We start from the raw sequence: 57,671 nt of genomic DNA, 5'->3' as shown, positions 1-57,671 counted from the left end.
GCCCTGTCCTTTCCCATAAACTTTTTCGGCAATTTTCCAAAGATTATCACCCGTTTTAACTTCATAAAAACGAGAATCTTTTTCTAAAATATTATTTTCAACCTTTAACTGATTAACATCAACAGAAGAAATGCCGTGCGAATTACCAACCGCTAAAATTACTTTTTCAAGTGTCTCTTTATCTTTAACTGCACCACTTAAAACAGCTTTACCGTCTTCAACGTGAATATCCATTTTTTTTGTGTCAAGGTCAAAATTATTAAGTACCGTTTTAAGATCTTTTCCTTTCAATTCATGGTCACCAACACCAAGTTTATCACCAACTGTTTTAATGAAATTAAAAAATCCCATTATAATTTTCCTTTCATACAATAAAAAGCTCATCCTTCGCTTAATCTATTATCATAATATTTTCTTTTATTCTTAAAACAGATAGGTCAGTTTTATAAACTTCAACGATTGAAAATAGTACGGCCTACTCCCTATAATTATTCACTGTAAATAGGAGTAAATTTTTATGAAACCACATTGAAATATTTTTTTCTAAACGAAAGGATCTTCAACAAAGATAAAAGCATTATACAATTGCAAAGAAAAACAGCTATCAGCATAAAAAGAAAAGGTTTTTTACTCTGTTACAATTTGTATTATATTTGTTTTGCAAAAAAAATGTGAACTCCCATATAAATAGCGTGGGCGATTTGCTGCCACAGCAATAGAAAGGTCTAAGAAGCTATGAAGGATAATCCAACAATCACTCAAACGATTGTACTTGTTGATGATGACCGTAATATTTTGACATCCTTATCTTTCGCACTCGAAACAGAAGGTTATCGAGTTGAAAGTTATACGGATGGAGCATCTGCGCTTAAAGGGTTGACGCTTCATCCCCCGCATTTAGCTATTTTTGATATTAAAATGCCGAGAATGGATGGTATGGAACTTTTACGTCGATTGCGTCAAAAATCTGATATTCCCGTCATCTTTCTTACCTCTAGAGATGATGAAATTGATGAACTTTTTGGTCTAAAAATGGGAGCAGATGATTTTATTACTAAACCCTTCTCTCAACGTCTTCTCATTGAGCGTGTGAAAGCCATTTTGCGCCGTTCAAACGCTCGAAGCCAACCGCTTTCAACAGGAACCTCACCCATCTCCTCTCTCAAACGTGGAGACCTTGTGATGGATCAAGAACGCCACACCTGTACATGGAAAGATAAACCTGTTATCTTAACAGTGACAGAATTTTTGATTCTGCAAACCTTAGCGCAACGTCCAGGTGTTGTGAAAAGTCGTGATGCTTTAATGGATGCAGCTTATAACGATCAAGTGTATGTAGACGATCGCACCATTGATAGTCACATTAAGCGTTTACGTAAAAAGTTTAAACAAGTGGATGACGATTTTGCAATGATTGAGACACTTTATGGAGTAGGTTATCGCTTTCATGAAGTGTAAAGTTATTTTGTCGTAAGAGTTTGAACGGCGATCATTAATGACGAAACATACTCAACTAAAAGCTCTACCACACAGAATACCAAATGATATCTCGTCGACACGACTCTCCACATTAACACATTTACGTTTTCGAGCGCGGCGTTTATTTAGACAATTATTTTTTTCCAGTCTTACACGCCGCATCGTTATTTTGAACCTCGCTGCACTTGGTGTTCTGGTTACAAGTATTTTGTACCTTAATCAATTTCGTGATGGCTTAATAGAAGCAAAAATTGAAAGCTTACGCACTCAAGGAAAAATTATTGCGGGTGCCATTGCCGCTTCTGCAACGATCGATACAAATTCTATTTTGATTGATCCTCAAAAACTTTTAGAATTACAAGCTGGAGAAAGTGTTACACCCGCACCTCAATCGACAGATACTTGGGATTTCCCTATTAATCCTGAGCAAGTTGCACCACTTTTACGCCGTCTCATTACACCCAAAACAACAAGAGCTCGTATTTATGATCGTGATGCTACATTACTTCTTGACTCACGCGTTCTTTATTCCAGTGGTGAAATTTTTAGCTACGATTTACCACCAATCGAAACACAAAAAAATCTATGGGAACGTCTCTATTCATGGTTTTCACAAACACTCTATGGCAATGGTCTCGTTCTTGATAGAGAACAAACTAAAGGAAATGGCGCTGTTTATCCAGAGGTTTACAGAGCACTGAATGGTTCTTCTGCAACCGCCAAACGGCGAAATAGACAAGGCCAATTAATTGTTTCTGTTGCCGTTCCTGTTCAACGTTATCGTGCAGTTGTAGGTGCTCTTCTTCTTTCAACCATCGGTTCAGACATCGACAATATTGTAAAAGGCGAAAGACTTGTTATTTTCAAAGTTTTTGTTGTGGTTGGCAGCGTTCTTTTGGTTCTTTCTCTCTTTTTAGCACATACAATTGCTAATCCATTAAGTAGATTATCCGCCTCAGCTAATCGTGTCCGTCATGGCCATAATAAACGAGTAGAAATTCCTGATTTTTCAGCACGTGAAGATGAAATTGGGCATCTTTCAACCTCTATCCGAGATATGACTAATGCTCTTTATATGCGGATTGAAGCAATTGAACGTTTTGCAGCCGATGTAAGTCATGAATTAAAAAACCCTCTCACTTCACTACGAAGTGCTGTCGAAACACTTCCTTTGGCTAAAAATAAAGCAGCACAGCTAAAGTTATTTGAAATCATCCAACATGATGTTCGTCGTCTTGATCGCTTAATTACTGATATTTCAGATGCTTCACGACTAGATGCAGAACTTGCCCGTGAAACAGCTCAAATCGTTGATTTGGGATCGCTTCTAAAAAATCTCACTTATGCAATTCGTGAAGTCTATCGCAATAAGCAAAATATTGATATCAGTCTTGATATTATCCCGCGTCTTCATGATAAACCTTATCTTGTTTTAGGTCATGAATTACGTCTAGGCCAAGTTATTTCTAATATCATTGAAAATGCACGTTCATTCATTCCACATAAAAATGGTAAAATTTATATTAAGATGAAAAGTAATACTTCAATTCTCATTTTAACAATTGAAGATAATGGTCCCGGTATTCGCTCAGAAAATATCGATCATATTTTTGAACGTTTTTATACCGACCGACCGACCGAAGATGCATTTGGACAAAACTCAGGACTTGGTCTTTCAATTAGTCGGCAAATTATTGAAGCCCATAATGGAACCCTCACCGCTGAAAATATTATTGATCCCTCACTTACAGACAGTAAAAGTGGTGCACGATTTATCATTACGCTTCCTCTCGTTCAATAAATTACTTACTCAAAATAAAAAAATACCCCAACAGCCCTCTTTTAGCCACTCTTTATCAGCATTATTCTTTGTCTTTGGAGCTATGCGGCTCATTTATAAGCTGGACACACTGTTATATTCATAATATTATGAGATCTATAAGGAATTGTCATGTTACGTTTATTTAGCGCTATTAAAATTCCTCAACAAACAACAGAGTTGCTTATATCTCTCCAAAATGGGTTACCAAAAGCGCAATGGATTAATCCAAGAAACTTTCATATTACTTTATCTTTTTTTGGTAACGTTGAGGACTCTATGGTTGATGAACTTACTCATGCTTTAAGCACCATAAAATGTCCTTCTTTTTCTCTACATTTAAATGGATTTGATGTTTTCAGATCAGAAAATAAACCTCATTCTCTTGTTGTTCGCATTGCACCCTGTGCAGAACTGAATTTTTTACACGAAAAAATACGGTCTATTCAAAATCAATTAGGGTTAACTCTTGATCCAAAACAATTTACTCCGCATATCACTCTTGCGCGATTACTCGACATAAAATCAGAGGATCTTTCTTCTTACTTGTCTTTTCAAGGAGATTTTTCTTTTCCATCTTTCAAAATTGATCAATTTGTTTTATTTTTGTCAGAGAAACCCTCAAGTGATGCACCTTATATTGTAAAAGGCATCTGGTCACTTCAAATCTAAAAAGCATCTTACTGAAAATCACACGAGAGAACGATTGAGTAAGATGCTTTAGTATAATAATGAATATCGCATTTTCATGCTAGAAGAATTGTTATCACAGATTTACTCTGTATCAGATTCAAGAGAAATTTCCTTTGATCCTCCTTTCGCGACACCAACAACCGCTGGACGCAAAACACGTTCGCCAATAATATAACCAGCCTGAACAACTTGCTGAACAGTGTTATCTGGAACATCAGGATTAGGAATTTCAAACATAGCCTGGTGAAAATGTGGATCAAACTTTTGACCTTCTGGATCAATTTTCTTTACACCATGGCGTTCTAAAGCAGTCATCATTGCACGCTCAGTCATTTCAACGCCTTCAGCCAACATTTTCAAACCTGCATCATTTTCGCGTGCTCCCTCTGGAATAGCTTCCAAAGCACGATTAAGATTATCAGAAACAGACAACATATCCCGGGCAAAATTTGCAATCGAATAAGCTCTTGCATCAGCAACATCCCGAGCAGTACGACGTCGAAGATTTTCCATATCTGCTGCAAAGCGCAAAAGCTGATCTTTCAACTCTTTATTTTCATTTTGCAGCGCAAGTAAAGGATCATTAGATTCACTTTTTTCATCTTCAACATCTGCACAAACTTCTGCTTTATTCATTTTCAAAAACTCATCGGCAGCTCGTTTTAATGTATCACGATCAGCTGGATTTTTTAAATCGCGATTTTCTAACACAGCATCTGCAACTTTATTTTTTTCGTCAGACATAAAAGTTTTATTCCTTCATAAGATTTACCATTCTCGATATCGAAGTTCTATGAACAAAAATCAAGAATTATTTATGCATCTTAACACAATGAATACTATAATAAAAATATGCAACTACATTAACGCAATAATTGAGACACAAGCTGAGCCGTATAATCAACCATAGGTACGATTCTTGCATAATTCAATCGAGTTGATCCAATAACACCCAAAGCACCAACAACTCTTTGTTGTGAATCACAGTAAGGTGCTACAACTAAAGAAGAATCATAAAGTGAAAACAACTTATTTTCTGAACCAATAAAAATACGAACTCCCGAACCTTCATCAGTCAAATCAAGTAATTTCACCATACTCTCGCGCGTTTCAAGATCATCAAGCAAATGCCGCAGCCGCTCTAAATCTTTTTCTGCTCTTACATCTTCAAGCAAATTGCTCCGTCCATGAACAATAAGATGTATTTTATGATTAACACCTTCTTTTTCCCACAGAGCTAACCCAGTTTCTATGAGATGATGAGATAATTGATCAAGTGCATCCCGTGTTTGAACACACAAACGAGCGAGCTCTACCTTTGCCTCACCGAGAGTACGTCCTTGAATATGAGCATTAAGAAAATTTGTGGCTTCCGTCAATTGTGTATGCGTAATACCTTCCGGTAAATGAACAATGCGATTTTCAACCTCACCTGTTTCTGTCACTAAAACTGCAAGAACATGTTCTTCATCAAGACGAACAAACTCAATATGCTTCAATGTTCCTTCCTGTCTCATTGCTAAAACTAATCCCGCTCCGCGTGAAAGACCTGAAAGAATTTGGCTTGCTTGAACAAGAAAATGCTCAATAGATTGCGCATGACCTGCTTCTTTAACTTGAGTTTCAATAGTTTCACGCTCCTCGGTTGGCAAATCATTCACTTCCATAAATGTATCAACAAAAAAACGTAAACCTAATTGTGTTGGCATTCGCCCTGCAGATATATGAGGAGCATAAATCAGACCCAAATGTTCAAGATCACTCATAACATTACGGATAGTTGCAGGCGATAAAGTTTGTTGTAAAAGCCGCGAAAGATTACGTGAACCAACGGGCTCACCATCACTAAGATAAGACTCAACGATATGGCGAAAAATATCGCGCGAACGTTTATCAAGATATTTTAAATCATCATCAATAGATTGGTGCTTCATCACAATTATTTCATTATTTCAAAGACATTTTTTCTTATATAAGTTGTATAAAAATTTGGTCAAATAATCTAAAGCAGTATATAAAGTATATCACATAATTTAGCGTAAAAATACCATCATTAAAAATGCTTGGAAATTCTGCATAGTTGTTTAATCCCTATTTTCATAAAAAAACAATTAAATAAAATAACAATAAATGTGTACAAATATTGTTTCTCATAAAAAATAGATATTCTCACATTTTACGATTTATTCAATAAACTTTAAATCCTGTTTATAATACCTCTACGACAAAATTTTAAAATCACATTTTTGAAATTTTTTGCAATATCTATAAATGCACTCCTTGTATCTTAACTATGATAAAAAACTCATACAAACCCAAAAAGAAATTTTATTATTCAAGTATTACGCTGCTTTTGTGGAAATTGAAACAATAACTAAAATAAAAGCTTTCGAATGATTTTATATTTGCTACTCTATTAGAACTTGCAAAAATTATTGTCGAGTTTGTCTATTTTACAAAATAAATTCTTAATCAAAAAATCATTGATCCTTCAATTCAGGAGAAATACCCATGAGAAGTATTACACCTAAAAAACTCGTCATTGCGACACATAATGCCGGCAAGTTGCATGAAATTACCACATTGCTCACTCCTTTTAGTTTAGAACTGCAATCCGCAAAAGAACTTGGTTTACCCGAACCAAAAGAAACAGGAACAACATTTGAAGAAAATGCCTATATTAAAGCTTTTTCTGCTGCAAAAGCTACAGAACTTCCCGCTTTATCCGATGATTCTGGTTTAGAAATTGATGCTCTAGGTGGTGCACCAGGCGTTTATACAGCTGATTGGGCTATACAATCTGATGGGACACGTAATTTTTCAAAAGCAATGCAAAAAATAGAAGATGAATTCCAAAAAATTGGATCTCTTGAAAAAGACCAACGTAAAGGTCGATTTATATCAGTAATCTGCATTGCATGGCCTGATGGTTATGCAGATTATTTTCATGGTAGCGTTGAAGGAACATTAATTTGGCCACCACGAGGAAATCAAGGTTTTGGCTTTGATCCAATTTTTTTACCAAATGGATATGAAAAAACTTTTGGAGAAATGTCAACAGAGCAAAAACATGGTTGGAAACTTAACGAAACAAATCCTCTTTCACATAGAGCACGCGCTTTCAAACTTTTAGCCGAAAATCTTTTGGTGTCTCATGCCTAAACCTTTTGGTATTTACATTCATTGGCCTTTTTGTGCGAGCAAATGCCCCTACTGTGATTTTAATTCACATGTTCGCGTTAATGAAGTCGATCAACCTCGTTTTGTAGCTGCCTTTGTGCGTGAAATGGAAACACAATATAACGAAATAGGCCCACGTCATATTACAAGTATTTTTATTGGCGGTGGAACCCCTTCTCTTATGGCACCTCAAACCGTTGATACTTTATTACAAACTGTTGCAAAAAACTGGACAGTCGACGATAAAACTGAAATCACACTAGAAGCCAATCCTTCTAGCGTCGAAGCAGGACGCTTTCACGGTTACCGTGCAGCAGGTGTTAATCGTTTATCTTTAGGTGTCCAAGCACTCAATGATCAAGCCCTCAAACAGCTTGGTCGTCGACATAATGTCAAAGAAGCTTTGCATGCAATTACTTTAGCCCGTGAAATTTTTTCACGTTTATCCTTCGACCTCATCTACGCTCGTCCCGAGCAAACACTCAAGCAGTGGAAATGCGAACTTTTACAAGCCATTGATTTAGCAGCAGATCATCTTTCTTTGTATCAACTTACCATTGAAGAAGGAACTGCATTTAAACGTCTTCATACGAAAGGAAAACTCGTTCTTCCTGTATCAGAACTTGCCGCAGACCTATATAATCTTACACAAGAAATAACCACTCTGCATGGTCTTCCAGCCTATGAAATTTCAAACCATGCAATCCCTGGCGCTGAATCACGTCATAATCTTCTTTATTGGCGTTATCATGAATATGCAGGTTTTGGTCCCGGTGCACATGGGCGTTTTATAAAGTACTTATCAAAAAATTCTTCCACTTCTGCAGAAATATCCTCCTTCAACAACATTGAAAACCAAGAACGCTCTGTCACAATGAATAAAAAACATCCTGAACAATGGCTTGAATTGGTAGAAACAACCGGTCATGGCTGTGTTGAGACAGAAGAATTAACTCAAGAACAACAAGCCAATGAAATGTTAATTATGAGCTTACGTCTTTCAGAAGGATTAGACCTTTTGCGTTATGAAGCTTTAAATCCTAAAGGTCTACCTCATAAAAAACTCATGGATTTACAGCAACAAGGCCTCGTGGAAATGGTCGGCAATCAGCGCTTAAAAGCGACAAAGACAGGACGTATAATCCTCGATCATATCATCCAACAATTAGCAAACTAAAATTTTCATAGTTTTCGCCAACTCTACTTAATCAGACACACTCGTATTTTAAGCAAAAAAATCAACAATAAAGCGTTCATAAATGGCAGTAAGTTTTTCCATTGCATCAAGCGTCACACACTCATCCACCATATGCATTGTTTGCCCTGGTAAACCAAATTCAACAACAGGACAATAATCTTTTATAAACCGCGCATCTGAAGTTCCTCCAGAAGTTGAACGCTCTGGTATCTTTCCTGTTACGCTTTTAATAGCATTTGATAACGTTTCAACCAACTGATCATTTTTGGTTAAAAACACACTTCCTGCTCCTTGTATCCATTCAAGCTTATAATATGGCAATTGATCATTGCTATTTTTAGGTTGCACAGAAGAAAGGCGATTTTCAATTTCAGTTATGAGTGTTTCTTTTGTCCAAAGATCATTATAACGAATATTAAAACGGATCATTGTTTGTGCTGGAATAATATTCACAGCAGAATTTCCCGTATCAATAGTCGTTAATTCTAAATTACTTGCTTGAAAATTCTCTGTTCCTTTATCCAAAGCAGTCTGAGTTAACGCCTGAATAAGCTTACTCGCTAAAGGCAACGGATTGGCTGCCCTTTCGGGAAAAGCAACATGACCTTGGTGCCCTTTAACTGTAATAACTCCAGAAATTGATCCTCGACGACCAATTTTTATGACATCACCAACTTCTTTCACACTTGTTGGTTCACCAACAATAGCTGCATCCCACTTTGCACCTTTTTTGACTGCCCATTCTAGAAGTTTTACTGTACCATTGATCGCAGGTCCCTCTTCATCACCTGTTATCAAAAAACTTACTGTTCCTTTTATTGACTGTTTTTTTAAACATCGAGTCAGGGCTGCTATAAAACAAGCAATTGCTCCCTTCATATCGACAGCACCACGCCCATACAATTTTCCTTGCTCGATCACACCTTCAAAAGGAGGATAAGTCCAGCTTTCCAATTGACCGGGTGGCACTACATCGCTATGACCTGCAAACATCAGATGAGGTCCTTCACTTCCCATCTTTGCATACAGATTTTCAACATCTTCCGTATTTTTATCCATAAAAACGGGTCTCTCAACATGAAAGCCGATCTCTTTTAAAAATTTTTCTAAAATGGATAATGCACCCGCTTCATGAGGTGTAACAGAAGGACAGCGAATAAGCGCCTGTAATAACTGTATAGGATCTGTCAAAGAAGACATAAACACTCTTTCATCAATTAGGATTTACTTTAAAATAAGGCTAGATCGGATGATAAAAAAGATAAAGTAAAATATTAAGGTTACTTACAAATACCACAAGAAAAAATAATAGTATTGAGGCTTTTTATAGCCTCAATACTCCGTGGCTATGCAAACATATAACAACACATTCAACAAAAAGTTCCAGCCAATATTATTGAATAATTTATGAATAAAAATTGGGTCATAACGCCTATATTTTTTCGTATATGTTGTGAGAAAATCATAGACTTTATCTATCATGAAAATTAATTGCTTGCAGTGTGTGACCGTTTTTTTTCAACCAAGCTCGATATGTTTTACTCCCAGGATACAATTTTTCACAAAGAGTCCAAAATCTTATTCCATGATTCATCTCAATGAGATGAGCTATCTCATGTGCAACAACATATTCAATGATTTCCTTTGGTGCCATAATAAGACGCCATGAAAAAGACAAGCGTCCATCAACCGAACATGATCCCCAACGGCTCTTCGTATCTTTATAACGGACCGATTTAACCTCGCGTTCTACTTTTTGTGCATAATGTGTTACTAATGGAGTAATAATAATTTCAGCTTGCTTTTTTAAAACATCAGCAACACGCCTTGGAAGATGTTCGGCTCGACTATAGATAACAATTTTTGGTTCTTGTGTTGTATCACCTTCAATAATTTCAAAAACGCCACGTCCTTCTTTACGCGTTATAGTGTGCGCAATACCCAACAAAGGAATTTTCACTCCTTCTTTAATAGAATAATTTTCACGCGAAAGCTGTGACTCAATCCAAGTCCGATGTTTATCTATGAAACGCTCAACAGTACATAGATTGATTGCAGGTGGTATTGTTAAAAAAACTTTCTGCGTCCTTACATCAATGCGTAAAGTAAAGCGGCGCGCATATGCGTATTCTCGGACATGTAAAGGGATAACACGACCAGAAAAAATTAAATCTTTCTCATAAATGGTCATCAATCATTTTCTTTATAAAGAATAAGAATTTAACTTTTATTCTTGCATTGATTTGGTATTCATTCGCTCAATCGATAACATAAGTATTTTTTCAAGACACTCCAAATCTTGCAGACGTGACACTCCATGATCTGCATCGCGAATAAGAGTCAATGTTACATCGTGTAAAGGCAAATGCTCAAGCAAAGTCAACGTATGTTGATAAGGAACCTCCTCATCTTTCATTCCTTGCAAAATATGAATTGGACATTCAATACCGATACGTCCCCTCATAATGCGATTATTTTTCCCATCTTCAATCAATGCTTTTGTAAAAGGAACCATCTCACCAACCATAGGTCGATTAACGTAACCTTTTTCTACCAACATCTTTCTTTCTTCTATGTCTAAAATCGGTTCTAATAAAGTCTGTGTAAAGTCAGGTGCCGGTGCAATGAGTACCATACCAGCAATCGGTTTATTTTTTTGTGCAAGCATCATGGCAAGCCTCAAAGCAATCCACCCACCCATAGAAAAACCAACCAAAATTTGCGGTCCCTCACAATAATTTTCAAAGACTGCTAAACTTTCCTGTACCCAGCGAGAAATTGTCCCTTGAAAAAAATCACCTTCCGACTCTCCATGACCGGAATAATCAAAACGCAAACAAGACAAATCATTTTTTTGAGCAAAAGAATCAACCATAATCGGCTTACTGCTAAGCATATTTGATCGATAACCAGAAAGCCAAACCAAACCAGGGGAACGATTACCTTTGCGAAAACGAACAGCAAGAGCTGTCTCTTCAAATGAAAAAAATTGGCAAGAAGTATTTTTATCCACTGCATCTCCTTTAAAAAAATCATTTAAAGAATGAAGAATTTACAAATAATTAAAAAACAAACTCTTACTGTTTTGTCATCGACATAAACAGCACACATAACAAAATTATACGCTCAAAGAAAATCTCTTCCTTTGAGAATCATAAATCATTTCTTTAATCATTGATTCAAACTTAATTTTATTTTGCATTAATACGCTCAACCAATGACATTAACACTTTCTCAAGACACTCCAAATCTTGCGGACGCGACAATCTATGATCTCCATCACGAATGAGTGTTAATGTTACATCATGTAAAGGTAAATGATCGAGCAAAGTCAACGTATGCTGATAGGGAATCTCTGTATCTTCCATCCCTTGCAAAATATGAATTGGACACCTAAGATCAATGCATCCTTTCATGACACAGTTATTACGCCCATCTTCAATTAAGGTTTTCGTAAAAGGAAGCGGATCCCCATCACCAACCGCAGGTCGTTCAACATAACCTTTTTCTTCTAAAATCTTCCATTCTGCTTCTCCCAAAGCCGGCTCCACCAAAGTTTGCGTGAAATCGGGAGCAGGTGCAATCAATACCATGCCAGCAATTTCTCTGTTTTTCTGCGCAAGCATCATTGCAAGTCTCAATGCAATCCATCCTCCCATAGAAGAACCAATTAAAATTTGTGGTCCTTCACAATAATTTTCAAAGACTGCTAAACTTTCCTGTACCCAGCGAGAAATTGTTCCTTGAAAAAAGTCACCTTCCGACTCTCCATGACCGGAATAATCAAAACGCAAACAAGACAAATCATTTTTTTGAGCAAAAGAATCAATTTTCATCGCTTTATTCGCAAGCATATCTGATCGATAACCAGAAAGCCAAACTAAACCAGGAGAGCGATTACCTTTGCGAAAACGAACAGCAAGAGCTGTCTTTTCAAATGAAAAAAACTGACAAGGAATATTTTGATTCATTATCATATCTCCTCCCCAAAATGTCCTTAATATATAGAAAGAAAAACACTAACCTCAGAATAATAAATTAATATACATTACAAATAATAGTAAAAAACACATCTCCTTGTTGTTTTTTCATATATAAATTCCAGTTGTTTTTCCTTATACAATTGTATATTAAAATATGTATTGTATATTAAATATATTGTAAATAAATCGGAATTAAGGAGCATAAACCATTCGCCGACCATCTAGAATAACCCCCGCCCTCAAAGATGGGCCACGTTCAAATCAAGATATCTGTGTTCCATGTGTTCAACTGATTAATGATGAAGGACAACATCAAGGAGTAGTTCCAACGCAAGAAGCTCTTGCTATGGCTGCAGCCGCTGGCCTTGATTTGGTTGAAATTGTCCCAAATGCGGAGCCGCCTGTCTGTAAAATCGTTGATTTAGGAAAACTCAAATACCAAAATCAAAAAAAAGCGGCTGAAATACGTAAAAAACAAAAAGTCATCGAAATCAAAGAGATTAAGATGCGGCCAAATGTTGATATTCACGATTATGAAGTTAAACTTAAAGCCATTCATCGCTTTATCAGCAACGGTGATAAAGTGAAAATCACTTTACGTTTTCGTGGTCGCGAAATGGCACACCAGGATCTTGGGATAAAACTTCTTCAACGAATCAAAGAAGATACGAGCGAAATTGCTAAAATCGAATCTGAACCAAAATTTGAAGGACGCCAGATAATGATGGTTATAGCACCCAAATAGTTCTCATAGAGGGATCTCGTGTGCACATCCTATTAAAATAAACACGCAATTATGTCATGAAAGCACCGCTGATTGTTGTTGCGGTGTCTTTCAGGATTTTTTTGTATTCTGATGTTAAATTTCTCTACAAGAAAATTCTCTTCCCTTTTAGAGAAAAACCATTCTATCTTTTGCGCGAGATACCTCTATCTTGCATAAAACAACGAGAGAGAATAAAAGCGTTGTATGATCACAAAACCAATATCTTCGTTTGATAAATATCTTATTATTCGTCTTTTTCGAGAAAATTTTCATAAACATGTCTTCTGGTATAGTGCAGCTATTTTTTCAATGATCATCATTGCATGCACAACTGCGGCCAGCGCGTGGATTATGCGCGATGCTGTCAATTATATTATTGCGGCACAGAATTTTGGTATGATTGTTTTTATTTCTAGCATTATTGCTTTCATTTTTATTCTCAAAGGCATCTCAACTTTTGCTCAAATCTATTTTTTAAGCAAAGCAGGTAATAGTATTGTTGCGGAACAACAGCGCAAAATTTACGCACGTCTTATGGAACAAGGTGTTTCTTTTTATCATAAGAATACTTCATCAGATCTTCTTGTCCGCGTAACACATAATGCAACAGCAGCACGTAACATCATTGATACAATCATTACAACTTTTGTACGTGATTTACTCTCTGTTATTGGCTTAGTTCTTGTGATGCTCATTCAAAATTTCACGTTAATTGTTATTACCTTAACAATCGGTCCATTAGCATTTTTAGGAATTCGAATAGCCTTAAAACGTATTCGTAATCTGGTGGAAAAAGAACTTTTCTCACTCGGAGAAATTATCAAGCTCGTTCAAGAAACCGCTGTTGGAATTCGTGTTATAAAAGCTTTTTCACTTGAAAAGTTGATGAAACAACGCATGAATAAAGCTATTAGCGATGTTGAAAAACAAGCAAACAGCATTGCAACACTTGAAGCTGCTACAAACCCTATTATGGAAACACTTACCGGAATTGCCATAGCAGGGGTTATTTGTCTTTCTGGTTACCTCGCTACACAACGAGCAGGCGTTCAAGGTGAATTAATGTCTTTTATTGTCGCTTTGCTTCTAACCTATGAACCTGCTAAAAGGCTAGCAAATGTACGCGTCAAAATTGAATCGGGTTTGATTAGTATCCGAACAATGTTTGAAATACTTGATCATCCTATTACTGTTGTAGAACATAAAGACGCTAAAGATCTCAATAAAACAAATCTCTCCATCCGTTTTGAACATGTTTCATTTGCTTACACAGATGGTCAAATGGTTCTAAATGATATCAATCTGGAAATAGAAGCAGGAAAAATGACAGCCTTAGTTGGGCCATCAGGATCAGGAAAATCGACAATTATTAACCTGATTATGCGTCTTTATGACCCTACACAAGGGCAGATATTCATTGGCGATCAAGATATTCGCCAAACCACATTTCGCTCTCTTCGCAACCTTATGGCTTACGTAGGCCAAGATACTTTCCTATTTCAAGGAAGCATCAAATACAATATCGGACTTGGCAAAGAAGGAGCGAGCAATGAAGATATAATAAAAGCAGCAAAAGCAGCTAATGCTCATGATTTTATTATGGAATTTCCAAATGGTTATGACACACAAGTCGGTGATAATGGGAATAACCTTTCAGGGGGACAAAAACAGCGTCTTGCTATTGCTCGAGCTATACTGCATGATAGTGAAATTTTAATTCTTGATGAAGCAACAAGCGCTTTAGATTCACACACGGAAGCGCAAATCAATGAAGCTCTTCACCATCTCACAAAGGGGCGTACTACGCTTGTCATTGCCCATCGACTCTCTACAATTGCACGTGCCCATAAAATTATTGTCATAAAAAATGGTAATTTAGTTGAACAAGGAACCCAATCAGAATTACTCGCAAAAGAAAACGGTCTTTATAAAAAACTTCATAATATTCAATTCAAAAGGCAATAATCTTTAAGAGATGAATTTTCAAAATTTCTTTTTTAGTAATCTTTTTCGTAAAATAGGCCAAAACTAGAGTCATTATCATTCCCAATAGCACCTTTAGCCTTGAGATTTCGTGAAATATCTAAATTAACTGTTCCTTTTGTTTTTCCATTTGACCCTGCTTCCAAACCTAAATAAATGTTATCGTGGATGTAGCGTCCAATCCGTAAACCCGTATTTCCTTTTTCATCAACGACAACATCAAGATCATCAAGACCAATTTTAGCGCGTAAAGTATTCAACAAAGATGTATTAGAAGCGCCTGCAAGCTCAGCTGCTGCCGCTGCAAGCTGAGCAATTTGTAATGGTGATAACTCATTCAAAGAACGATTAAAAATTAAACGTGCCAACACTTCATCTTGCGGTAAAACAGGTTGTGAAGAAAAATTAACATTAATATTATCGATCGTTCCACTAACAGTTACAGTAACGTTTGTATCTCCACTATTACTATTCGCAACAAAATAAACAGTGGGATTAAGGTTTCCATTAAAACTTGCTTGTCCTTGATCAAAATTGAGACGTCGTGAAAGAATATCAAAGCGCCCTCGAATCATCTGAAACTCACCAACTGGACGAACATTGTGCAAAGGACCAGCCAAATTAATGCGTCCTCCTAATTCAACATCTAGACCACGACCACGCACAAAAAATTTATTGCGCGCATTAATATTCATATTCAATCGCACAATAGCAGAAGGCTCTTTAGAAAGATTTTGATTATGATCAAGACTCTTAACCTCAGCGTATTCAAGCGTTTTTTGAATTAACTGAGTTAAATTTTTATGTTTAATATCAAGAAATTTTGTATTTCGGAAATGATCAGGAACCAGAATTTCAGCTTTTTCAACAGTAAGATTCCCTCCTATGAGAAGATCACTCAACAAAGGTCCAGTTACTGTCATATTACCCGTTAATGTAGCAAAAATCATCGACCCATCATTATAACGAGCCCGATCAAAATGAATAGCTAAATCTGTCTGCAAATCACTTGAAACATTTCCTGAAACAGAAACAGATCCTCCAGCAGGAAAATAAGCATATGCACGCTCTAAAGTGATATTATCACCATTCGATTTTCCTTCAAGCACGATATTATTCAATCCAAAATTTGTTTGTGAATCGAAAAAATGGCCATTCGCGACAGAAAAATTTCCTATCAAGCTTGGTTCAGACATCGTACCATTCAACGTTGTCTCTATTCTTGCAATTCCTTCCATATATGCGCCACGCTCAGCTAAAAATGGATCAATTAAGACAAGAGGAATTGTTCCTTTAACATTCAATCCAATTTCTGAACCATTCAAAGGAACATGTCCATTGAGTGACAGATCCAACTCCTTGAATCCTGTTGCAACCATATGTTCGATATGAAATGTCGATTTTTTATAAGAACCACGAGCATTCATATTAATTGATTCTAATCCTTTATGCGTTATCACTGTTAAATTTTTACTAGAAAGCTCAAAGCGAATTAAAGGATCTTTTAATGTTCCACCAACACCAACTTGCCCCATCATCATTCCTGAAAGAGCTTGTTTTGTAATAAAGCCGTTCGCCAAATGTGCGGGAACATTTTGCAAATCAATTTTCAAATCAAGTTTATTGTTATCTAAAGATATCGTTCCTTGCGTTTGTGCATGTAGATCTTCTCCCGTTAAATCAGCTTGCACAATAAGATTTTTATTCACCATCTTACCTTTCGCTAAAAATGCAAAAGGCGTTATTTTTTTGTCTTCAAAAGCAGCAATTGTTAATTCTTTTCCATTTAAAACGTAACTCACTTCAGGTTTTTCAAAATGACCACGAATCATAATGTCTCCCGTCAAAGTACCACGAGCACCAAGATCAGGTTTCCACAAATTGACCAAAGAAACAGGAAAAGCATTCATTGAGAAACGTAGATTAAGAGCATCATAAAAATTACCTACAAGAGAAACTGTCCCACCATTAACCGTAAGCCCCAACTCACTCATCACGATCCCATTTGCATCATGAATAATCGTAACTGGTTTGAGTAATGTGGCATGAACATTAGATTGCTTCACATCCAAAGTTTCAAGTTGCACTTTTTTCCGTACATCAGCCGGTAATCCTACCGTAGTCACATAACCAGAAAGCTGTGTTTTTATATTATCATGTAATGTTGCTTGAGCATCAAAAACTGTTTGTCCTTTATCACCATTTGCATGAGCATTGAAGTGATTGACGATTATTAATGGTGTTTGGACATGTTCTGCATTAGCAAAACCTTCAAACTGAATAGCACCAAAAGGATCAAATATATCAGCCTGTATTTCCAATTTTTTTATCTTATTTTTTGCAAGATTCAAACGATCAATATTAATCTTCAAGTTGGCTTTCTGTTTTTCATTTTGTTCATCTAAAACAAAATCTCCCTTCACACTTCCACTTCCTTTTTGTAAAAACAACGCAGCAAGTGTTGAGATATTGTCGGCATCAATGTGTAAATTTCCTTTCATAAAACCTTTAAGCGTCTGAGAAAAATCGCCCGTTATCTTTGCATCACCCCCTTTAATATTGATATTTTCAACCTTCCAAATACGATTAGAATTATCAAAAGAAGCTGATAATTGCAGTGGTTTTTCAGCAAAAACCCCTCTTCCTTTTACAAAACCCGTGAAAGAAGGAGTTAGCGATGTATTATTCATAAGAACATTAACATTAACCATTGTATTTTGAAGTTTTTTTCCAACAAAAAGAGCTTCATCTACATGAGCGTGCGTACTCAGCATTACAAAATTATGATGCCCTCTAATCGCTCCTCGCACTATAACCGCACCATTCATTTTTGGATTCAAGACAGTAAGATCAGAGAGTTGAGCATAAAAATCCATCTTCGCATTCTTATTTGAAAAATGGCCTTTAGCTTTTATGTCAGTATATTTATTTTTCAAACGTAAATGTCTTACAACGAAACCTTCCATATTTCGCGTAGCATTTCCTGAAAGAATGAGATTTCCTTTAAATAAACGATCGAGAGCTTCTACATCCACCTTGATATCATCAGTATTGCCTGAAAGTTCAAGATCAAAAGCGCCTCTTACTAAATTCACCGTTCCTTTAGCTTTAATATCTGCACCACCAGAAAGCGGTTTCCCACTAAACAGCCCTAAAAGTTCTAAGGTTTGCGCTTTTAAACCAAGATCACCACTAAAAACAAAATGATTCACTTTCCCTTTTAACCAAACAGAAAAACCCTGAGCAGTCATACTTAAGTCATGAATAAATATTGGTTTTCCGGCTACTATATCTGCATCTAAATGTACATGAGCAGTTTGATTTAAAGCATTAGACAATTCATTCTTAGCACTCGTAATTCCTTGAATATTTCCATTAATTTGAATCCCAACATGGCGAGAAGTCAAACTGTCAAGATTTTCGCTCACACCTCCCATGTCAAAAACAGCATTACGAATATGAACATTTTCATTGATCAAATTATGAATAACAAGTTGCCCTTTCCAGACCGGTTGTCCTTTACGACCATAATCAATCTTGAATGTCAGATCATCCAAGTGTGTTTGCGCCTCTAACGTCGTAGATTCACTGACTTTATCAAAAGCCATTTTACCATCGATAAACAATTGGCGCAAAAACCCATCTTTTGTTAACTCGGCATTCGCTTCAAAATTCATTTCTTTACTTTGAATCGTCATATGATCAAGGCGTGTGGCACCTTCTTTTGTTATTATTGTCTCAGCTTGTAATATTATTTCAGATTCAAAGAAATGACGATATTGAACAGGAACAAAATCATCAATTATGCCGGAAAGATTTGTAGAAAAACTATGACCTTCTAAAGTTTTGATAAGAGTAAGATCACCATCCAAAATAGGCTTATGATCTGCATCCAAATGGAGAGCAACAACCAAATCATCAAAAGTGCCATCACCTTCAATAGCAAGGTTCAATGCAGGACGTTTTTCAACATTTAATATATTTGCTAAAATACCATTTTGTGGTTCATCAGCAAAAATATTAATTTTAGCCGTACGCTCTTTATTAGATATTGTTGTTAAAAGAGAAACATAACCCGGTGCATCTAAACGATGTACTTTGATATCTGCATTAATATCACTATTCGTTAAGACTAAATGACCCTTTAATGACACATCAGCAGAACAACCAAAAAGATCTTTTTCAAAAGTCACACGCTGAGACACAAGCGTATTGACAGAAAGAGACAGAGGCAATTTTGGTATAGAAAATTGATCAATTCTAGAAGAAGAACCAAAAGAAGAATTCTTTGGTTTGCGTAAAAACGTAATATGCTCTAGCGAAAGCTGATTAATATCAACACGTCCTCTCAACAACGCTAGACGATTCCAATCTATTTCTGCATTAGCAATTTTAAGCCAAACACCTTTGTTATCACTTATAGTAATAGTATCAATTGATATTTTTGAAGATAACGTTCCTTGCACATTATACAAGCGAACATGGCGATTAGGTGTTGAAAGCTTTTTTTCAATAAAAGAAACAAGCCATGAATGATTATTTTCTTGTGTTTCATAAAAAGTCGCGTTTTTTTTCTGTATAAAAAAAAGAGATCCCACAATGAGAAAAAAAAGCCCAAATAACAAAACCCCCAGACGCAATATTTTTTTCATTAGAATGCTTGCCCTATACCCACATAAAAACCAACGCGAGGATCTCCTTCTTCACGCTTAAGAGGAACAGCTATATCAAACCGTAACGGACCAAGATCCGTCATGTAACGACCTCCAATCCCCACTCCCCATTTAATGTTTTTCGACAAATCAAAATGACCTTTTCCTCCAACAAAACCACCATCAATAAAACTGACAAAACCCAATTTATCATGTAAAGAAAAACGTAACTCTGCCGATCCTTCAATAAGTGCACGCCCTCCGATAGTCGTACCCTTATCTGTTTTAATACCAATATTGCGATATGCGTAACCGCGAACAGACCCACCACCGCCCGCAAAGAAAAGAGTATCGACGGGCAATTGCAACGTATCAGCTCCAACAATTGTACCAAGCTTTGCTCGCGTTGCAAAAACAAAATGGCTTTTTTCATCAAGTGTCCAGTAAGAACGACCCTCTACCATCATTTTTGTGACAACATTATTGAAGCGCAATTCATAAAGCGGCTCAAGAATCGCTTCACCATACAGACCTTCTGTAGCATTTAATTTATTATCTCGGCTATCATAAATCAAACCACTCGGTAATCCAATCGTCATAAAGTTACGGTTTCCAAAATAGTTATCACGCGCATAACTATTAGAAACCGCAATAGCAATCTGGCCTGACAAATTATCATTAAAGATATGCGCAACACCCCACTTTCCTTTCGTTGCCGTTGTGGTGTAATTATCTAAAATATCTCGCTGTATTTTTAATTCCGCTCTAAAATCTGTATCAGGAGTAATGATTCCTGGTCTAACAAATGTCATTCCCAAAAGATAATTAAAATTCTTTGGATCATAAGATTTTACTTTATGATTACCTGCACCGCTTATTTTCGTTTCTATCTTAAAACGCTCTGCATGACCAAAAAGATTATTATGAGTCCAATAAGCTTCAAAACCTGCGCCATCTAATGTTGAATAACTTCCACCAATACCAAAGCGTCGAGGCTTACGTTCTTCCACAACAAGTGTAAGAGGTAAACGATCATCAGCATTAATTGTATCAGCTTCCAGCATATTGACTGCCCGAAAGACACCAAGCCGTCCGAGCCGTTTATTAGCCTTTGTCAATACCTCAGGATCATATTTCTGACCTTCCTGCAACCCTGTCATCCACATAATGTAATTTGAATTCATGCGTGGTTTTTTACTGACATTATGGACTTTTAAAGGACCATAATAAGCTTTTTTTTCAGGATTAATTGCAATTCGCGCATCAATGAGACGCGCAGCATGATCCGCAACCACATCACGATGAATAATGTGCGCTTTTGCATAACCTTTTTGGCGCCATCCCTCCACAGCCCATTGTTCTGCCTTCAGAATAGTTTCAGATTTTGCAACAGCTCCAATCTGATAACCCAAATCTTCAACTGAAAGCATCTTTCCTGTGTTGCTTTTCGCAAGAGAAGCAGCTTTGTCAACATGTGTCGTTTTAAATAGGTATTGTGGCCCAGCATCAATCGCAATGACAATATAAGATTGTGCTGGAAGCTGAGTCATAGGGCTCAAATCAGCAACTTCTAAACCGTTAATCTTAATACTAATGATACCACCATAACGTCCATCAGCATAAAGAGCAGAAAGAATTGTTCGATAATCTGAACGTGCTTTAGCTAACAAACCAGAAGAACTGGAAAGTATCTTATCTTGATCAGCTACAAGAGAAGAAATATTTTTAGCTATTTTAACGCCCACAGATGATGCTCTTGGCAACGCGACGACTTCAACCTTATAGGATTTTTCTTCACCACTCATATTGTGTAGAGAAGTGTTTATTTTCTTTTTACCAAACAAATGAAGACCGAAAAGCTCGAAGGCAGAAAGGGGTTGCGGAAAAGCAACGAATAAACATAAACCGATAAATACACTTCGCACACTTTTTAAGCTTAACAAAATTTTTGTCTGATATCTCATCAAATCAGATACTCTTAATAATATTATTTTTTACAAATTAAGCTCTAATAAAAAAGATAAATATGTTTATTTTTTAATTTTTTTATAAAAACACCCGCCCTCACTAACATTAGAGCGTAATGTCATATTCTGTCTTTAATATTGGCAGGATTCTGAACTACTGCGCAATAAAACAGCCCTGCTCCCCTCCTCTTAACATATTCATTTGGCTTATTCTAAATATTTTATTGCACTGTATATTATCATGGTTAAATTTTTGGAAATAACTACTTATGGTTGTGCCATAACGATAATTACACCGTAAAAACTTAAATCTATATATAGTTCTCCTTGTTCAAAAGACTATACAGAGGCTTCTTGATTTTTGTGTATAGATATGATTTTTTCTTTCTAAAATAAAAATAGGAGGGGGAGAAATATCAACAAATGATCGCACATGTTACAACTGTTGCTTTTCGCGGTCTAGACGCAGTTCCTGTTGATGTACAGGTTATGATTTCTCCCGGTAAAATAGGAATGGCGATTGTTGGTCTCGCCGATAAGGCTATTGCAGAAAGCCGTGAACGCGTACAAGCAGCCTTACACGCTTGTGGTCTTTCTATGCCTATTAAACGCGTTACAATTAATCTTGCTCCAGCTGACTTGCCAAAAGAAGGATCACATTATGATCTTCCTATTGCGATGGGCTTAATGTTAGCAATGGGGCTTCTTCCTTCTGAAGTCGCGCAAAAATACATTATTTTAGGTGAATTATCACTGGATGGATCTATTACAGCTGTCAATGGTGTTTTACCAGCTGCGATCACCGCTTCATCACTGAACAAAGGTTTAATTTGCCCTTATCAGTGCGGATCTGAAGCTGCGTGGGCTAATGCAGAAATGGATATTTTAGCACCTGATTGTCTTCTTACTATGGTCAATCATTTTAAAGGAACTCAAATTCAAAAACGCCCACAACCACGCCAATACGCTACGCAAACTGAATTACCTGATCTTTGTGAAATTAAAGGACAAAAAATTGCTAAACGGGCCTTAGAAGTTTGTGCTGCTGGACGACACAACCTTTTGTTTGTTGGCCCTCCTGGAGCAGGAAAATCTATGTTAGCTCAGCGCTTACCTTCTATTTTACCACCTCTAGATAGCCGTGAAATTTTAGATGTTTCTCTGATTGCCTCTATTTCAGGAGAAACAATCCATAAAACCATTTCACACCACTGTCCTTTTCGCTCTCCACACCATTCTGCTTCTATGGCTGCAATGATCGGTGGTGGTCTCAAAGGGCGCCCTGGAGAAGTATCTCTCGCTCATAATGGTGTTTTATTTCTTGATGAATTACCTGAATTTTCTCCAAAAGTTCTTGATTCTCTTCGTCAACCTCTAGAAAGTGGAGAATGTATTATTGCACGCGCTAATCACCACATCAGTTATCCTGCTCGTATTCAACTTATTGCTGCAATGAATCCTTGTCGATGTGGCATGGCTGGTGAAAATGGTTATATTTGTGCAAAAGGAGATCGTTGCCGAATTGATTATCAATCTCGCATTTCGGGTCCTTTGCTCGACCGAATTGATTTGCGTATCGATGTTCCTGCTCTAACAGCTATGGATCTCATGCAACCAGAACAATCAGAAAAAAGTTGTGATGTTGCAAAACGAGTTGCTCGTGCCCGCACTCTGCAAACGAAACGTTTTTCTGCACTCGATCTTGCTCATATTCGTACGAATGGCGATTGCCCTGCAAAAATTATTGAAGAAATTGCTATTCCCGATAAAGATGCAGCAATATTGTTGCGCGATGTTAGTGAAAAGATGCATATTTCTGCTCGTTCCTATCATCGTATTCTCAAAGTTGCACGCACAATTGCTGATCTTGATGAATCAGAACATCTTGCTCGTCATCATATCGCCGAAGCTGTTTCCTATCGACTAGGGAGTGAACGATTAACAGCTCACGCATAAATGAAGATATCTCAATAAAAACTAATGGGAAAATACCGCAAATAAAGCTCTATAAGCTTACCATCACGCTCCAAAGATTTTAGAGCGTAATTGAACATATCAACCAATTTTGCATTCTTTTTTGCCACAGCAATCTGCATGCCTTCTCCTAATACCTGCGGTGCTATGTAAGCCCCTCCAACAAAATGACAACAATATGCAGATTTTGGATCATTTAACCATAAAGACAAAGCAAATCCATCATCAAAAACAAGATCGATCTCATGATTTTGTAACGCTTTATAAAGTAGAGCTCTATTCTTAAATCCTTGCGATTGAACGTTGGGAAAATAACTCCGAAACAGTCTTTCATGAGCACTTTTTAATATAAATCCGCTCTTTAAATGCATAAGCTTATCATTGATTGGTTCATTGAGCTTCAAAGAATGTGCAGAAACAAAACGCGCAGGAAAACGTAAATAAGTTTGGCTAAAAACAAGATCTTCACGCGTTTCAGCTGTTTCTTTTAAACCCGCGATAATTGCTTCTGCTTCACCATTTTTAACATGATCAATTAACTCTTCCCAAGGAACAACTTCGACTTCACATAATTTCTCTAGATTTAATTTTGCACAAATAGCGCGTAATAAATCAACATTATAACCTATTAGATGCCCTGTTTGATCAAGAAAATTAAAGGGCGGAAAATCAAAAGTTGTTACAAAACGCAAACGCGTGATACCCGCTGTATTGGGTTGTATTAAACGTTCACGCGAATTAAAAAAAGAAGGCAATTGATTAACTGTTTCAGCCCAAACAAAAGAAGAAAAAAGAAATATCCACACCATCAATAAAACTTTAATACAAGAAGTGAATATCTCTGTACATTTACTCATTTTAAAAATTTTTCCCGATTTTCCAAACCAAAATACTGTCTTTCACAGTATTATATAAATATAATGTATTTAATTGAAAAATCTGGTGTTTAATGAGAAAATCAATACTCTAAATAAGAAAAACAGCTAAAAATTATTCAGTATAATAAGTATAATGTGTTATCTTGATAAGAACATGCTCTTCCCCAACCCATTGAATTATGGACTACCTGTTTTTCTCAACGAAAATTAAACAATTTTATCTCATTTATTCATTCAAAAAATACTAATAATTAAACAAATACTTACTATATTAAAAATAAAAGAAGTGAATTTTATCAATATAATAATATAACCATTATATAAAAACACATTTCATCTCGTTCTCTAAAAAACAAGATACTAAAATTATAACCTACATTGATTCCATCAATTCACTGATTCATTTGATTTAAACAAAAATCAAAACGCTAATATCAGTAACTTTCCTAGATAACAGCAGAAATTTTAGATAAAAACTGGTTGGATTCTGTTTAAAATAGCTATTCTTGATCTCCTCAAAAATCCCATACAGCACGATATGAAGTTCTTCAAAATCTGCAAAAAAATATCCAAAATCTCGCTCAAACAAGGTCATTATATGCTATAATAATAATATATACATATGGTATGTATATATATAATAAACAGGAGCAGCTATGAATGATAAAAAAATTTCAGCAAACCGTGCGATCTACTTGATCAATCTTCTAAAAAACATGTACTACCACTACAACGAGATATGCCACTGCACTGAAGCATATCAAATTATAACAATCCTCATATTCATCACAGAACTCTCAGCGCTCATCAAAACGCTGAGAAAAAGTAAGTAAAATAACAAAAATAGGAGGAAGAGAATAGATAGACAATAAACTCAATCTTCCTTCTATTACTCAATTCTCACATGAGAGTATATTATTTATTAAACAACGTCAATATTTAAAAATGTCGTACATTGACATATTGATGCTAAAATGAATTCACTCGCTATACTATTTTCCATACATTGTATATTTTTATATCTCACTATACAATATATGCTATTTACTCTCGTATTTTGCTTTCATATTTTTTTGACATATATTTCAATTATTCTAAAAAAATTTTCTCCGAAAATATGGAATTGTAAATTTTTCAGATAATTTTCTCATTTGAACAACATACGAATCAAAGCACAAAGATCATTAATGAGTGTCAGTGATTAAAAATCAAAAATGTAGAAAATACACTTTTTTACAACCCGATACTCTCCCATATCTTCCAATGTAATTTTTATTTTTGATAATAGAACGCAATTTAAGCGTTTCATTTCAATTAAAACCATCATCTTCTTTCAGAGAAATATAATCTCAAAAAATCATACCGCTATCTATAAAAATCATAACATTGATTATAAACTAGCAGATATTGAATGTAGTTATTTGTAAATAATACGCTATAAGCTTGAAGCTTTAAAAAGCTTATAACATGTTGTAACTAAACACAGAAATAGATTAACTTATGAGTGATGAAACAACCTCGCCAATATCTGGTGACTATGGTGCTGATCCATCAATTTTCTCAAAGGCCTTGACTTGGAATTTATTTATCACCATCAATCTACAAATCATCAAAATAAAAAAATCTTTCGATTATTGATGATAAAAATCACCAAGAACACGACGTAAAAAACCTTATTTTTGAAATTTCTAACATAAATAGTTAGATAGGGTATTGATTACGCACTTTCGCACATATTCAAAACCCTACCTTGTTATGACCAAAATAAGAGATTACGCAAACGCTATATTTATTTCAGCAATTATTTTTAATACTTTATTATTAAACATATTAATGATATTGTTAAATGCACTAATGATTCTTTTCAGCACTCGCTGTTGCTGCGGATTTTGTACCTGTGGTTGTATCTGCGTTTGCACCTGTGATTGCACTTACTGAAATAAATACCGTCCTGCAACAAATACCGTCAAAATCACTAAAGACATAAAAACCATTTTATCCTCTCAATATATTTCAGCTATATACATTGTTAGTGTTAAAATTAATTCACTTGTTATATCGTTTACTTCTTATAACATATTTTGTGAAATTTTCACAAATTGCGTCCTTATACATCTACTCATTTTAAAATGCAACAATTAATTTATCTCAGATGTAAACAATTTCATGAAGCTCTTTTACTTTTCTAACCATAGAAAACACAAAAATAATACTGCTATCTATTATCTATAAAAAATAACATCTATTATAAATTAGCAGATGTTGAATATAGATTGATATACGGTAGATATTGAATGTAATTATTTGTAAATAATACGCTATAAGCTTGAAGATTTAAAAAAATTTATAACATAAAGTTTATAAAATGTTTTAACTAAACGCAGAAATGGATTGACTTATGAGGGATGAAACAATCTCGCCAACATCCGCTGACTATGATGCTGATCCATCAATTTTCTCAAAGGCCTTGACTTGGAATTTATTTATCACCATCAATCTACAAATCATCAAAATAAAAGAATCTTTCGATTATTGATGATAAAAATAACCAAGAACACGACGTAAAAAAGCCTTAATTTTGAAATTTCTAACATAAATAATTAGGTTACGCAAACGCTATATTTATTTCAGCAATTATTTTTAATACTTCATTCTTAAACACATCAACTAGTGACTTGCAGTACTCATTGCTGCCACGGGTTGCACACTTGGTCCCTTAGTTACGCCAACAGCATCTCTATCTTTGACTTCACCTGTCGCAAACAATACTATTAAAATCACTAAAGACATAAAAATCATTTTACCCTCTTAATATATTCCAGCTATATACATTATTAGTGTTAAAATTAATTCACTTGTTATATCGCTTGTTTCTTATAACATATTTTATGAGATTTTTTCTTGTCATTCATTTTAAACTGCAACAATAAATCTCTCTCAGAAATAAATAGTTTCATGAAGCACCTTACACACATTTCCATGCTGATAATAAAGTACTACAAGAAAGCTCTATAACATACAAATTTTATTCAAATTCTTTAAAAAATGAAAATGAATCACGACGTAAAAAAGAAACTCTTAATTTTAAAATTTCTAACATAAATAGTCAGGTAAGACACTGATTACATACTTTCACACATACTAAAATATTTAACAAAGATCTAATTTGTTATAACGACGATAAAAGCTCACACCAGCACTGTATGTATTTCAGCAATTATTGCAAATACTTCATCTAACACATCAGTTACTACTGTCGTGGATCTTATATGTGTTTGCGCAAATTTAAGTGACAAACTTTTTCACCAACAACACTACAATTCCTACAATCATAGAAAAAATCGCTACACCAGGAATAAAAATCACTTTAACCTCTCATAAATTTACATAATGTATCTTTCAATTCAATACATCATTAGTATTAAATTAATATTGCGATCAACTCTCTCGTTATATTATCTATTTCTTATTTTTATTTTATAAGATTTTATAAATGTTGTCATTATAAATCTACTCATTTTAAAGCGCAACAATCAGCTTATCTCAGATATAAATAATTTCATGAAGCTCATTTACTTTTCTAACCACAAAAAACACAAAAATCATACCGCTATCTATAAAAAAATCATAACATTGATTATAAACTAGCAGATGTTGAATATAGGCTTGATATACGATAGATATTTAGTGTGGCTATTTGTAAATAATACGCTATAAGCTTGAAGCTTAAAAAACTTATAACATAAAATTTATAACATGTTGTAACTAAACACAGAAATGGATTGACTTATGAGTGATGAAACAACCTCGCCAACATCTGGTGACTATGGTGCTGATTCCATCAAAGTTCTCAAAGGCCTTGATGCTGTACGCAAACGTCCTGGAATGTACATCGGTGATACCGATGATGGGTCAGGTTTACATCATATGGTCTATGAAGTTGTCGACAACGCTATTGATGAAGCGTTAGCCGGTCATGCTACTCTTGTAAATGTCACACTCCATGCTGACGGCTCTTGTTCTGTTTGTGATAATGGACGTGGAATTCCAACTGATATTCATCCAACAGAAGGTGTTTCAGCCGCCGAAGTCATTATGACACAGCTTCATGCCGGTGGAAAATTTGATCAAAATTCTTATAAAGTTTCAGGAGGATTACACGGCGTCGGTGTTTCTGTTGTCAATGCGTTATCAACTTGGTTACAAATGCGAATCAAGCGTAATGGTAAAGTTCATGAGATGTCATTCACTCATGGTGTTGCCGATTCTCCCCTAAAAATTGTTGGTGATTGCGATACAGAAAGCGGAACAGAAATAAGATTCCTCCCCAGTTCTGAAACTTTCACCATGATTGAATTTGATTTTGAAACTTTGGAACGCCGTTTACGAGAACTTGCTTTTTTAAACTCTGGTGTGCACATTCTTCTTGTTGATAAACGTCACGCTGATGTTAAATCAATCGAATTACACTATGATGGCGGATTAATTGAATTTGTCAAATATATTGACCAATCAAAAAAAGCACTTATCGATAATCCTATTTACATTGCGAGTGAAAAAGATGGAATGAGTGTCGATGTCGCTTTATGGTGGAATGATTCCTATCACGAAAAAGTATTATGCTTTACAAACAATATTCCTCAACGCGATGGTGGAACCCATTTAGCAGGTTTCCGGAGTGCTTTAACACGTCAAATTAATGGCTATGCTGAATCTTCAGGCATTACGAAAAAAGAAAAAGTGAATTTAACAGGTGATGACTGTCGCGAAGGATTAACAGCTATTCTTTCAGTCAAAGTTCCTGATCCAAAATTCTCCTCTCAAACAAAAGATAAATTGGTTTCTTCTGAAGTACGTCCTATCGTTGAGAACTTAGTCAATGAAGGTCTTTCTGCATGGCTAGAAGAACACCCTAATGAAGCAAAAATTATCATTGGTAAAGTTGTAGAGGCAGCATCAGCACGAGAAGCCGCACGAAAAGCACGAGAGCTGACTCGAAGAAAAGGTGCCCTTGATATTACTTCGCTCCCAGGAAAACTTGCTGATTGTCAGGAACGTGATCCTGTAAAATCCGAAATCTTTATTGTTGAGGGAGATTCAGCGGGAGGCTCAGCAAAAAGTGGGCGCTCTCGTCAAAATCAAGCAATTTTGCCTTTGCGTGGTAAAATTCTCAATGTTGAGCGAGCACGTTTTGACCGAATGCTTTCATCTGAAATGATTGGAACACTAATCACTGCTCTGGGAACATCCATCGGTAAAGATGAATTTTCTCTTGAGAAATTGCGTTACCATAAAATCATTATTATGACAGATGCAGATGTCGATGGCGCCCATATTCGTACTTTACTTCTTACTTTCTTTTTCAGACAAATGCCTGAATTGATTGAGAATGGTCACCTTTATATTGCTCAACCACCGCTTTATAAAGTATCGCGAGGAAAGTCTTCTCAATACATTAAAAATGAAGCCGCCTTTGAAGAATTTTTGATTGATGCTGGTCTAGAAGAAACAACTTTAGAATTAGCAACAGGTGAAATTCGTGCAGGATCTGATTTGCGTCAATTGATCGAAGATGCTCGAGTGTTGCGCCGAGTTTTAAATGGTCTCCATACTCGCTATGATCGTACTCTTGTTGAACAAGCAGCAATCGCTGGTGCCTTTCATTCCGATGCTCTTGCAACACCAGAAAAAGCACAAAAAACTGCAGATAATATAGCCCACCATCTTAATTTAATTGCTGATGATACAGAACGTGGTTGGAGCGGTCACACAACATCAGATGGAGGACTGTATTTTGAACGTATCTTGCGTGGTGTTAAAGATGTTATAACTCTTGATGCAGGACTTATAAATTCAGCAGATGCACGCCAAATTGATCGCATTTCTCAAAACCTTATAGACATATATAGTCCGCCACCTCTTTTACATCGTAAAGATAAATCAGAAAGAATTTTTGGACCGATGAGTTTATTAGAGAGTATTTTTACAAATGGCAAAAAAGGTATTACGCTTCAGCGTTATAAAGGTCTTGGAGAAATGAATGCTGAACAGCTTTGGGAAACAACTCTTGATCCCAATGCGCGTTCTCTTTTACAAGTTAAAATCAACGATGCAACGGATGCAGATTCTCTCTTTTCTCGTTTAATGGGAGATGAAGTAAAGCCACGTCGCAATTTTATTCAAGATAACGCCTTAAGAGTTGCTAATCTTGATATCTAAAAAACTCTTCTGTTTTTAGCTGTATGAACATCGTTGTTTTACGCATTACTGTTTTGTATTGGAATATTTTCATTATACTTTCTTTGCGATAAAAACTTACAATAAAAAATAAGAAAGGTCATGCATATGACAGCTGAAATAGAACGCACAGGAGCCAAAGGTGGCATGGAGCGCTCTTTTGGCTTTAAAGAAATCGATGAAGATCAAAAACAATCCATGGTTGATGGTGTATTTCATTCTGTCGCTAAAAATTATGATAGAATGAATGATATTCTATCTCTTGGATTGCACCGTGCATGGAAAAACTCCATGGTTGCATGGTTATCTCCTCCAGCGCGTTCTGGCTGGAAGGTTCTTGATGTCGCTGGTGGAACTGGTGACATTGCTTTTCGCATTCTCCGTGCATCACGTCAAAAAGCTCATGCAACTGTGCTTGATATTAATAGTTCCATGTTAAGCGTTGGTCAAAAACGTGCTCATGAAAATGGTCTTATTTCTCTTATCGATTTTGTTGAGGCCAATGCAGAAGATCTCCCTTTTGAAGATCAAAGCTTTGATGCTTACACGATTGCGTTTGGAATCCGTAATGTACCTCATATCGATAAAGCTCTTACAGAAGCTTTTCGTGTTTTAAAACCTGGTGGTCGTTTTTTATGCTTAGAATTTTCAAATGTTGAAATATCTCTCCTTGAAAAAATTTATGACCTATGGTCTTTCCATGTAATTCCTCAACTGGGTCAACTCATTGCAGGAGATAGAGACGCATATCGTTATTTGGTTGAATCCATTCGCAAATTTCCCAAACAAGATGACTTTGCTCATATGATCAAAAATGCAGGTTTTTCACGCGTATCATATCGCAATCTCACAGGTGCAATAGCGGCAATGCATTCAGGCTGGAAGATTTAACATGGTACAGATTTTCACTTATTTTCAATTAATACGGGCAGGATGGATTCTTACACGTGAAGGCGTTCTCAGTGCTCTCCCCAGTGATGATCTTCAAGGATTTCCAGCATTTTGTCATCGTATAGCAAAAACTTTAGCACGACGAAAAACGAAAAAGAAGTGCCGATCTGAGAATATATCACATGCAATCAATAAGCTTGGTCCTTCTTACATCAAACTTTGCCAATTTCTTGCCACTAGGCCTGATATTGTGGGGCGTGATGTTGCAGAAGATTTAGCACAATTACAAGATCGTGTTCCAACATTTCCTCGCACCGCCGCCATTGCTCAAATTGAAAGTTCACTCGGTCGCTCTATTAACGATTTATTCTCAAACTTTCACTCACCCATTGCCGCCGCTTCCGTTGCTCAAGTTCATCCTGCTGAATATTATGACGAAAAAGGTCATAAAAAAAAATGCGCTGTTAAAGTTATCCGTCCTAACATTAGAGCCCGTTTTGCTAAAGATCTTAAAAGCTTTTACTTCATTGCTCATTTACAAGAACGTTATATTCCCTCTTCTCGACGCCTCCGTCCTGTTTGTGTCGTTGACACCTTAGCGCAAATTACACGCATTGAAATGGACTTGCGTTTAGAAGCTGCAGCGATGTCAGAAATGGCTGAGAATACTAAAAATGATTCAGGTTTTCGCGTTCCCAAAGTTGATTGGGAACGAACAGGGCGTAATGTTCTAACCATGGAATGGATTGATGGTATAAAAATGTCTGATATTCCAGCCCTCCAAGAAGCAGGCTTTAATTTAAAATCTTTAGCAGTAACACTGGTTCAATCTTTTCTTCGTCATACCTTGCGTGATGGCTTCTTCCACGCCGACATGCATCCTGGTAACTTATTTGTCGATCCACAAGGATGTATTGTTGCCGTCGATTTAGGCATTACCGGACGGCTTGGCAAAAAAGAAAAGCATTTTCTTGCCGAAATTCTTTACGGATTTATCACCCGCGATTACCATAGAGTAGCACGCGCTCATTTTGAAGCAGGTTATGTTCCATCCCATCATAATATTGAAAATTTTGCACAAGCTAACAGAGCCATTGGTGAACCTATTCATGGACAGTCGGCACAAAGCATTTCGATGGCTAAATTACTTACACTTTTATTTGAAGTTACTGAATTATTTGATATGCAAACACGGCCTGAGCTTTTATTGCTGCAAAAAACTATGGTCGTTGTGGAAGGCATCGCCCGTACATTGGATCCCAATTTTAATATGTGGAAATCTTCTGAACCAATCGTCAAAGAATGGATCAGCAAAAATTTAGGCCCAATAGGTCTCATAAAAGATTTCAATGAAGGAGCAGAAGCTCTATTATCCCTCGCACGAAAAACACCACAATTGATCACTAACTTCCAAAATATAGAAGAAAAATTCAATCAAATAACAAAAACAGGCTTTCATCTTTCGCCTCTTACTCTCAAGCAACTTGCTTTAGAACAAAGTCGCGCTCAACGTCATAATCATTACCGCCTTCTTATTATTTCTCTTAGTGTTCTCTTCTTATTTTTTTTCTTTTTCACCTTTCCTAATTGATTTAATCTGTTAAAAATACCTTAAATAAAATCATTGAAATCATTTTATTTATTGGATCTCTTTCATGGCCAGTATTACTATTCGCAACCTCTCATCTGAAGCTAAAGAATTTTTACGCGTCCGTGCCGCAAAAAATGGTGTTTCTATGGAAGAAGAAGCTCGTCGTTTATTAAGCAATCCAACTGTATCATACACACCATCTTTGCAGGCAACGCCTCTTAATATGCAATCATTGAAATCAAAATCTATTCTTCTTATTATTGGCGGTGGTATTTCAGCTTATAAAACACTAGATTTAATTCGTCGTTTACAAGAACGTGGAGCACGCTTAAACATTATCATGACACAAGCTGCTCAAAAATTTATTACTCCTTTAGCCGCAGAATCTCTAAGTGGAAGCACTGTATATAGTGATTTATTTTCACATAAAGAAGAACATGATATCGGTCATATCCGATTAGCACGTGATGCTGATTTAATTATTTTAGCTCCAGCAACCGCCAACCGTATTGCAAAAATGGTTGCTGGAATAGGAGATGACCTCGCCAATTGTGTGCTTCTAGCAGCACGCTGCCCACTCTTAATTGCACCTGCCATGAATCCAGCAATGTGGACACATCCAGCAACTGTTCGCAATGTCGCACAACTCCACGCAGATGGCATTCATATAATCGGACCAGAAATCGGTGAAATGGCAGAAAAAAATGAAGCTGGGTGTGGACGCATGAGTGAACCCTTAACGATTGTAGCCGCAGCAGAAGCACTTTTAAATGAACAAAAAAAACCATTATCTGGACGCCATTTTATCGTTACATCTGGTCCAACCCATGAACCCATTGATCCTGTTCGTTATATTGCGAATCACTCATCAGGAAAACAAGGACACGCAATTGCGATTGCTTTAGCCAATCTGGGTGCTACAGTTACACTTATTTGTGGGCCTGTAAATCTCGCTGATCCACAAAAAGTAAAAACAATTCATGTTAACACAGCTTGCGAAATGTTACAGGCTGTAAAAGACGCTTTACCTGCTGATGGCGCTATTTTTGTTGCGGCTGTCTGCGACTGGCGAAGTCAAACACTTTCTTCTCAAAAAATAAAAAAAGAAACCAATAAAGCACCACTCTCTCTGAACATGGTTGAAAATCCTGATATTCTAGCAACAATTGGTCATGCTCCAAATCGTCCTTCACTTGTCGTTGGTTTTGCTGCTGAAACAGATAACCTCATTGTTAATGCACAAAAAAAACTAATCCAAAAAGGAGCAGATTTCATTCTTGCCAATAATGTGTCTATTTGTGTTGATGGTAAAAGTGTTATGGGTTCTGATACAAATCAAGTTTATTTAATCAGCAAAGAAAACGTTAAACAATGGCCACACATGAGTAAACAACAAGTTGCTGAAAAATTAGCCAACACTATTGTTTCATTTTTCTCTTCATCTGCTTTTACCGATTAAAATAAAAAAACATCAATTTATGTCATGTGAATGCAAATAATTCTGCAAAAATTTTATTCAGTTACAGAACAAGCTTAGAACTTTATCGAAGCATAACAGATAACAGAATTAGCCTTTATCTCTCTAACAATTTTTATCTATCTAATAATTAATGTTAAGTATAATTCTTAAAATTCTGCATGATAATTCAAATATCATGTATGCTATTTCTGCAAAAAGCGATCAATGAAGTACTCAGAAAAACATCATTTGTTGACATAAGCTAAAAATAATCGAATAACACGCAGTTGCATATTTGACATTAAAATAAAAAAACAAGTAAAATACTTTACACAATTGCTAGCATCTTTGCTGTAGGGAGGGTTTTCATTTAAATCATTATCACTCTAGGGAATTAATGAATAATGATAGAATTAAAATCGTTCCAAACTAATGAAAATTGGATCATTATATTAAATATGATTTATTTAACCAGAAAAATTCAATTATTTAGTCTTATACTTCAAAAATCACACTTAAAGTGCATAACATCTTAGGAAAGGTCACAAAGATGAACTGGATTACAAATTATGTGCGTCCTAAAATAAACTCTATATTAGGTCGTCGTGAAATTCCAGAGAATCTATGGGTGAAAGATCCCACAAGTGGTGAAATGGTATTCCAAAAAGATTTAGAGTCGAATCAATATGTGTTTCCTTCTTCTGGTTATCATATGCGTATCAGCGCTAAGAATCGCCTCATGCATTTTTTTGATGATGGTGTTTATACACCACTAGAAAATCCAAAAGTTGTAACGGATCCATTAAAATTCCGAGATGAAAAACGCTATATTGATCGGTTAAAGGATTATCGTTCAAAACTTGGTGTTGATGATAATATTTTAAGCGCACAAGGCACTATTGAGGGTTTACCGATTATTGCTACTGTTCAAGATTTTGCTTTTATGGGGGGATCTCTTGGCATGGCTTCAGGAGAAGCTATTATCAAAGCCTTTGAAACCGCTATTGCAGAAAAATGTCCGTTAGTTCTTTTTTCTGCTTCAGGTGGAGCACGAATGCAAGAGGGAACACTCTCATTAATGCAAATGCCCCGAACAACAGTAGCAATTGAAATGATAAAAGAAGCAAAACTACCCTATATTGTCGTTCTCACCAACCCTACTACAGGAGGCGTTACAGCCTCCTATGCTATGCTCGGTGATATTCACATAGCCGAACCAGGTGCTATGATTGGTTTTGCAGGTCCTCGCGTCATTCAGCAAACTATCCGCGAAACTTTACCTGAAGGCTTCCAAAGCAGTGAATATCTCCTTGAACATGGCATGATTGATATGGTTGTGTCACGCTTAAATATGAAAAGCACTATTGCACGACTTTTACGTTTGATGATGAAGCACCCTGCACCATCTAAATCCTCTCATTCATCTTCCATAGATTCTTAATCATAGCTTTTAATTTTAATCTCAAAACAGCTTAAATTCTATAAAAACTGTATGCAAAAAACGATAGATGATTTACTAGAAAACTATCCAAAAAGATGTGATCTTTCTTTAGATCGTATGTTTCGCCTTTTAGAACGCCTCGATAATCCTCATTTAAAACTTGCACCCGTTATCCATATTGCAGGAACAAATGGAAAAGGCTCCGCCTCTGCCATTTGCCGAGCACTTTTAGAGAGTGCTGGTTATCGCGTGCATGTATACAGCTCACCTCATTTAGTCAATTGGAATGAACGCTATCGGCTTGGCCAAAAAGGAAGCGGGCAATTTGTTACAGAAAAAGAATTAACTGAAACAGTTCATAAAATTATAGCAATAAACTGTAAAGAACCAATCACTGTTTTCGAAATTTTAACAGCAGCTGCCTTTATGTTATTTAGCACATATCCAGCTGACGCAGTTATTTTAGAGGTCGGATTAGGAGGACGTTTTGATGCCACAAATGTTATCCAAAAACCTGCTGTCTCTCTTATCATGCCGATTGACTATGATCATGAAGTTTTTCTTGGCAACACAGTAGAAAAAATTGCTTTTGAAAAAGGAGGCATTATTAAGCCCAGAACTCCTCTTGTTATTGGAAAACAAAATCACGATGCCGTTTATTCTGTTTTAAGTACTCTTGCCGAAAAAAATAAAGCTCCTTGTTCTTTTTTTGATCAAGATTATGCAAGCTATGAAGAACATGGACGCATGGTATTTCAAAACGACCAAGGCCTGATGGATCTACCTCTCCCAAATCTTGTTGGTGCACATCAAATTGCAAACGCTGGAGCTTCTATTCAAGCTATTTTTCAAGCAGGTTTCCAACTTCCAGAATATACAATAAGCAAAGCTATACAAAATATATACTGGCCGGCACGAATGCAGCATCTTACTTATGGCCACTTAGTTGATCAACTTCTTCCTCATACTCATTTATGGCTTGATGGCGGTCACAACCCTGCCGCGGGAAAAGTCGTTGCCGCAGAATTAATTCGCTGGAAAAAAAACTCAAACCGTCCCATTGTGATGATTGCCAGTATGCTTAATACCAAAGATGCTACCGGTTATTTTCGTCCATTAGCCAATCTCATCGATAAAGTATATACTGTTCCCTTAACTTCTAGCAATGCAGGAATCGATCCTATAACTTTAGCTGAATCAGCACAAAAAGCAGGCCTTATTGCTATCCCACAAGATAATTTACAAAATGCTTTTAATAAAATTAATTTAGAATATAAAGAAGCCATCATCTTTATTGGTGGATCTCTTTATCTTGCAGGCGATATTTTACGTGACAATGAAACACCGCCATGTTAGCAATTCGCTGTTTGTGAAGCTTTAAAAAATAGAATTTTTGATCATGAAACTTGATTGTACACTTTATCAATATCCTAAACTTATCACTGTTTTTGGTGGTTCAGGTTTTGTAGGACGGTATGTTGTTGAAGCTTTAACCAAACGAGGTTATCGCGTTCGAATTGCTGTACGTCGTCCACAAAAAGCTTATTATATGCTGCAAATCGGTGAAGTAGGGCAAACTCAAATGCTTCAAACCGATGTCAAACACCGTGCTTCTGTTGCACGCGCTCTCATGGGTGCAGATGCTGCAATCTTTCTTCCTGGCAGCTTGACACAAACAAGTCGATCAAATTTCAAAAAAATACAAATTGATGGCACACAAAATGTTTCCGAATTAGCAGCTCAAGCTGGTATTCCTCTCATTCATATGTCAACACTCATTGCAAATGAGAATGCGTCTCTCTTTTATGCACGCGCAAAATTTCTTAGTGAGCAGATTGTTCAAAATACGCACCCTGAAGCAGTTATCATGCGCTCATCCATTATTTTTGGAGCAGAAGATTGTTTCTTTAACACTTTAGCAAATTTAGCTCGTTTTTTACCGATTATGCCGCTTTTTGGTGGCGGACAAAGCAAATTTCAACCCGTATACGTAGGCGATATTGCAAAATTTATTATCCACGCTTTAGAAGGTCACGTTCTCTCTGGGAAAACATATGATCTTGGTGGACCACAGGTTGTAACATTTCAAAATATTCTCGAAAATATATTCAAAATTATTTATCGACAAAAAATTATTGTCCCCATGCCTTTTGCTGTTGGTCTTACCATTGGAAGCTTTTTAGGTGTTATCGGTAAATTACCTCTTCTATCACCAGTCATAACAGCAGATCAAATACGCTTCCTGCAAATGAATAATATTGTTTCTCAAGAAGCTATAGACAATGGATACACTCTAGAAGGCATAGGAATTACACCCAAAACGATGGCTGCTATTTTGCCAAATTACTTATGGCGCTTTCGCCCACAAGGGCAGTTCTCTCAAGACTTTCCTGTTTAATGTATTTTTTCATCAACAATAGATAAAAAGTAATCCTAACGCTAAAGGTTGTTCTCATACCTTTTTTCTAAAAAACATCGTGTCAATGTCTTTGTCATTCAAAAGTCAAATAAGACTCTGTGATTATTATATTCTCAATAAAGTTTTTGTGCTCAAGGCTCATATTTTTCCTTAACACAAATATGTTTTCTACTATACAAGCTTATAGACATTTTAAAATGACTTTTTATATAAAGAAATCCTTATATTTGCTTGCGTTTTTTTTAAATTTCTCATACCGTCTTGAAAAAAATCTATTTTGAAGGAATAAGAAATGGCAGTTCAAGATTATATTGTTAAAGATATCACGCTTGCTGCTTACGGTCGTAAAGAGCTTGATATTGCAGAAACGGAAATGCCCGGTTTAATGGCTTGCCGTAAAGAATTTTCTTCTTGTCAACCTTTACGCGGAGCACGTATTTCCGGTTCATTACATATGACAATCCAAACGGGTGTTTTAATTGAAACACTCAAAGCTCTAGGAGCTGACGTGCGTTGGAGTTCGAGTAATATTTTTTCTACACAAGATCATGCCGCAGCCGCCATCGCCGCTGCAGGTATTTCTGTTTTTGCCATTAAAGGTGAAACACTTGAAGAATATTGGACCTATATAGACGCGATTTTCCAATGGCCTGATGGAAATCTTTCCAATCTTATCTTAGATGATGGAGCTGATGCAACCAATTATATTATAACGGGCAGCTATGCAGAAGAAAACAAAGATATTTTACTGCATCCAAAAACAGAAGAAGAAGAATTTTTTTTCAAACAAATCCAAAAGCGTATAGCTGCAACACCAGGTTTTTTTACGCGCCAACGCGCAGCAATTAAAGGTGTCAGTGAAGAAACAACGACAGGTGTAAACCGCCTCTATCAATTACACAAAAAAGGACTTTTGCCTTTTCCAGTCATTAATGTGAATGATAGCGTAACAAAATCAAAATTTGATAATAAATATGGATGTAAAGAATCATTAGTTGACGGCATCCGACGAGGAACAGATGTGATGATAGCTGGTAAAACAGCTATTGTTTGCGGTTATGGTGATGTTGGTAAAGGCTCTGCAGCTTCACTCTCTGGTGCTGGAGCACGCGTTAAAGTAACAGAGATTGATCCTATTTGCGCTCTTCAAGCTGCAATGGATGGTTATGAAGTTGTTACTTTAGATGATGCAGCCTCTAGTGCAGACATCATTATAACAACAACCGGAAATAAAGATATTGTCCGTTTAGAACATATGCGACAAGTTAAAGATATGTGCATCATAGGAAATATCGGTCATTTTGATAATGAAATCCAAGTATCAGCTCTCAGAAATTTACCGTGGACAAATATTAAACCGCAAGTTGACATGATCACATTTCCCGATGGAAAACGAATTATTTTATTATCTGAAGGACGTTTGCTGAATCTTGGAAATGCGACAGGTCATCCTTCCTTCGTTATGTCTGCTTCATTTACCAACCAAGTTCTAGCTCAAATTGAACTCTTCACTCATACAGAAAATTATAAAAACGAAGTTACTGTCTTACCCAAACATCTTGATGAAAAAGTTGCACGTCTTCATCTTGATCGACTAGGAGTCAAATTAAGCATTTTATCGGAAGAGCAAGCTGCTTATATTGGAGTCAAACCACAAGGACCTTATAAACCAAATCATTACCGTTATTAAAACGTTTCCTTGGTTTGAAAAACAAAAGGAAAACACATCGTGGGGAACTATAACCCTAAGAAAAAAACGCAAAAATTTATCCAAATTGGTTCTCATATTTTGTGCTTTCTTTTCTTTCTTTTTCCAATGCACGCTATTGCCAAACCATTGATTTCTGATTTACTTTCTACCCTCACTTTTCCAGATGGAGTATGGCTTATCATAGTGCTCTTCGGAGGTCTTTCTTGCGCTTCTTTTCTCACATGCATTGCAGTTATTATCAATACGAAAAGAGTTTTGCGAAAACCCTTAAAAGCAATACAAGAAGATTTCGTTGAAAAACTTAAGCATTATGAATGGTTTTTAGAAAAAACAGGACAATGCCTTCTGATTTGGGAAAATCCAATAGCCAAACCACGTATAGATGGGAGTATTCCTGTATTACAAAAAATAGGAATTAGCCGTCAAAATTTCCAGAAATTTGAACATTGGCTTGAAGCGTCTTCTTTTCAACAACTCAATAAAGCATTGACTCAACTGCTTCATCAGGGTTGCTCTTTCGAACTTTTTATCACCACAACAAATAAAACATTATTGCACGTTACAGGAATCATCGCAGGAACCACAGCTATTGCGCGTTTTCAAGATGCTTCAGCACTGCAAAACGAAAATACTCGTCTTCAGAACGATATGGCTCAAATTCTTAAAGAATTGCGAATGCAACGTAATCTCCTCGATCGTATTAAAGAACCCATATGGATCTTAGATCATGAAGGAAAAATCATTTTTATAAATCGCGTTTTTCGCGAAATGATAAACTTTCAAGAAAATAGCGATAGCATTATTGATCTTTTTAATGAAACCACACAGCGTAAAACAAATGAAATAGAAACTGTTTTTCAAGACCATATCCATACAGTTATTGATGGAGAAAGACATCATTTTCATCTTACACGAATTACCACCAATGAAGGGATGGCCGCTTTTGCTCGTGATGATAGCGCATATGAAAATCTTACCAATGAAATGAAGCACATTCTTCAAAGTCATTGTGAAATACTTGACCAAATTTCAACAGCTGTTGCGATCTTTGATACCAATCAAAAATTAAAATTTTGCAACCATGCTTTTAAAGTTTTATGGCCATTAGAAAGCTCTTTTCTAGAGAGTGAACCAAGTCATACTTTGCTTCTTGAGCGTCTGCGTGAAAAAGGATTTATTAATGAACACCCTAATTGGCGTGCTTGGAAAGAAGATCTTTTTAAAGCTTCTCAACAAACAGCATCAAATCAACAAATTTGGGATTTGCCTGACGGACGTACAGTGCGTGTCATCTCTACCCCTCACCCGCAAGGGGGGGTCACTTGGCTTTATGAAAATCTCACAGAAAAAATTGATCTTGAACGGCGCTATAACACACTGATCAAAATACAAGGGGAAACACTTGATAAACTTTCTGAAGGTGTCGTTGTTTTTGGTACTGATGGACGTCTTCGTTTATCCAATCCAGCTTTATCAACATTATGGTCCTTACCCTATAATTTACTCGTAGAAGGCACACATATTACACAGCTACAAACTCATTGTTCCTCTTTAACAACTGGAACAGAATGGAATCTATTTACTCAATTTGTCACTGGCTTTCCTGAAAAACGTGACACACTTTCAGGCCGTATAGATTTAAACAGTGGAATGATCCTTGATTACACATTAGCGCCCTTGCCTGACGGACAAACAATGTTAACCTTTGTTAATGTCACAGATAGTGTTCATGTCGCACGGGCTCTTCAAGAAAAAAATGAAGCTTTAGAAAGCGCTGATCGTCTTCGCAATGAATTCGTTCAACATGTTTCTTACGAATTGCGTACACCTCTTACAAATATTATTGGATTTTCTGATATTTTACGAGATCAAATTTTTGGCTCTATCAATGAACGTCAGTACGAGTACCTTGGTTATATTCATTCAGAATCGGGTACACTGTTAAATCTTGTCAATGATATCCTTGATCTCGCAACCCTCGATGCAGGTATTATGACACTGGATATAAAATCAGTGAATATTGCAAATGCTATGGCGCAAGCAGTCACACGAATAGAAGAACGTCTTAACGGACGTCATATTACACTTGTGCAACAAATTTCTCCTTCTTTAAACTTTATTTCTGCTGATGCGACACGTTTGCATCAAATTTTTGTTAACGTTCTTAATAATGCTGTCAATTTTGCAACAGAAAAAAGTACAATTGAATTTTGTGCCAACATGCAAGATCATACTATAATTTTTAGCGTTCATAATGAAGGATCTGATATTCCTGCTGATATTCTTGATCGCATTTTCAAGCGTTTTTCTTCTCATTCTCATCACGGTGGACGTGCCGGAGCAGGCCTTGGCCTCTCTCTTGTTAAAAGCTTTGTTGAACTTCATGGTGGACACGTTGAAATTTGCACTGGAACAGAACAAGGAACAACAGTTAAATGTTTTTTCCCAATTCCAAAATGAAATAAAACTCTATAATCTCACTCCGTTATTACATTTTTTCTCCATCAATGGCCTATCTAATGAATTTTAGTTTTTTTCTTGAAAATGAAGAAGCAACAAAACTTTTTGCTCAAGATTTAGCTTTCGCTCTAAAACGAGGCGATCTTGTCACACTTCAAGGCGATCTTGGAGCAGGAAAATCAACTTTTGCACGTGCGCTCATTCATGCTCTTGCCAATGATGATACTCTTGATGTGCCAAGTCCTACTTTTACTCTTACTCAAACTTATCAACTTCCGCAATTTGAAATTATTCACGCTGATTTTTATCGCCTTTCTACAGAGGAAGAAATTGATGAATTAGGACTTTATGAAGCTCGTGAACAAAGTGTTTTGCTCGTTGAGTGGCCAGAAAAAGGAGAAAACCTTTTAGGACCTGCGACTTTTGCGCTTACATTAAAACATGAAAACTGTGGGCGCCATATCACCCTTATATCCGCAGAACATTCTATCGAACGTTTGCAAAAATCTTTTGCAATTCGTACTTTTTTAAAAGCCCATGGTCGTGGTCATGTTCATCGTTATTTTTTAACTGGCGATGACTCAACGCGTTCTTATGAAATTTTGGATGATGGCCATCATCAAGAAATTCTGATGAAAGCCCAAACTCTGCAAACGACACAAAATACAGCTTTTTCTGACGTGAATCGAATGAATCTTGCTACAGATATTCGTCAGTTTGTAGGAATTAGTCAGCTTCTCTTAAATCATGGATTTTATGCCCCTCATATCTTTGCAAAAGATTTTGAAAAAGGTCTTTTGATTTTAGAAGATCTTGGACATGAAGGACTTTTAGATCAAGAAGGACAACCTATAGAAGAACGATACATTGCTTGTAGTGAATTTCTCGCAACTTTTCACCAAAAATCATGGTCTTTAGAGAATCAATTTTCAATGTTTTTTCTCAAAATTCCCTTTTATGATTACCAGACGATGCAAGCAGAACTTTCTTTACTTCTCGACTGGTATCTTCCTTTTCACACACAAAAAAACATAGAAAAAGAACAACGTGAAGCTTTTTTCACTTGTTGGAAACCTTACCTTGAAGAGCTTATTAAAACCGAAAATACCTTTGTCATGCGCAACTATCACTCACCAAACATTCTTTGGCGTGAACATCAAAAAGGAACAGATCGAATCGGCCTCATCGATTTTCAAGATGGTTTAAAGGGACCAACTGTCTATGATTTGGTTTCTTTGGCACAAGATGCGCATCTCTTTATTTCTCCAAAACTTGAAGAAAAACTCATCAATGCCTATTGCCATGCGCGCCATCAAGCACAAAATTCTTTTAATGAAGATGAATTGCGCAAATTTTATGCCGTTGCAGGAGCGCAACGTGTTTCAAAAATTTTAGGTCTTTTTGTACAACTTCATCAACGAGATGGAAAATCATCATATCTAAAACATTTACCTCACATGCAAGATTATCTCATTCGTAATCTTTCACACCCAATTTTAGCTCCTTTATACGATTTTTATAAAGAAATTGGCCTTCTTGAAAAAACATCGTAGACTTTTAACTTGTTCATTTATGATGTTGCTTCAAAAACCTCGTAACAGTAAAACATGATGTAACAATGCATCTCTCTTCATTTACCGCTATTCTTATATCCATTCAGCGTATATGCTTTGTTAGATCTCTGCTGAAAGAGACAGAAATTTAAAATATTGTCTGTCATATTCATAACAATACAGCTTTCCATATATTCTGGATTCATCGGTTTCATACAACAAGAATAAATTTATATCAAAATACGAAATAACCACAAAACTGTTATGAGTGACAACATTATATTTATCAAGGAAATCGCCATATTCTCCTTTCTCTTGAAGAAAAATAACTATAAAGTAACAATAACAAATCTTTACGGATTCAAAATGAGTGAAAATGACCTTTAAATCGCGCATATTTTCTATTTCTTCTGGAACCCCTTTTTTACCTCATTTTGTTGATGCGCTTTTTTCCGGAACTCTCATTGAAAACTTCGCACCAAATGGTGATATTCAAAGCGCTCTAACTGATACCATCATTTATGTACCAACGCGTCGTGCTGCCCGTGCTTTGCGCGCTGCTTTTGTTGAAAAAAGCTCGACACAATCAAGCTTTTTGCCAACCATTCTCCCTTTGGGAGACATCGATGAAAATCATTCTTTTTTTACTGACGATCATACCAACGCTCTGATCAACAACCCTCCTATTGGAGAAAGTGAGCGTCTCCTTCTTTTAGCGCGTCTTATTCTTCCTTGGCGTGAAAAATTACCTGCCCACCTACGAGCCATGTTTGGCACAGAAGATGTTCTTATTCCTGCTCATACTGCCGATGCAATCTGGCTTGCTCAAGATTTGGCACGTTTGATGGATGAAGTTGAAACAGAATCTATAGAGTGGTCAAAATTAAAAGAAATCGCACCTGATATGATCGCTGAATGGTGGCAAATAACGCTTGATTTTCTCACAATCATTACGCAAAATTGGCCACAAATTTTAAAAGAAAGACAACAGAGTAATCCTGCTGAATGGCGCAATCAGGCTCTTAAAATACAAGCAGATATTTTACAACGCACCCCCCCCAATAAACCCATTATTGCTGCAGGTGCAACAGGTTCTATCCCTGCAGTAGCACATCTCTTAAAGGTTATTGCTTCCTTACCCAAAGGAGCTGTCGTCCTTCCAGGTCTTGATTTAAATATGGATGAAGCGCAATGGGATGCACTTGGAACAATACAAGAAGAAAAAAGTACCTTTGACCTCACCGGCCATCCAACAGCTGCTTTTAGTCATCCTCAATATCATTTAAAAAAACTTTTATCTTTGATGAAATGTCCACGCATCCATGTCCGAGAAATTGGCCAACGCAACACAATAAAAGAAAAACGCATTGCTCTTTTATCAGAAGCTCTTCGACCCGCTTCCACAACAGATCTATGGGCACATCTTATTCGTGACGATTATGAAAATATTTGTTCAGATTGGTCACTTATTGAAGCGATAAACGAACGCGAAGAGGCTTTAGCAATTGCCGTTGCTTTACGCGATGCCATTGAAGAGCCTCACAAAACTGCAGCTCTCATAACAAATGATCGCACTTTAGCACGTCGTGTTGCAGCAGAGTTACAACGATTCGGCATTGAAGCGAATGATTCAGGCGAAATGCCATTGGCTCAAACATTACCTGCAACTTTATTACGGCTTATCCTAGAAAACATCTTTAAACCCAGTGATCCTATTGCTTTTCTTTCTCTTCTTAAACATCCACTGACAACCCTCAAGTACAAGCGTTATTTTTTGCGCGAAATGGCAGAAAATTTCGAACTATTTTTCCTTCGAGGTAACATCGGTCGTATCCACCTTTGTGAATGTGATCAGTTTCTTGAAACATGGATTGCAACACATTCCTATAACAATTCTGACGCTGATACTCTTGATCCACAAAAGTGTGAAGAAGCGCGCCTACTCTGCCAGCTTTTAATCAAAGCGATTGAACCATTAACATCTTTAATGCAACAAGAAAGAGAATGCACCATTAATGAAGTTGCTATCGCCACTGTTGAAGTTTTTGAAAATTTTGGACGTGATGATGACAATTCGCTTACACATCTTTATCAAGATGAAGCAGGGCAAGCCCTAGCAACTTTTTTACATGAACTTGTCAGTGATCAATCAGGATTAAAATTTCGTCTTTGTGAGTGGCCAGCCATATTTTCTGCTCTTATAGCAACACGTTCAGTGTCTCCTTCCCCAGGAGGTCATCCACGTTTATTTATTTGGGGTACTTTGGAATCACGCTTACAAACAGTCGATACTGTCATCATTGGTGGTCTTAATGAAGGGACATGGCCAATAACAACTCGCAATAATGCTTTTTTATCAAGACCAATGAAAATGACATTAACGCTCGAGCCACCAGAACAGCGCATTGGTCTTTCCGCTCATGATTTCCAATGGGCTATGGGAATGAATAAAGTCGTCATGAGTCGTGCCAAACGAGTTAATCATACTCCTTCCATTCCTTCACGTTGGTTACAGCGTTTAGAAACAGTCATAGGAAAGAAGGTATGGCAGCAAATTTGCACACGAGGAGAAACATTTATTCATTGGGCAAAAATGCTCGATCATACAGAGATAACTTTCTCTGTCAAAAGACCTTGTCCTATTCCTCCACTTGAAATGCGCCCACGTCATTTCTCAGTCACTGAAATAGAAACATTGAGATACGACCCTTATGCTATTTACGCCAAAAAAATCTTGCATCTCAAACCACTTAAACCCCTTATTCATGACCCCAATGCCAAAGAACGCGGTATTCTCTATCACGCGATTATGGCTGCTTTTTGTACACAAATAAAAAACCCTCATACTGCAAATGCATTACAGGATTTACTGACTATTGGACGTCAAGAATTTGACAAATTAAACTTACCTTCTGATATTGAAATAATTTGGTGGTCCTCATTTGAAAATCTTGCTCCTTTAATTATCAAATGGGAACAAAGTCTTGAATTTCGAGAACGACATGCTGAAGTTATAGCCCAGTCAATGCCTATAGGGACAACAGGTGTCACTCTTTCAGGACGTGCTGACAGAATTGATATTTTACCTGGAAAAATGGCTGAAATTATTGATTTTAAAACAGGCGAACCTCCTTCATCCAAACAAGTTCGCGCTTTACTCTTTCCACAACTCCCTTTAGAAGCCGCTTTACTCATACATGGGGCTTTTAGAGGATTTCAAGATCTTTCTCCTTCGAATTTATTTTATATTCCTTTAAAAGGCAGAAATAAAATTAAGCCTCAATCAATTATTGAAACAACGAAAGGAAAAGACCAAGAAAACGCTGTTCTGCTTGGTGAAAAAGCTTGGAAAAATCTTATTGAATTGATTAATGATTATCAAAACCCACATCACGGTTATCTTTCCCATGCCGTTCCTTCTCCAAAATATTACGAAAGTGATTATGATCATCTCGCACGATATTGGGAATGGTCGAATAATTTTTATAAAGCGGATCAATCATGACATCTTTCTCTATTCCTCAAGCCGCTCTTGATGCACAAAAAACAGCAACCCATCCACAAACAAGTGTATGGGTTTCTGCAAATGCAGGATCTGGAAAAACTCACGTTTTAAGCGAACGTGTTATTCGTTTGCTTTTAAACGGTACTCCTCCATCACGCATTTTATGTCTTACTTACACCAAAGCTGCTGCTGCAGTCATGCAATCACGCATTTTTCGTACACTTTCCACCTGGAGTGAACTTGATGATGAGCAACTTCAAACAACTTTATCGCATCTTGATAAAAAATCTATCTCTGCAGAAAAACTAACTTACGCACGACAACTTTTTGCTCGTGCTCTTGAAACACCTGGTGGTCTTAAAATTCAAACGATTCACGCTTTTTGTGAAGCTTTATTACACCAATTTCCACTAGAAGCCAATATTGCTGGCCATTTTGAACTATTAGATGATATCAGCAAAGAAAAATTATTGAAACAAGCACGTTGCCAACTTTTAACGCAAAGCGAAGCGCAAAAAACACTGAAACAATTGCTTAAAATTATTAATGAAAGCACCTTTGATCAATTATTAAAAGAAGCTGTTCAAAATCAGCATGAGCTCTCTGATTTCTTACCGTTTATTTTATCTGACAATGGAAAAAAAGAACTCTATGCGCTTTTTGATTTAACTCCTAATGAAACAACTCAATGCTTGCTGGAAAAAATTCAACAAACCGCTGCGCTTTCTTCTTACATCCTAGAACAATATAAAATTTATGGAAACGGAAACTCAAAAAACACAATTGAAAAATTCTCCTTGTTAGCAAAATCTTCTGATGAAAGAGATACCATCAACCTTATTTCAAATATTTATTTTACAACTGGCGGTGATCCACGCAATTTTTCACGTCATTTTTCTAAAAAATTTCATGAACATTCTTTTTTTATTCAAAAAGAGATTGAAAACAAACAAAACCAACTTTCTATCCTTTTAGACAAATATCAATGTGCAAAACTCATTCCTCTCAACATAGCGGCTTTTCAGCTTTGTGCTATGTATCTGAAAACCTATGCAGATTTAAAAAAATCTAATGGTCTGCTAGACTTTGACGATCTCATTGAGCGCACACTCCATTTATTGCAACGCAAAGGCGCAAGCCAATGGGTACAGTATAAACTTGATCGCGGTATTGATCATATTTTACTCGATGAAGCTCAAGATACAAATCCTGAACAGTGGCAAATCATTCAACTTTTAGCGCAAGAATTTTTTACAGGTCATAGCCACCGCACAAACACTCGCACTCTTTTTGCCGTTGGAGATGAAAAGCAATCCATCTATTCTTTTCAAGGTGCCGCACCAGAAAATTTTGCTGAAAACGGTCGAATAATTCAAAAAAAAATACAGCAAATCAATCAAAAATTTGAAAAAATACAACTGCATTATTCTTTTCGTTCTACTGCTGAGGTTCTTAAAAGCGTTGATCTTGTTTTTGAAACACCAGAAAATTATAAAGGGCTTTCCGCCGATAATGTGAAAACGATCCACGAGCCTATTCGTATTAACAGTCCAGGTAGTGTCATTGTATGGGATGCTATCGCTGCAGAAACAAATGAACTTCCTCATGATTGGCATTCCCCTGTTGATTATTTGGATACACCTCAAATACAACTAGCAGAAAGAGTTGCTGAAACTATTGCCAATTGGTTGCACAAAGGTGAAATGCTTCCAGGAAAAGGACGCTTACTGCGTGCCAGTGACATTATGATTTTAGTTCGTAAACGCGATTCTTTTGTTCCTACTCTTTCTCGCGCCCTTAAACTTCGCAATATTCCCGTATCTGGTGAAGATCGTTTATACTTAACAAATCATATTAGTGTTCGCGATTTAATGGCACTTGCACAATTTGTCTTACAACCACACGATGACCTTTCACTGGCTTGTGTTTTGAAAAGTCCTCTTTTTTCTCTTAGCGAAGATGAACTTTATCAACTTGCAGCACAACGTATAGGATCACTTTGGCAAAGTCTTTGCACTCATGCCTCATCACACACCATTTTTAAAAATGCCTTTGAGAATCTCAAAAAATATCGTGATTTGGTTGATAAAATGCCTGTTTTTGAGTTTTATAGCCATATTCTTAATAACGATAAAGGACGGCAAAAAATTATCGCTCATTTAGGATCTGAGGCAAATGAAGTCCTTGATGCTTTCATGGACTATACGCTTGCTATTCAAAAAACAGGCCTACCTGGATTGCAAGCTTTTTTGGAAATATTGAATGAAAACGAACCAGAAATTAAACGTGAATTCGATCAGGGTCATGAAGAAGTTCGTATTATGACCATCCACGCAGCGAAAGGTTTAGAAAGTGCTGTTGTCTTTCTTGTTGATCCAGGAAGTGAAGTCTTGCATTCACAATATGTGCCGCATTTGCTTAAACTACCCTTCAATGACAGAAAAGCTTTTATCTGGCATCCAGATAAAGAATTTGACACAAAACTTTCTAAAAAAGCATTTTCATATTTAAAAGAACGAGCAACCGAAGAATATAAACGTCTTCTTTATGTTGGTATGACACGTGCTGAAGATCGATTAATTGTTTGTGGCTATAAAAATAAAAAAGAAAACCCTGATACGTGGTTAGAATTAGTCAAAAAAGCTCTCACTCCCCACGCAGTTGCTATCCAAACCTCTGAAGACGATATTGCAGCTTGGCACTATTCTATCACACCCTCTTCTTCTCCTTCAATAGATGAACAAATAAATTGTGAAATTAGTCAATCGTTTCCACCTCTTCCTGCTTTTTTTCATCAAAAAATGCTTATAGAGCCAGCTTTACCAAAACCACTCAGACCTTCTGTTTCCAATCTTACTATTGATGAGGATTCTGAATTTTCTTTCAATTCAAAACAGCATATAATTTCACCCGTTTTAGGAGAAAAAAACACTAATAAAACTTTTCCTCTTGAATATGGTAATGTGATTCACCGGTTATTGCAGTATCTACCAAATTGCACTCCTGAAAAACGCCAAGATTATGCTCAACGCTACCTCAGTGTTAAGGCTTCTCACTGGCATGACACTCAAAGAAAAGATGCACTCCAACATATTTTGAAGCTTTTAGAGCATCCGCATCTTAAATTACTCTTTTCTCATTCTTCACGTGCTGAAGTATCATTAATGGGAACCATCAAAATTCGTGGCAAAGAACGAACTGTTTCCGGTCAAATTGATCGTTTATGTATTACACAAAATCGTATTCTTTTTGCTGACTTTAAAACTGGAACTTCACCAAAAGACGAAACTGATATTTCGCCTCATTATTTGTTACAAATGGCTCTTTATAAAAAATTGCTGCACAATATTCACCCCGATAAAGATATACAAGCTCTCCTCATCTATAGTAAAGATGCAAAAATTTTTACACTTTCTTCTGAAAGACTTGATGCATTACTTTATGAAACCTCAACATAAAAAGAAATTTCTTTTTAAACAACTTGCTTATTATAAATGATCTTTGCAATAATTTGACATTAAGCACAATTATACCCATGTATAAAGATAGATATAAAGGATAAAACAATGGCATGTATAAAAATTGATAATAACAATTTCAAAGACGAAGTTCTGTCTTCTTCAACTCCTGTCGTTGTTGATTTTTGGGCTGAATGGTGCGGACCTTGCAAAATGATTGCACCTCTCCTTGATGAAATTTCAACAGAAATGAAAGACCAAGTAATCATTGCTAAAGTCAACATTGATGAAAATCCAGAACTCGCCGCTCAATATGGTGTACGTTCAATTCCCACTCTTTTAATGTTCAAAAATGGAAATGTTTCATCTAATATGGTTGGAAGTGCTCCTAAAGGACGTCTTTCTGAATGGATTACAGAGAATCTCCGTTAATTTATTTCTAAAAAAATTTTCATTAAACAAAAAGGACTAAAAAGTCCTTCTTGTTTAATTTGAATAACAAATCTTCTTCTGTAGTAAAAATATTTATCTATTTAGAATGTATCTGATAATCTTTAAACGTTGCAAATTTGATTTTCGGAGCGCGTTCTGCTTCATAATTTAATGAAAAATGATTGTCTGCTAAAAACACTGGATCACCATCCAAATCATGAGCAATAGCAGAACGATGATTTGTTAGAAATTTTTGAAGCTCATCCTTATTCTCTGAAGAGATCCAACGACATACGCTAAAACGCGCTGGTTCAAAACTCACCGGTAAAAAATATTCTACCTTCAACCGCTCTGTTAAAACATCAATTTGCAAAGCGCCAATCACACCAATAAGAGCTGGTGATCCATCATCAGGAATAAATAATTGAACAACACCTTCTTCAGCCATTTGCTGCAAAGCATCTTTAAGCTTTTTCGCTTTCATAGGATCGCCTAAACAAACGCGACGCAAAATTTCTGGAGCAAAATTGGGTACACCTTTAAAGAGAATACTTTCTCCTTCAGTTAAAGTATCACCAATACGCAACGTCCCATGATTGGGAATACCCACAATATCACCGGCATAAGCTTGATCAGCAATTTGTCGTGAACGCGCAAAAAAGAACTGCGGCGTAGAAAGAGTCATCGATTTTCCAGTTCTGACTAATTTTGCTTTCATACCACGCTCAAGCGTTCCCGAACACACTCGCAAAAACGCAATACGATCACGATGATTGGGATCCATATTCGCCTGAATTTTAAAAACAAACCCTGTCATTTTTGATTCAGTAGCGATAACATCCCGTGTATCTGCCACCTGATTACGAGGACTTGGACCAAAATCAACAAGAGCATTAATCAAATCACGAACACCAAAATTTCGTAATGCCGAACCAAAATAAACGGGTGTCATATGTCCTTCATAAAAAGCTTGAAGATTAAAACTTTTACAAGCATCTCGCGCAAGCTGTACTCCATCCATAAAAGACATACGCTGATTTTCAGGCAGTAATTCTGCAACTTCATTGAGACCAGAAATAGAACGTGGTGTTATTTCATTATCTTTTTGACGAAAACAATTACGATGAAGATCAAAAGTGCCAACGAAATCTTTACCTGCGCCAATAGGCCATGTAATAGGTGCCGTATCCAGTGCGAGTTTTTCTTCAATCTCATCTAATATCTCTAGAGGATCACGTGCCTCACGATCCATCTTGTTAACAAAAGTAACAATAGGAATGTCTCGCATCCGACACACCTCAAATAATTTTAATGTTCTTGGCTCAATTCCGCGCGCACCATCCAAAACCATAACAGCACTATCAACAGCAGTAAGTGTGCGATATGTATCGTCTGCAAAATCTTCGTGTCCTGGCGTATCTAACAAATTAAAGATATGACCTTCATATTCAAATGTCATAACGGATGTGACCACTGAAATACCACGATCACGTTCAATATTCATCCAATCTGAACGTGTTTGAATACGATCTTTTTTTGCCTTGACTTCACCAGCAAGCTGAATAGCTCCCCCAAACAACAAAAGTTTTTCTGTCAGTGTCGTTTTTCCCGCATCGGGGTGAGCAATAATCGCAAATGTCCGTCTCTGCTTTACTTCTTGCGCTAACTTTTCCATTATTCCTCCACGGAACGAGCAAGCGCCTCAGCAATCAACGCACGCATTTCATTAATTCCATAAATCGCTATAAACGACCCAAATCGTGGCCCTCGTTCTTGTCCCAAAAGAACTTCATAAAGCATTTGAAAAAATACATTCGAAACCCCAGGTCCGCCTTCTGGGCTTTTTTTACTTTGATCTTGATAACGTTCTATGAGACGCGCAACATCAAGAATCGCATTTTGAATTACATTCCCGTCTATATCTTTTGGTAAACTTGCTAATTTTTCATCAATAGCCATTAATGTTGAACGTTCACTCTCATCAGGTATTCTAAATTTTTTATTTGGTTTAACAAAAACATCAAAATATTTAATGGCAAACTCTACCAATTTGTCAAGCATTGGATAAGTTTGTGCATTTGCTCCTTGAGCATAACGTGAAATAAATCCCCAAAGAACTTCTTTATTTTCGGCATTTGAAGCACTTACCAAGTTCAAAAGCATGGCAAATGACACAGGCAATTCAACTTTTGGAGGACAACCATTATGAATATGCCATACAGGATTATTTATTTGCTCCTTTTGTTGTTGACGACCATAAGCTGAAAGATGTGCATAATATTCATCTACAGCTTTTGGAATGACATCAAAATAAAGCCGCTTTGCTGTTTTAGGCTTTAAAAACATATAGAGAGCTAAACTTTCTGTTGGTGCATAAGTTAACCACTCATCAATCGTTAAACCATTGCCTTTGGATTTGGAAATTTTTTGCCCTTTTTCATCTAAAAAGAGCTCATAATTAAATCCTTCAGGTGGAATTCCACCGAGAACCTTACAAATTTTAGAAGAAAGATTTGTTGAATCGATAAGATCTTTCCCCGCCATTTCATAATCAACGTCAAGCGCTTTCCAGCGCATTGCCCAATCCACTTTCCACTGACACTTAACTTTACCACCTGTAACCTCTGTTTCAATGGCTTCACCGGTTTCAGGCTCGATATAAGTAACAGTTCCTTTTTCAACATTCCGAGCAATCATCGGAACTTGTAGTACTTTCCCAGAAATAGGAGAAATAGGCAAAAAGAGTGAATAAGTTTCTCGTCGCTCTTCACCCAACGTTGGCAAAACAATTTGCATAATCTTATCATAGCAAGAAAGAATTTTTAAAAGCGTTTCATCGAAACGACCAGAACTATAATAATCTGTTGCACTAGCAAATTCGTAATCAAAACCAAAACGATCAAGAAAAGCACATAAACGTGCATTATTAGCAACTCCAAAAGAAGGATAAGCATCGCCAAAAGGATCTGGAACCTGACTTAATGGTTGACCAAGGTAATTTTTCATCCTCTCACGATCAGGAACATTATCAGGAACCTTTCGCAACCCATCCATATCATCAGAAAAACAAAGTAGTTTTGTTTTTACTTTATTCTCCGTCAAAATATGAAATGCATGGCGCACCATCGTTGTCCGTGCAACTTCTCCGAAAGTCCCAATATGCGGTAAACCAGAAGGTCCATAACCTGTTTCAAATAAAACACACTCAGGGTAACCGGTTTTTTCATAACGTTTAATAATTTTGCGCGCCTCTTCAAACGGCCAAGTTTTCGACTGAACAGCTGCATCTATTAATTCGGGTGTAAGACTCAAGGCATCATTCTGATTGCGCATCATTATTTTTATCCTAAAATTAAATTCTTTAATAACATGCTGTATGGTTCTTGAATTTATTCGTCAATAAGAACAAGCTAAAAACTAAAAAAATCTATTCAGTTTACTCTTGTCATTATAAATACCTGATCTATTATTCTCGTTATAGTCTTTTTAATTATTATATAAATTTAAAGTATAAGTATTATGAATCGTAATTTGCTTGTTTTAATTATCATTGCTTTAATTGCCGTAATCATAGGATTTTCCTATTATACGTATCAACAAGAAAGCAAATCTTCTAGTATTGAACTCAAACTCAATAAATAGCGTGTTATTTCTACGCCAACAAAGACAGAAAAGCATAATCAATTAATTTTACTTAATTAACTTACTGGCAAATATTATATCCAATGCTTTTTTATATTTGTTTGTCGTTAAAATACATTCAGTAAAATTCATGCATTCTCAGCTACATTTTCAAGTCGCAAACGTTCTGATTTTCGTAAACGTTCTGAAGCAGATTTAAGCTGCCCACATGCAGCAAAAATATCGCGTCCACGCGGCATACGAATGGGTGAAGCATAACCAGCTTGATTAACCACATCAGCAAAGCGTTCAATTTGTTCCCAATCAGAACATTGATAATCGCTTCCTGGCCATGGGTTAAAAGGGATCAAATTAATCTTTGCAGGAATCCCTTTAAGTAACTGCACCAATTGCTTAGCATCGTCTAAACTATCGTTAATATCTTTCAGCATTACATATTCAAATGTAATGCGTTTAGCATTAGAAAGGCCAGGATATTTGCGACACGCATCCATTAACATAGCAAGTGGATATTTTTTATTGATTGGAACTAAAACATCGCGCAATGCATCATTAACAGCGTGAAGAGAAATAGCTAACATAACTCCTATTTCTTTTCCAGTTCGTATAATTTCAGGAACAACTCCACTGGTTGAAAGAGTAATGCGACGTTTTGATAAAGAAAGTCCATCTCCATCAGAAGCAATTAAAAGCGCTTTTTTAACCTCTTCAAAATTATAAAGCGGTTCACCCATCCCCATCATCACAATGTTGGTAATTTTTCGTCCTTTCGATACTCCCGCAGCATGAGGTGTCTCTCTATCAGGAAAATCATCCAAACGACGACGCGCAAACAATAATTGTGCCAAAATTTCTTCTGCTGTTAAATTGCGAACAAGTCTCTGTGTTCCCGTATGACAAAAAGAACACGTTAATGTACATCCTACTTGCGATGAAATACATAAAGTACCCCGCCCCTCTTCAGGAATATAAACTGTTTCAATTTCAACAGGCTTTCCAGCACCTCGTGCTGGAAAACGCAAAAGCCACTTACGCGTTTCATCTTGCGATATTCGTTCTTCAACAATCTCTGGACATGTAATAGAAAAATGCTCTTTAAGCTTTTCTCGCATTGGCTTAGCAATATTCAACATTTCATCAAAATGTGAAACACCACGGACATAAAGCCAATGCCAAAGTTGACGAACACGCATACGCGCTTGCTGTTCTGGTACACCAATTTCTTTTAAAGCTTGCGCCATTTCATCGCAAGACAGACCAATCAAAGATAATTTATGAGGTCTATCTTCCAACACAAAATTATCTTCTTTAAGTGTTTGACGCGCATTAATTGATTTAAGGTCATACGAAACAGCCATTGTTTTACTATTTATATAATTACCAGAGAATATCTTAATGACACTTTTGCGCTGCATTCAAGGCAGCACTTATTCCTTTTAAAGAATAAGTATAAGTGGTATGCGTTCCACGTTTTGAAATAGCTTTCACCATCATATGAAGACCTGAACGCATTGCAGCAACAAATTGCTTTTCCACTTCTGGAGAAGCTAACCAAGCTGATGAACCTTTTGTAAAAAACTCAAAATCTCTTTTCCCGATAGTTACCGTCACAGTTGATCCTTCTTTGAATTTATAACCAGCCAAAAACTGTGGTTCAAACGAAATCGGTGAATGAGAACGTTTCGTAACCAAAAAGAAGTTATCACCATGATTAACAGTTGTTGGATGCGAACTCAAAGGTAATGACAAAACATAGCAAATTGTATTTTCTGGTGAAATATAAGAATAAACCCCCCAAGCATCAAATTGATGTAAACGGCTTGGCGCTTGCGCCTGCACTGCACCCGCAGTAATTAAAATCATCATAGACGCAGCAACAAAAATCTTTTTAAACATCCTCATCTTAGCTCACTTTTTCATTTTTAAATATTTTTTCGTTAAAAAGTTTTGATATCAAACTAATTATGACTTTCTAGATCTTACTAAAACATAAAATTTTTATTCAACAACTAGATTTTTAAAAAATATGTGTTCTTATACATAAAAATATAGAAATATATCACACCTTATTTCGTAATCTCTATTACGAAATAACATAAAAAAGTGAACACACTCTATAATTATATTACAAACAAGAAAATTATTGTAAAGCTCTGCAAAAATAGATTTTACGAAAAACCTTAAATTGCAAAACTTCTTTATAAATTCAATCTGTAACAATTAGAAAATTAAATCGTTGATAATATTGATTTCTAATATATCTTATAAAGTATAAAATATTCTACATCTAGTTATTATAT

At 36.3% G+C, this 57,671-nt stretch carries 36 protein-coding genes (1 of these 36 cut by a window edge); 22 read left to right on the top strand and 14 right to left on the bottom strand.

The genetic code is table 11. The features are described 5' to 3' along the window. A protein-coding gene (gene lysM, locus NPY00_RS00715; protein WP_269020115.1) for a peptidoglycan-binding protein LysM crosses the window boundary here: on the bottom strand, positions 1 to 351 show its 5' portion. Its footprint begins 105 nt before the window's first position; only the first 351 of its 456 coding nucleotides appear in the window; its start codon is at positions 349 to 351; the stop codon falls past the left edge of the window. Positions 352 to 735: 384 nt separating this feature from the next. Between lysM and NPY00_RS00710 the strand changes: the two genes are divergently transcribed. The 3 genes from NPY00_RS00710 (at position 736) to thpR (ending at position 3,970) form a co-directional block, all read left to right on the top strand. Continuing rightward, entirely contained in the window at positions 736 to 1,458 is a 723-nt protein-coding gene (locus NPY00_RS00710; RefSeq protein WP_269020114.1) for a response regulator transcription factor, read from the top strand. Between the two features lie 37 nt (positions 1,459 to 1,495). Further along, positions 1,496 to 3,280, top strand: coding sequence for a sensor histidine kinase (locus tag NPY00_RS00705; RefSeq protein ID WP_269020113.1), 1,785 nt, complete (start codon positions 1,496 to 1,498; stop codon positions 3,278 to 3,280). A 150-nt stretch (positions 3,281 to 3,430) separates the two neighbouring features. Continuing rightward, entirely contained in the window at positions 3,431 to 3,970 is a 540-nt protein-coding gene (thpR, locus tag NPY00_RS00700; RefSeq protein WP_269020112.1) for an RNA 2',3'-cyclic phosphodiesterase, read from the top strand. 102 nt (positions 3,971 to 4,072) lie between these two features. Here thpR and grpE read toward each other — a convergent pair whose 3' ends face one another. Both grpE and hrcA read right to left on the bottom strand, forming a co-directional pair. Continuing rightward, positions 4,073 to 4,735, bottom strand: coding sequence for a nucleotide exchange factor GrpE (gene grpE, locus NPY00_RS00695; protein WP_269020111.1), 663 nt, complete (start codon positions 4,733 to 4,735; stop codon positions 4,073 to 4,075). 119 nt (positions 4,736 to 4,854) lie between these two features. After that, entirely contained in the window at positions 4,855 to 5,925 is a 1,071-nt protein-coding gene (gene hrcA / locus NPY00_RS00690) for a heat-inducible transcriptional repressor HrcA (RefSeq protein ID WP_269020244.1), read from the bottom strand. A 577-nt stretch (positions 5,926 to 6,502) separates the two neighbouring features. On the opposite strand from hrcA, the gene rdgB reads away from it, so the two are divergent. Both rdgB and hemW read left to right on the top strand, forming a co-directional pair. Then, the gene (rdgB, locus tag NPY00_RS00685) at positions 6,503 to 7,153 is read left to right on the top strand and encodes an RdgB/HAM1 family non-canonical purine NTP pyrophosphatase (protein ID WP_269020110.1); all 651 of its coding nucleotides are present in this window, start codon (positions 6,503 to 6,505) and stop codon (positions 7,151 to 7,153) included. Then, a complete protein-coding gene (gene hemW, locus NPY00_RS00680) occupies positions 7,146 to 8,348 on the top strand; it encodes a radical SAM family heme chaperone HemW (protein ID WP_269020109.1) in 1,203 nt (400 codons plus the stop codon). Before rdgB ends, hemW begins: the two co-directional genes overlap by 8 nt. Positions 8,349 to 8,396: 48 nt before the next feature. Here hemW and dapE read toward each other — a convergent pair whose 3' ends face one another. The 4 genes from dapE to NPY00_RS00660 all read right to left on the bottom strand — a co-directional run bounded on the left by dapE (position 8,397) and on the right by NPY00_RS00660 (position 12,340). Then, positions 8,397 to 9,569: a succinyl-diaminopimelate desuccinylase gene (gene dapE / locus NPY00_RS00675; RefSeq protein ID WP_269020108.1), complete on the bottom strand. Its 1,173-nt coding sequence runs from the start codon at positions 9,567 to 9,569 to the stop codon at positions 8,397 to 8,399. A 271-nt stretch (positions 9,570 to 9,840) separates the two neighbouring features. After that, positions 9,841 to 10,560, bottom strand: a complete 720-nt coding sequence (locus NPY00_RS00670) for a M48 family metallopeptidase (protein WP_269020107.1) — start codon at positions 10,558 to 10,560, stop codon at positions 9,841 to 9,843. Positions 10,561 to 10,596: 36 nt separating this feature from the next. Further along, positions 10,597 to 11,382 carry an alpha/beta hydrolase gene (locus NPY00_RS00665; RefSeq protein WP_269020106.1) on the bottom strand — a complete coding sequence of 262 codons (786 nt, stop codon included), beginning with the start codon at positions 11,380 to 11,382 and terminating at the stop codon, positions 10,597 to 10,599. A gap of 178 nt (positions 11,383 to 11,560) precedes the next feature. Continuing rightward, the gene (locus NPY00_RS00660; RefSeq protein ID WP_269020105.1) at positions 11,561 to 12,340 is read right to left on the bottom strand and encodes an alpha/beta hydrolase; all 780 of its coding nucleotides are present in this window, start codon (positions 12,338 to 12,340) and stop codon (positions 11,561 to 11,563) included. A 238-nt stretch (positions 12,341 to 12,578) separates the two neighbouring features. Between NPY00_RS00660 and infC the strand changes: the two genes are divergently transcribed. Both infC and NPY00_RS00650 read left to right on the top strand, forming a co-directional pair. Continuing rightward, the gene (gene infC / locus NPY00_RS00655) at positions 12,579 to 13,097 is read left to right on the top strand and encodes a translation initiation factor IF-3 (RefSeq protein ID WP_269020243.1); all 519 of its coding nucleotides are present in this window, start codon (positions 12,579 to 12,581) and stop codon (positions 13,095 to 13,097) included. Between the two features lie 225 nt (positions 13,098 to 13,322). After that, positions 13,323 to 15,083 (top strand): ABC transporter ATP-binding protein, encoded by a 1,761-nt coding sequence (locus NPY00_RS00650; protein WP_269020104.1) that lies wholly within the window; start codon positions 13,323 to 13,325, stop codon positions 15,081 to 15,083. Between the two features lie 32 nt (positions 15,084 to 15,115). Here the strand turns inward: NPY00_RS00650 and NPY00_RS00645 are convergent, their stop codons facing one another. Both NPY00_RS00645 and NPY00_RS00640 read right to left on the bottom strand, forming a co-directional pair. Further along, positions 15,116 to 19,753: a translocation/assembly module TamB domain-containing protein gene (locus NPY00_RS00645; RefSeq protein WP_269020103.1), complete on the bottom strand. Its 4,638-nt coding sequence runs from the start codon at positions 19,751 to 19,753 to the stop codon at positions 15,116 to 15,118. Next, on the bottom strand, positions 19,753 to 21,717 hold the full coding sequence (locus NPY00_RS00640) for an autotransporter assembly complex protein TamA (RefSeq protein WP_269020102.1): 1,965 nt from the start codon (positions 21,715 to 21,717) through the stop codon (positions 19,753 to 19,755). The genes NPY00_RS00645 and NPY00_RS00640 overlap by 1 nt, the downstream gene beginning before the upstream one ends. A gap of 426 nt (positions 21,718 to 22,143) precedes the next feature. Here NPY00_RS00640 and NPY00_RS00635 point away from each other — a divergent pair, with 426 nt between their 5' ends. Then, positions 22,144 to 23,676, top strand: a complete 1,533-nt coding sequence (locus tag NPY00_RS00635; RefSeq protein ID WP_269020101.1) for a YifB family Mg chelatase-like AAA ATPase — start codon at positions 22,144 to 22,146, stop codon at positions 23,674 to 23,676. Between the two features lie 11 nt (positions 23,677 to 23,687). On the opposite strand, the gene NPY00_RS00630 is transcribed toward NPY00_RS00635, so the two are convergent. Beyond that, positions 23,688 to 24,551: a transporter substrate-binding domain-containing protein gene (locus NPY00_RS00630; RefSeq protein WP_269020100.1), complete on the bottom strand. Its 864-nt coding sequence runs from the start codon at positions 24,549 to 24,551 to the stop codon at positions 23,688 to 23,690. 1,521 nt (positions 24,552 to 26,072) lie between these two features. Between NPY00_RS00630 and NPY00_RS00625 the strand changes: the two genes are divergently transcribed. The 14 genes from NPY00_RS00625 (at position 26,073) to trxA (ending at position 51,729) form a co-directional block, all read left to right on the top strand. Next, a complete protein-coding gene (locus NPY00_RS00625) occupies positions 26,073 to 26,210 on the top strand; it encodes a hypothetical protein (protein ID WP_269020099.1) in 138 nt (45 codons plus the stop codon). 2,151 nt (positions 26,211 to 28,361) lie between these two features. Next, positions 28,362 to 30,791 (top strand): DNA topoisomerase (ATP-hydrolyzing) subunit B, encoded by a 2,430-nt coding sequence (gyrB, locus tag NPY00_RS00620; RefSeq protein WP_269020098.1) that lies wholly within the window; start codon positions 28,362 to 28,364, stop codon positions 30,789 to 30,791. Positions 30,792 to 30,917: 126 nt separating this feature from the next. Continuing rightward, on the top strand, positions 30,918 to 31,700 hold the full coding sequence (gene ubiE / locus NPY00_RS00615) for a bifunctional demethylmenaquinone methyltransferase/2-methoxy-6-polyprenyl-1,4-benzoquinol methylase UbiE (protein WP_269020097.1): 783 nt from the start codon (positions 30,918 to 30,920) through the stop codon (positions 31,698 to 31,700). Between the two features lies 1 nt (position 31,701). Further along, complete coding sequence (gene ubiB, locus NPY00_RS00610) at positions 31,702 to 33,291, top strand: 2-polyprenylphenol 6-hydroxylase (protein WP_269020096.1); 1,590 nt, start codon at positions 31,702 to 31,704, stop codon at positions 33,289 to 33,291. A 64-nt stretch (positions 33,292 to 33,355) separates the two neighbouring features. Next, positions 33,356 to 34,750 carry a bifunctional phosphopantothenoylcysteine decarboxylase/phosphopantothenate--cysteine ligase CoaBC gene (gene coaBC / locus NPY00_RS00605; protein WP_269020095.1) on the top strand — a complete coding sequence of 465 codons (1,395 nt, stop codon included), beginning with the start codon at positions 33,356 to 33,358 and terminating at the stop codon, positions 34,748 to 34,750. 550 nt (positions 34,751 to 35,300) lie between these two features. After that, a complete protein-coding gene (accD, locus tag NPY00_RS00600) occupies positions 35,301 to 36,191 on the top strand; it encodes an acetyl-CoA carboxylase, carboxyltransferase subunit beta (protein WP_269020094.1) in 891 nt (296 codons plus the stop codon). A gap of 51 nt (positions 36,192 to 36,242) precedes the next feature. Further along, positions 36,243 to 37,547 carry a bifunctional folylpolyglutamate synthase/dihydrofolate synthase gene (locus NPY00_RS00595; protein WP_269020093.1) on the top strand — a complete coding sequence of 435 codons (1,305 nt, stop codon included), beginning with the start codon at positions 36,243 to 36,245 and terminating at the stop codon, positions 37,545 to 37,547. A 43-nt stretch (positions 37,548 to 37,590) separates the two neighbouring features. Next, positions 37,591 to 38,589, top strand: a complete 999-nt coding sequence (locus tag NPY00_RS00590) for a complex I NDUFA9 subunit family protein (RefSeq protein ID WP_269020092.1) — start codon at positions 37,591 to 37,593, stop codon at positions 38,587 to 38,589. 313 nt (positions 38,590 to 38,902) lie between these two features. After that, positions 38,903 to 40,300 carry an adenosylhomocysteinase gene (ahcY, locus tag NPY00_RS00585; protein ID WP_269020091.1) on the top strand — a complete coding sequence of 466 codons (1,398 nt, stop codon included), beginning with the start codon at positions 38,903 to 38,905 and terminating at the stop codon, positions 40,298 to 40,300. A 39-nt stretch (positions 40,301 to 40,339) separates the two neighbouring features. Then, on the top strand, positions 40,340 to 42,781 hold the full coding sequence (locus NPY00_RS00580; RefSeq protein ID WP_269020090.1) for a sensor histidine kinase: 2,442 nt from the start codon (positions 40,340 to 40,342) through the stop codon (positions 42,779 to 42,781). 59 nt (positions 42,782 to 42,840) lie between these two features. Further along, a complete protein-coding gene (gene tsaE, locus NPY00_RS00575) occupies positions 42,841 to 44,334 on the top strand; it encodes a tRNA (adenosine(37)-N6)-threonylcarbamoyltransferase complex ATPase subunit type 1 TsaE (protein ID WP_269020089.1) in 1,494 nt (497 codons plus the stop codon). 376 nt (positions 44,335 to 44,710) lie between these two features. Beyond that, entirely contained in the window at positions 44,711 to 47,839 is a 3,129-nt protein-coding gene (gene addB / locus NPY00_RS00570) for a double-strand break repair protein AddB (protein WP_269020088.1), read from the top strand. After that, positions 47,836 to 51,297, top strand: coding sequence for a double-strand break repair helicase AddA (gene addA / locus NPY00_RS00565; RefSeq protein ID WP_269020087.1), 3,462 nt, complete (start codon positions 47,836 to 47,838; stop codon positions 51,295 to 51,297). The genes addB and addA overlap by 4 nt, the downstream gene beginning before the upstream one ends. Positions 51,298 to 51,405: 108 nt before the next feature. Further along, positions 51,406 to 51,729, top strand: coding sequence for a thioredoxin (trxA, locus tag NPY00_RS00560; RefSeq protein ID WP_269020086.1), 324 nt, complete (start codon positions 51,406 to 51,408; stop codon positions 51,727 to 51,729). 97 nt (positions 51,730 to 51,826) lie between these two features. Here the strand turns inward: trxA and NPY00_RS00555 are convergent, their stop codons facing one another. The 4 genes from NPY00_RS00555 to NPY00_RS00540 form a co-directional block, all read right to left on the bottom strand. After that, positions 51,827 to 53,404, bottom strand: a complete 1,578-nt coding sequence (locus NPY00_RS00555; protein WP_269020085.1) for a peptide chain release factor 3 — start codon at positions 53,402 to 53,404, stop codon at positions 51,827 to 51,829. Next, a complete protein-coding gene (locus NPY00_RS00550) occupies positions 53,404 to 55,065 on the bottom strand; it encodes a lysine--tRNA ligase (RefSeq protein WP_269020084.1) in 1,662 nt (553 codons plus the stop codon). Before NPY00_RS00550 ends, NPY00_RS00555 begins: the two co-directional genes overlap by 1 nt. Positions 55,066 to 55,499: 434 nt before the next feature. Beyond that, a complete protein-coding gene (gene rlmN, locus NPY00_RS00545) occupies positions 55,500 to 56,729 on the bottom strand; it encodes a 23S rRNA (adenine(2503)-C(2))-methyltransferase RlmN (protein ID WP_269020083.1) in 1,230 nt (409 codons plus the stop codon). Between the two features lie 34 nt (positions 56,730 to 56,763). Beyond that, the gene (locus NPY00_RS00540) at positions 56,764 to 57,267 is read right to left on the bottom strand and encodes an invasion associated locus B family protein (protein WP_269020082.1); all 504 of its coding nucleotides are present in this window, start codon (positions 57,265 to 57,267) and stop codon (positions 56,764 to 56,766) included. Positions 57,268 to 57,671: the final 404 nt, after the last annotated feature.

The sequence above is a fragment of the Bartonella sp. F02 genome, assembly GCF_026929975.1.
Taxonomy (GTDB): Bacteria; Pseudomonadota; Alphaproteobacteria; order Rhizobiales; family Rhizobiaceae; genus Bartonella.
Note: the sequence above shows the minus strand (reverse complement) of the source record. Positions and strands in the feature narration are given on the sequence as shown.

Bases quoted from the DNA above. Each gene is read 5' to 3' on its own strand.
- NPY00_RS00710 (WP_269020114.1), top strand. From the start codon at position 736: ATGAAGGATAATCCAACAATCACTCAAACGATTGTACTTGTTGATGAT.
- NPY00_RS00705 (WP_269020113.1), top strand. From the start codon at position 1,496: ATGACGAAACATACTCAACTAAAAGCTCTACCACACAGAATACCAAAT.
- thpR (WP_269020112.1), top strand. From the start codon at position 3,431: ATGTTACGTTTATTTAGCGCTATTAAAATTCCTCAACAAACAACAGAG.
- grpE (WP_269020111.1), bottom strand. From the start codon at position 4,735: ATGTCTGACGAAAAAAATAAAGTTGCAGATGCTGTGTTAGAAAATCGC.
- hrcA (WP_269020244.1), bottom strand. From the start codon at position 5,925: ATGAAGCACCAATCTATTGATGATGATTTAAAATATCTTGATAAACGT.
- rdgB (WP_269020110.1), top strand. From the start codon at position 6,503: ATGAGAAGTATTACACCTAAAAAACTCGTCATTGCGACACATAATGCC.
- hemW (WP_269020109.1), top strand. From the start codon at position 7,146: ATGCCTAAACCTTTTGGTATTTACATTCATTGGCCTTTTTGTGCGAGC.
- dapE (WP_269020108.1), bottom strand. From the start codon at position 9,569: ATGTCTTCTTTGACAGATCCTATACAGTTATTACAGGCGCTTATTCGC.
- NPY00_RS00670 (WP_269020107.1), bottom strand. From the start codon at position 10,560: ATGACCATTTATGAGAAAGATTTAATTTTTTCTGGTCGTGTTATCCCT.
- NPY00_RS00660 (WP_269020105.1), bottom strand. From the start codon at position 12,340: ATGAATCAAAATATTCCTTGTCAGTTTTTTTCATTTGAAAAGACAGCT.
- NPY00_RS00650 (WP_269020104.1), top strand. From the start codon at position 13,323: ATGATCACAAAACCAATATCTTCGTTTGATAAATATCTTATTATTCGT.
- NPY00_RS00645 (WP_269020103.1), bottom strand. From the start codon at position 19,753: ATGAAAAAAATATTGCGTCTGGGGGTTTTGTTATTTGGGCTTTTTTTT.
- NPY00_RS00640 (WP_269020102.1), bottom strand. From the start codon at position 21,717: ATGAGATATCAGACAAAAATTTTGTTAAGCTTAAAAAGTGTGCGAAGT.
- NPY00_RS00635 (WP_269020101.1), top strand. From the start codon at position 22,144: ATGATCGCACATGTTACAACTGTTGCTTTTCGCGGTCTAGACGCAGTT.
- NPY00_RS00630 (WP_269020100.1), bottom strand. From the start codon at position 24,551: ATGAGTAAATGTACAGAGATATTCACTTCTTGTATTAAAGTTTTATTG.
- NPY00_RS00625 (WP_269020099.1), top strand. From the start codon at position 26,073: ATGAGTGATGAAACAACCTCGCCAATATCTGGTGACTATGGTGCTGAT.
- gyrB (WP_269020098.1), top strand. From the start codon at position 28,362: ATGAGTGATGAAACAACCTCGCCAACATCTGGTGACTATGGTGCTGAT.
- ubiE (WP_269020097.1), top strand. From the start codon at position 30,918: ATGACAGCTGAAATAGAACGCACAGGAGCCAAAGGTGGCATGGAGCGC.
- ubiB (WP_269020096.1), top strand. From the start codon at position 31,702: ATGGTACAGATTTTCACTTATTTTCAATTAATACGGGCAGGATGGATT.
- coaBC (WP_269020095.1), top strand. From the start codon at position 33,356: ATGGCCAGTATTACTATTCGCAACCTCTCATCTGAAGCTAAAGAATTT.
- accD (WP_269020094.1), top strand. From the start codon at position 35,301: ATGAACTGGATTACAAATTATGTGCGTCCTAAAATAAACTCTATATTA.
- NPY00_RS00595 (WP_269020093.1), top strand. From the start codon at position 36,243: ATGCAAAAAACGATAGATGATTTACTAGAAAACTATCCAAAAAGATGT.
- NPY00_RS00590 (WP_269020092.1), top strand. From the start codon at position 37,591: ATGAAACTTGATTGTACACTTTATCAATATCCTAAACTTATCACTGTT.
- ahcY (WP_269020091.1), top strand. From the start codon at position 38,903: ATGGCAGTTCAAGATTATATTGTTAAAGATATCACGCTTGCTGCTTAC.
- tsaE (WP_269020089.1), top strand. From the start codon at position 42,841: ATGAATTTTAGTTTTTTTCTTGAAAATGAAGAAGCAACAAAACTTTTT.
- addB (WP_269020088.1), top strand. From the start codon at position 44,711: ATGACCTTTAAATCGCGCATATTTTCTATTTCTTCTGGAACCCCTTTT.
- addA (WP_269020087.1), top strand. From the start codon at position 47,836: ATGACATCTTTCTCTATTCCTCAAGCCGCTCTTGATGCACAAAAAACA.
- trxA (WP_269020086.1), top strand. From the start codon at position 51,406: ATGGCATGTATAAAAATTGATAATAACAATTTCAAAGACGAAGTTCTG.
- NPY00_RS00555 (WP_269020085.1), bottom strand. From the start codon at position 53,404: ATGGAAAAGTTAGCGCAAGAAGTAAAGCAGAGACGGACATTTGCGATT.
- NPY00_RS00550 (WP_269020084.1), bottom strand. From the start codon at position 55,065: ATGATGCGCAATCAGAATGATGCCTTGAGTCTTACACCCGAATTAATA.
- rlmN (WP_269020083.1), bottom strand. From the start codon at position 56,729: ATGGCTGTTTCGTATGACCTTAAATCAATTAATGCGCGTCAAACACTT.
- NPY00_RS00540 (WP_269020082.1), bottom strand. From the start codon at position 57,267: ATGTTTAAAAAGATTTTTGTTGCTGCGTCTATGATGATTTTAATTACT.